The organism is Saprospiraceae bacterium, assembly GCA_016713025.1.
Classification (GTDB): Bacteria; Bacteroidota; Bacteroidia; order Chitinophagales; family Saprospiraceae; genus OLB9.
The window spans coordinates 346,028-403,698 of the sequence record JADJPZ010000002.1 but is presented as its reverse complement, the minus strand read 5'-3'; the positions used below and the strand labels follow the sequence as shown (position 1 = coordinate 403,698).

At 37.5% G+C, this 57,671-nt stretch carries 45 protein-coding genes and 2 pseudogenes (2 of these 47 running past the window's edge); 14 read left to right on the top strand and 33 right to left on the bottom strand.

Translation table 11 applies throughout. The features are described from left to right. The 17 genes and pseudogenes from IPK35_01870 to IPK35_01790 all read right to left on the bottom strand — a co-directional run. A protein-coding gene (locus IPK35_01870; GenBank protein ID MBK8052045.1) for a virulence RhuM family protein crosses the window boundary here: on the bottom strand, positions 1-543 show its 5' portion. The gene continues 441 nt to the left of window position 1, outside the view; 543 of the gene's 984 nt are visible here — the first part of the coding sequence; it begins with the start codon at positions 541-543; its stop codon lies off the left edge, out of view. 102 nt (positions 544-645) lie between these two features. Next, positions 646-2,322, bottom strand: a complete 1,677-nt coding sequence (locus IPK35_01865) for a peptide MFS transporter (protein MBK8052044.1) — start codon at positions 2,320-2,322, stop codon at positions 646-648. A 599-nt stretch (positions 2,323-2,921) separates the two neighbouring features. Further along, positions 2,922-3,941, bottom strand: a complete 1,020-nt coding sequence (locus tag IPK35_01860; protein MBK8052043.1) for a hypothetical protein — start codon at positions 3,939-3,941, stop codon at positions 2,922-2,924. A 139-nt stretch (positions 3,942-4,080) separates the two neighbouring features. Continuing rightward, a complete protein-coding gene (locus IPK35_01855) occupies positions 4,081-4,860 on the bottom strand; it encodes a hypothetical protein (GenBank protein MBK8052042.1) in 780 nt (259 codons plus the stop codon). Positions 4,861-4,946: 86 nt separating this feature from the next. Continuing rightward, on the bottom strand, positions 4,947-6,344 hold the full coding sequence (locus tag IPK35_01850; protein MBK8052041.1) for a TonB-dependent receptor: 1,398 nt from the start codon (positions 6,342-6,344) through the stop codon (positions 4,947-4,949). Between the two features lie 181 nt (positions 6,345-6,525). Continuing rightward, complete coding sequence (locus IPK35_01845; protein MBK8052040.1) at positions 6,526-7,071, bottom strand: hypothetical protein; 546 nt, start codon at positions 7,069-7,071, stop codon at positions 6,526-6,528. Positions 7,072-7,108: 37 nt separating this feature from the next. Further along, positions 7,109-7,519 (bottom strand): hypothetical protein, encoded by a 411-nt coding sequence (locus IPK35_01840; GenBank protein ID MBK8052039.1) that lies wholly within the window; start codon positions 7,517-7,519, stop codon positions 7,109-7,111. A gap of 190 nt (positions 7,520-7,709) precedes the next feature. Beyond that, positions 7,710-8,441, bottom strand: a complete 732-nt coding sequence (locus IPK35_01835; protein MBK8052038.1) for a hypothetical protein — start codon at positions 8,439-8,441, stop codon at positions 7,710-7,712. Between the two features lie 17 nt (positions 8,442-8,458). Next, positions 8,459-9,205, bottom strand: a complete 747-nt coding sequence (locus tag IPK35_01830; GenBank protein ID MBK8052037.1) for a hypothetical protein — start codon at positions 9,203-9,205, stop codon at positions 8,459-8,461. A 161-nt stretch (positions 9,206-9,366) separates the two neighbouring features. Then, positions 9,367-9,927: pseudogene (locus IPK35_01825) on the bottom strand (hypothetical protein). Between the two features lie 34 nt (positions 9,928-9,961). Further along, positions 9,962-13,330 carry a glycosyl hydrolase family 38 gene (locus IPK35_01820; protein ID MBK8052036.1) on the bottom strand — a complete coding sequence of 1,123 codons (3,369 nt, stop codon included), beginning with the start codon at positions 13,328-13,330 and terminating at the stop codon, positions 9,962-9,964. A 6-nt stretch (positions 13,331-13,336) separates the two neighbouring features. Continuing rightward, positions 13,337-15,114: pseudogene (locus tag IPK35_01815) on the bottom strand (class I mannose-6-phosphate isomerase). 10 nt (positions 15,115-15,124) lie between these two features. Next, complete coding sequence (locus IPK35_01810; protein MBK8052035.1) at positions 15,125-16,294, bottom strand: MFS transporter; 1,170 nt, start codon at positions 16,292-16,294, stop codon at positions 15,125-15,127. Between the two features lie 3 nt (positions 16,295-16,297). Continuing rightward, entirely contained in the window at positions 16,298-17,221 is a 924-nt protein-coding gene (locus tag IPK35_01805) for an ROK family protein (protein MBK8052034.1), read from the bottom strand. A gap of 6 nt (positions 17,222-17,227) precedes the next feature. Then, on the bottom strand, positions 17,228-17,956 hold the full coding sequence (locus IPK35_01800) for a GntR family transcriptional regulator (GenBank protein MBK8052033.1): 729 nt from the start codon (positions 17,954-17,956) through the stop codon (positions 17,228-17,230). 366 nt (positions 17,957-18,322) lie between these two features. Then, positions 18,323-18,907 (bottom strand): hypothetical protein, encoded by a 585-nt coding sequence (locus IPK35_01795; protein MBK8052032.1) that lies wholly within the window; start codon positions 18,905-18,907, stop codon positions 18,323-18,325. A gap of 200 nt (positions 18,908-19,107) precedes the next feature. After that, positions 19,108-21,447 carry a M1 family metallopeptidase gene (locus tag IPK35_01790; protein ID MBK8052031.1) on the bottom strand — a complete coding sequence of 780 codons (2,340 nt, stop codon included), beginning with the start codon at positions 21,445-21,447 and terminating at the stop codon, positions 19,108-19,110. 187 nt (positions 21,448-21,634) lie between these two features. Here IPK35_01790 and IPK35_01785 point away from each other — a divergent pair, with 187 nt between their 5' ends. The 5 genes from IPK35_01785 to IPK35_01765 all read left to right on the top strand — a co-directional run bounded on the left by IPK35_01785 (position 21,635) and on the right by IPK35_01765 (position 29,981). Then, positions 21,635-24,892 (top strand): hypothetical protein, encoded by a 3,258-nt coding sequence (locus IPK35_01785; GenBank protein ID MBK8052030.1) that lies wholly within the window; start codon positions 21,635-21,637, stop codon positions 24,890-24,892. 9 nt (positions 24,893-24,901) lie between these two features. Further along, positions 24,902-26,830 carry a DUF3857 domain-containing protein gene (locus tag IPK35_01780; protein ID MBK8052029.1) on the top strand — a complete coding sequence of 643 codons (1,929 nt, stop codon included), beginning with the start codon at positions 24,902-24,904 and terminating at the stop codon, positions 26,828-26,830. 518 nt (positions 26,831-27,348) lie between these two features. Then, positions 27,349-28,893 carry a DUF3857 domain-containing protein gene (locus tag IPK35_01775; GenBank protein MBK8052028.1) on the top strand — a complete coding sequence of 515 codons (1,545 nt, stop codon included), beginning with the start codon at positions 27,349-27,351 and terminating at the stop codon, positions 28,891-28,893. Between the two features lie 83 nt (positions 28,894-28,976). Then, complete coding sequence (locus tag IPK35_01770) at positions 28,977-29,306, top strand: hypothetical protein (protein ID MBK8052027.1); 330 nt, start codon at positions 28,977-28,979, stop codon at positions 29,304-29,306. Positions 29,307-29,354: 48 nt separating this feature from the next. After that, positions 29,355-29,981, top strand: coding sequence for a hypothetical protein (locus IPK35_01765; protein ID MBK8052026.1), 627 nt, complete (start codon positions 29,355-29,357; stop codon positions 29,979-29,981). A gap of 497 nt (positions 29,982-30,478) precedes the next feature. On the opposite strand, the gene IPK35_01760 is transcribed toward IPK35_01765, so the two are convergent. The 8 genes from IPK35_01760 to IPK35_01725 all read right to left on the bottom strand — a co-directional run bounded on the left by IPK35_01760 (position 30,479) and on the right by IPK35_01725 (position 41,170). Then, on the bottom strand, positions 30,479-30,805 hold the full coding sequence (locus IPK35_01760) for a hypothetical protein (GenBank protein ID MBK8052025.1): 327 nt from the start codon (positions 30,803-30,805) through the stop codon (positions 30,479-30,481). Between the two features lie 489 nt (positions 30,806-31,294). Beyond that, positions 31,295-32,440, bottom strand: coding sequence for a cystathionine gamma-synthase (locus IPK35_01755; GenBank protein ID MBK8052024.1), 1,146 nt, complete (start codon positions 32,438-32,440; stop codon positions 31,295-31,297). Between the two features lie 666 nt (positions 32,441-33,106). Next, positions 33,107-35,107, bottom strand: a complete 2,001-nt coding sequence (glgB, locus tag IPK35_01750) for a 1,4-alpha-glucan branching protein GlgB (GenBank protein MBK8052023.1) — start codon at positions 35,105-35,107, stop codon at positions 33,107-33,109. Between the two features lie 67 nt (positions 35,108-35,174). Further along, positions 35,175-37,049, bottom strand: a complete 1,875-nt coding sequence (locus IPK35_01745; protein ID MBK8052022.1) for a penicillin-binding protein 2 — start codon at positions 37,047-37,049, stop codon at positions 35,175-35,177. Positions 37,050-37,268: 219 nt separating this feature from the next. Beyond that, the gene (locus IPK35_01740; GenBank protein MBK8052021.1) at positions 37,269-37,790 is read right to left on the bottom strand and encodes a hypothetical protein; all 522 of its coding nucleotides are present in this window, start codon (positions 37,788-37,790) and stop codon (positions 37,269-37,271) included. Further along, positions 37,783-38,610 carry a rod shape-determining protein MreC gene (gene mreC / locus IPK35_01735; protein ID MBK8052020.1) on the bottom strand — a complete coding sequence of 276 codons (828 nt, stop codon included), beginning with the start codon at positions 38,608-38,610 and terminating at the stop codon, positions 37,783-37,785. Before mreC ends, IPK35_01740 begins: the two co-directional genes overlap by 8 nt. 21 nt (positions 38,611-38,631) lie before the next feature. Next, a complete protein-coding gene (locus IPK35_01730; GenBank protein ID MBK8052019.1) occupies positions 38,632-39,663 on the bottom strand; it encodes a rod shape-determining protein in 1,032 nt (343 codons plus the stop codon). Between the two features lie 232 nt (positions 39,664-39,895). Then, positions 39,896-41,170, bottom strand: a complete 1,275-nt coding sequence (locus tag IPK35_01725; protein ID MBK8052018.1) for an insulinase family protein — start codon at positions 41,168-41,170, stop codon at positions 39,896-39,898. 273 nt (positions 41,171-41,443) lie between these two features. On the opposite strand from IPK35_01725, the gene IPK35_01720 reads away from it, so the two are divergent. Next, positions 41,444-41,998 (top strand): ATP-binding protein, encoded by a 555-nt coding sequence (locus tag IPK35_01720; GenBank protein ID MBK8052017.1) that lies wholly within the window; start codon positions 41,444-41,446, stop codon positions 41,996-41,998. Continuing rightward, complete coding sequence (locus IPK35_01715; protein MBK8052016.1) at positions 41,995-42,531, top strand: hypothetical protein; 537 nt, start codon at positions 41,995-41,997, stop codon at positions 42,529-42,531. Before IPK35_01720 ends, IPK35_01715 begins: the two co-directional genes overlap by 4 nt. A 16-nt stretch (positions 42,532-42,547) precedes the next feature. Here the strand turns inward: IPK35_01715 and IPK35_01710 are convergent, their stop codons facing one another. The 3 genes from IPK35_01710 to IPK35_01700 all read right to left on the bottom strand — a co-directional run bounded on the left by IPK35_01710 (position 42,548) and on the right by IPK35_01700 (position 43,861). Beyond that, entirely contained in the window at positions 42,548-42,823 is a 276-nt protein-coding gene (locus IPK35_01710) for a transposase (protein MBK8052015.1), read from the bottom strand. Between the two features lie 72 nt (positions 42,824-42,895). Then, positions 42,896-43,516 (bottom strand): transposase, encoded by a 621-nt coding sequence (locus IPK35_01705; GenBank protein MBK8052014.1) that lies wholly within the window; start codon positions 43,514-43,516, stop codon positions 42,896-42,898. 120 nt (positions 43,517-43,636) lie between these two features. After that, positions 43,637-43,861: a hypothetical protein gene (locus IPK35_01700; protein MBK8052013.1), complete on the bottom strand. Its 225-nt coding sequence runs from the start codon at positions 43,859-43,861 to the stop codon at positions 43,637-43,639. Between the two features lie 313 nt (positions 43,862-44,174). Here IPK35_01700 and IPK35_01695 point away from each other — a divergent pair, with 313 nt between their 5' ends. Further along, positions 44,175-44,759, top strand: a complete 585-nt coding sequence (locus IPK35_01695; GenBank protein MBK8052012.1) for a hypothetical protein — start codon at positions 44,175-44,177, stop codon at positions 44,757-44,759. 27 nt (positions 44,760-44,786) lie between these two features. On the opposite strand, the gene IPK35_01690 is transcribed toward IPK35_01695, so the two are convergent. Genes IPK35_01690 through rlmN form a run of 5 tightly spaced genes read right to left on the bottom strand, consistent with a single transcriptional unit; the run spans position 44,787 to position 48,729 of the window. Beyond that, positions 44,787-45,809, bottom strand: coding sequence for an SPASM domain-containing protein (locus IPK35_01690; protein ID MBK8052011.1), 1,023 nt, complete (start codon positions 45,807-45,809; stop codon positions 44,787-44,789). A 27-nt stretch (positions 45,810-45,836) separates the two neighbouring features. After that, the gene (locus tag IPK35_01685) at positions 45,837-46,565 is read right to left on the bottom strand and encodes an FAD-dependent oxidoreductase (protein ID MBK8052010.1); all 729 of its coding nucleotides are present in this window, start codon (positions 46,563-46,565) and stop codon (positions 45,837-45,839) included. Between the two features lie 23 nt (positions 46,566-46,588). Continuing rightward, positions 46,589-47,113, bottom strand: a complete 525-nt coding sequence (locus tag IPK35_01680; protein ID MBK8052009.1) for a DinB family protein — start codon at positions 47,111-47,113, stop codon at positions 46,589-46,591. A gap of 12 nt (positions 47,114-47,125) precedes the next feature. After that, entirely contained in the window at positions 47,126-47,662 is a 537-nt protein-coding gene (locus IPK35_01675) for a DinB family protein (protein MBK8052008.1), read from the bottom strand. 17 nt (positions 47,663-47,679) lie between these two features. Beyond that, on the bottom strand, positions 47,680-48,729 hold the full coding sequence (gene rlmN, locus IPK35_01670; protein MBK8052007.1) for a 23S rRNA (adenine(2503)-C(2))-methyltransferase RlmN: 1,050 nt from the start codon (positions 48,727-48,729) through the stop codon (positions 47,680-47,682). Between the two features lie 168 nt (positions 48,730-48,897). Here rlmN and IPK35_01665 point away from each other — a divergent pair, with 168 nt between their 5' ends. The 6 genes from IPK35_01665 to IPK35_01640 all read left to right on the top strand — a co-directional run. Further along, a complete protein-coding gene (locus IPK35_01665) occupies positions 48,898-51,231 on the top strand; it encodes a gliding motility-associated C-terminal domain-containing protein (GenBank protein ID MBK8052006.1) in 2,334 nt (777 codons plus the stop codon). A gap of 305 nt (positions 51,232-51,536) precedes the next feature. Further along, complete coding sequence (locus IPK35_01660) at positions 51,537-52,109, top strand: sigma-70 family RNA polymerase sigma factor (protein ID MBK8052005.1); 573 nt, start codon at positions 51,537-51,539, stop codon at positions 52,107-52,109. Positions 52,110-52,149: 40 nt separating this feature from the next. Next, the gene (locus tag IPK35_01655) at positions 52,150-52,584 is read left to right on the top strand and encodes a hypothetical protein (protein MBK8052004.1); all 435 of its coding nucleotides are present in this window, start codon (positions 52,150-52,152) and stop codon (positions 52,582-52,584) included. Positions 52,585-53,046: 462 nt separating this feature from the next. Beyond that, the gene (locus tag IPK35_01650) at positions 53,047-55,338 is read left to right on the top strand and encodes a DUF4623 domain-containing protein (protein ID MBK8052003.1); all 2,292 of its coding nucleotides are present in this window, start codon (positions 53,047-53,049) and stop codon (positions 55,336-55,338) included. Positions 55,339-55,366: 28 nt separating this feature from the next. Next, complete coding sequence (locus IPK35_01645) at positions 55,367-56,410, top strand: FecR family protein (GenBank protein ID MBK8052002.1); 1,044 nt, start codon at positions 55,367-55,369, stop codon at positions 56,408-56,410. A gap of 9 nt (positions 56,411-56,419) precedes the next feature. After that, on the top strand, positions 56,420-57,671 hold the 5' end (the start) of the coding sequence (locus IPK35_01640) for a SusC/RagA family TonB-linked outer membrane protein (protein ID MBK8052001.1). Its footprint extends 2,147 nt past the window's final position; only the first 1,252 of its 3,399 coding nucleotides appear in the window; the start codon lies at positions 56,420-56,422; the stop codon falls past the right edge of the window.

The following is a 57,671-nucleotide window of genomic DNA, read 5'->3' as shown; positions in this document are numbered from 1 at the left end:
AACAGCCGCAAAAAAATCTTTAGTTTGTTGGCTTTCCTTATTATAATCCGTACTAAGAGCATATAGATCAGTAATTTTTTGGTAAAACCTTCTTTCGCTCGACCTGATTTCTCGAATTCGTTCCAGCAATTCATCAAAATAGTCGCGACCAAATGTTTTACCTCGCTTAAGACGATCATCATCCAATACAAAACCTTTGATGATAAATTCATTGAGAGTTTGGGTCGCCCACTTGCGAAAATCAGTGGCTTGGCTGGAATTTATGCGGTAACCCACTGCTAAAATGGCTTCGAGTCTGTAAAATTTTGTTGAGTAATTTTTACCATCTTTGGCAGTTGTTTCCAAAATGGAAATAACTGAATCTTCCAATAACTCACTTGTCTCAAAAATATTTCTTAAATGTTTGCTTATTGCTGGAACATTTACTCCAAACAACTCAGCCATTGCTTTCTGTGTTAGCCAAAAAGTGCCATTTTGGTAATAAACTGATACGTTTACTTTTTTATCTGCTGTGTTGTATAAAAGTAATTCTTTTGCAAACATGTTTTTGGTACAATTGATATAGACACACAATTATTTAAAAAACCGCACATTTCATCGATAGAAATTGCGGTCTTTCTTTATTTTTTAAATGTTTATGCCTTCTTAATGTACTCCATGCATCATTTTTTTGAGTGTAGGTACCAGCGCAAAAAGCAAAGCAGCAGCCACTCCGCATAAAATCACAAATACAAGGAAAAATTCATACAGATTGGTGATCTGGAAACCGGCAAATACAGGGTAGTGATCCATGATATTTTTATCAGCAAGCATTTTCAACTGTTCAGCAGTAGGAGTTACTGTTTTGTCCAGGATAGCCTGAAGATCAAGCCCCATCTCGCTGGCGGTCTTAAACTTATCTCCGGTAGCCGGTAAGATCGCTCCAAGTGTTCCGGCAAGTGCATATCCGGATGCATTGGATAGGAAGAATACACCATAAAGTAAAGATGTAAATCTTTTTGGAGCCAACTTTCCGACCAATGAGAGTCCGATTGGAGATAAACAAAGTTCACCTATAGTCATCAGAAGATATAACAAAATCAGCCATTTAATACCTAATAATCCTGATATTCCAAGGTCTTTTACATTATTGGCTATGATAAAATAGGCTAAGGCCATAACCGCCAAACCAAAAGCTTGTTTCATAGGAGAAATAGGTTCTTTATCTGCTGCTCTGAGTTTATCCCACAAGATACTGAAAGGTATGGCTAAAGCCACTACAAATATACCGTTGAATATTTGAACCATCGAAGGAGGCATGTTCCATCCCAAAAAATTTCTGTCCGTTTGATTGTTGGCAATAAATGTAAGGGATGATCCTGCTTGCTCAAATGCAGCCCAGAAAAAGATGACAAAAAATGACACTACATAGATGACAAGAATTCTGTCTCTCTCTACTTTGGTCAATGAAGAATCTGAAAGAATCAATCCTGCCAATGTAAGACCACTGGCATATATTCCGGAGTAAATCACATTTTGGCCAATAACAAAGTAAAAGATACAAGCAAGGGCTACAAATGCACCAACAGCTATTGTAATTGCCTGACTTGTAAAGACTGCCTTCTGTGATTCGCCTTCTTCATAATCTGATGCAATATTATGCTTCGGTAAGCCACCAAGTGCTCTTCCTTCAGGAGTTACAACATATTTGTCCTTGAGCATATAAAATGTAAATGTACCTATCAGCATAGCGATACCCGCAGCCATAAATCCCCATTTGAATGCAAATACATCTCTTGTACCATTTACATCCACAACATCTCCCAATGCCGGACAAAGAAACTGACCTAAAAATGCGCCTATATTGATACCCATATAAAATATTGTAAAAGCGGTATCTAACTTAGTTTTTTCTTCTTTTGGATACAGATTGGTGACCATACTGGAAATATTGGGTTTAAAAAACCCGTTTCCGAATATAAGCACCCCTAATGCTACATATAAAAGTGTTTTTGCCAAATCCAGATTAGCACCGAAAGTACTGGCGCTGGCGAACAGTAAAAATTGACCTGTAGCCATCAGGAGACCTCCAATCATTATACAGTTCCTATTGCCCAGAAATCTGTCAGAAATAAACCCTCCCAACATGGGAGTAAGGTAACAAAGACCTAAAAATCCACCATAAATCAGCGAAGATTGCTCTTCGCTCATCATTAATGCGTGGACGATAAATAAAGTGAGAAGGGTCCGCATACCATAAAAATTGAACCTTTCCCACATTTCTGTCCCGAACAATACCCATAATCCTTTAGGGTGTGACATTTTAGTTGCTGATGTATTCATTTTGTGATTTTTATTATTTTGCGCCTAAAAGTAAAGTTTATTTTTTTAGTCTCATACCATTCATTCACATTTTATTTACAAATGTGGTTGCAGTTCCTTCTCAACCAAGACTCTTGAAAAAATATTATTTGGCGAATGATAATTTACTGTATCAATATCAAAACAAACGGCATAAAAGTGATACTGGTACAGTATTTATATTTTGAAAATCTTAGGTATTGTCATAAATTAACATAGTTACATTCGGTTGTTTTGGTTTTTGACCACTAAGATGCTCAGTTTGTCGTAGCGTCCCGTTACGATACCCTATCACAAGGCTTCCAGCCTGCATTGTTCATGATCGTTTTATTGTACGCTCTCAGGCAAGATGCCTGCTGATACTGCAACGTAGCTAGGAAGCTCAAGCATAGCTTGACGCGATACGACGAACGAGGGGAAAATAATATAACGCCTGATGAGACAAAGGTTTGCCACATGCAGTTAAATGTTGAAATTTAATATATGCTCAAGGATTTGATAATCTTGAAACTCCAAACCATAATAAATGAAAATTACGAAAAAGCGAAGTAGAAAGTATGATCAAGGTCGCCCAAAATAGTCTACTTGAGGGTCTTAAGCAAGTTTTTGGCTTTGGACCCACCTTTTGAAGCAGCATCTTTGATATCTTTTTTATACCCTGTTTTGCCGGTCTTTTGTTTTACCAGACCTCTTTGTGTTAGAATGTCAGCTTCTTTTACACCATCATCCACGTGTGGTAGACCGAGTGCTTTGTCAAAAGCTTTTAATGCTTCATTATGCTCTTCTAGGTGCAGCAATACTATACCGTAATGATAAAATGCAAATCTCAGCCAAAACCTGTTGGGGTCATCTTTAGCAAAATTCCTGTTAGTAAACAATTTCAGGTCAAATGCTGCTTTTTGCCATTCTTTTTGAACAATATGGCATTCTGCTTTTAGCCGTCGGGATTTCCAGTACAAAGTTTGTAGGGCTATGGATTTTTTGATGGATTCTTCAAGGTTTTCTATAGCCAGATCCCATTCTTCTCTCAACATATGGATCTTAGCTTTACCATAATAAGCAGTGGGTATGGATGCATCTATTGAAATACATTTGTTGTAGTCTCTGAGCGCATCGTGATAATTGCGCATGATAAAATTGACTTTTGCCCGTCTTTCATAAGCTTGGGCGTGTCTGTTATATTTTTCAATAGCTGAACTGAGGGCTGCCAAAGCTTCATCTTCTTTACCTTTTACTTTGACAAGTTTTCTTCCCTTGACATAAGACTGAACTGCCCCTTTATCACTATCAGGTTCAAGCGTTTCAAACTGCACAATTTCTCCTTCGTTGATGAGCCATGCCCGAATAGATCCAGCAACGGCAAATTGAACACAATATTTTAGTAGATTGGTAGTCGTTCTAAAAGCTTTTTCGGAGACTTGCCCGACAAATCTGGGTATTTCGAGACAAAGCCCTTCATCTTTAAAGATATCTTCAAATTTAAAAATGACGTCTGTTTTGTAATAGGTTTCTACCCGTTGTTGAAACATTTTAGTTACCTTTTCATAACTCTTTTCAGTCCCGAACTCCAGCCTTCCCTGTATGATTGTCTTTAGGTACATTTAAAATGAATTTCACCATGATAGTATATAGAAAAAATCATTCCAATTTTGAAAATTCAACAATAAAAACGGAAAATTAATTTCTTTACCTACCTTAAAACGCTCAATTTCGACGAATGAACTGAATTAAAGTCCAAAATCAAACTAAATCTACGTCTGTTCCCAGCTCATTGATATCGTCGTCACCCTGATTCAGACCCGTGATATCAGCATAGCCAGCATAGTCAGCTGCCATAATGATAGGATATGCTGCTACAATACCAACAAGCAATGCAATAAAACCTGCTAACATTATCAAACCGCACAATAACAGAAAAAGAAAATGCCAGATCCATCTTTTGTTGACCAATTGCCAACTTGTCTTTATGGCCGAGACTGCGTCATATTTGTGAAATACAATAAGATAATTGGTCCATCTCAGACATACTCCCAAATAAGTAAATACCATTGCAAAAACCAAAAACCAAATACCTAATTTTGCTAATTCCTGACCAGACTCCAATATGGCTTCTGGGTCTCCTGATGCAAATGATGAGATCAATTCAAAACCGACCATAAATATCAATGGTAAAGCAATGATCAAATAAACTACAAGCATGATAATATATGCAACAATCAACTGTCCTATATGATCAAATCCCTTGAAAAAATTTCCAAAAGCCATGTCTCCATCTTTTTCTTGCTTATGTGATGCGATAGCTATTCCCACAGATAATGGCGGTGAAACTACAATAGCAATTAAAAACCCTAATAAAGGGATCATTTGGATTACAATACTGATGATAAAAAACAATACTGCAAAGCCTATAAATCCTCCGGGATTATCTTTAAAAATCTTAAAACCTCGGGATATATAATCTCCTATTTTAAATTCATAACCATAACTTATGGCATTTTGGATCATATTTTTACCAGACATAATCAAAGTATTTTTTTATGATGAAAATATTTTTTACAAATATATAAAAACTTCTTTTACAGTGAGTATCATGTTCTGAAATTTTATCAACAATCACCTTTATAACTAAACAATTTTTGCGATTTGATAAGTTGTGCCAATGATGCTGGTAATTTTGTTTCCCATCCTTTTATATTTTCTTTGATTTCCTGAAGGACATCATGCGGATAGATATTGAGAATATTTTTATTGAATGCTGTCACAGGGACTATTTGCTTGCTGTCGAGAAGGTATTTGTACAAGAACTTAATGCCCTCAGGAACCTGAAGCGTTTCTGCTGTGGAAATAGAGTCGTCATCTTGATTTTGAGCAGGATATACGTACACGCGGATATTCTGACTGAACAGTTCACCGAAGGCCACCAACAATCTTCCGTCCTGATTTTGTTCAAATTTTTCAGATATGATTTTTTTCAATTCCCGAGCACCAATTACCAATCCGAGATGGGAAATTTTATAATCATTGAGGTAGTTGATCAGCATTTCATGGTTGACACAATCAGAGAGTAAAACATTGTGACCCAATGCACTGAGCATGTCAGCTCTCTCGAGAAAATCCTTTTCGTTTACTTCATCATCGTCTGTTTTGAGCCTGTCCATCGTAAGCTCCATCATAAGGTTTAGTTTTTCGTCGGCCAGTTTTGTTTCTGCCCTGAATTGGGCATAGCTGCAACTGATAGCATCGAGTGTTACCAGCGTAGGGGGTCTAAAATTGCCTCGGATGACCATGAGCGCCTCCTTATACAAAAATTCAGAAGGATGTATTCCCGTCTTGTTGATGTCAAACATAGCTACCGATGTAAGCTTATGTTTCACCAAGTAAAGGGATAAGATCCTTTTGTCAAAATAATTGAAATCTTCTCCGTTGATTCTGAGCAGATCGATGCTGACGCGATCCTTGATATTATCGACGAGAGACCTGACCATTTTCTCCGGATCATCATTACAATAAAATGAAGCATAAATCATATTTACCCCAAGGACACCTATGGCTTCCTGTTGAAGCCTGTTGTTAGTATCCAGCATTTTTACATGCAATACCATATCGTTGACAGGGCCATCGGGCTTCAATCTGAATCTTAAACCCATCCAGCCATTTCCTTTGATAGTACGGGTATAATTGATAGCTTGAACAGTATCTGCAAACACAAAAAATGTCGCATCCGGTCGGGTTTTACTCAGCCTTTCTTCCATCAGGCTCCACTCATGATGCAACATTTTGTAAAGTCTGGCTTCTGAAACATACCTGCCTGATGGTTCTGCACCATAAATAGCATCTGAATAGGTTTTGTCGTATGCTGACATTGTTTTGGCGATGGTCCCTGCGGCTGCCCCGGCCTGAAAAAAGTTTCTTGCTACTTCCTGACCGGCTCCTATCTCGGCAAAAGTGCCGTAAATCGGATCATTCAGGTTGATGTCCAGGGCTTTCTGCTCGGTTTTTATCATTTGATATTCCATGGTAAAACTAAAAATCTTTAATATTTTAGAAGGCTGCAAAAATACATAAATAATGACAGAGTCCCAAGTTAGGATAATTTATAACACCATAGGTAAATTAAAAATGCCATGCAACAATACTGCTGCATGGCATTATGGAATTCGAATTGTTTTGCAGGTAATAAATTTTCTATCTGTTCATCCAGTAACCCAACCAGGTACCGCAGAGTGCCCATGATACTACGGCGTCTATCAAGTCAGGCATAGAGTTGGTTTCAAACCATATGGAGTTGGTATATTCAGTGGTGAGGTAACCGATTACACCTACAGCAACAGAAGCCATAATGGATGTACCCATCGTACATTCGGGGATTTTGCCCAATAACCACACGAGCAGAAATACCGCCACAATATCTGTCAGAAACCCTCTGAACATATTCATGCCCATGGCCGTATTCATGGATTTGTGATATGATATTTGAGCCCAGGGTTTTCCGGCTGATGCATCCATCATTTTTTGCTGGTCTTCAGAAGATGTGCCAGGCGGAGACATGGGTAGATAATAGCTTCCTTCTTCAGGAAGTTTTTCTCCCAACATCTGCAGGATGGCATCCTGTTCAGCTGTGTATTTTTGTTCAGAGCCATGTAGATTGAGCATAGCCCAGGATAAAAACTGCCAAAGGAAAACTAAAAATCCTCCGACAACTACTCCAATAATCATTTTTGTGTTCATCATTGTATCTGATTGTTTTGATAGTGAAAAAATCGATGAATTAAGTAGTTTTTGTCGCTAACTTTAATCCCAGTAATGTCATAGGCAAATACACACATGCATCTGCAATAGAAAACCACACTGGATGAGGAATCATGACTAAATTGGCCACTCCGGTTATTGTCCATAACAATCCTATGCCCATAGCCAATAAGCGATGTGAAGATGACGCAAAACGACCGATAATCCATCCGGAAACCATCGCACCCGCTGCGTGTGCCAGAATCACCAAAGCAAGACTACCGGCAGGGGCATTTTTCATGATACTCTTTAAACTTTCCAAATTGTTTGGATTGATGTCAGAAGGTGGCGGAAATATCTGATGACTCAATGATTCCAATCCAAATACTACGACACCTCCTGCAACCAGTGCGCCGATAAAAACAATGATATTTTTGACTGTAGGGCTCATAATTATACTGTTCTATGGCGCTAATGTAAAATAAAAAATCCAATATCCAAAGAAGTTTTTAATCATCATTCACCAAAACTGCCAATAAACATACCTATCTTAAAGGTTCTAGTGCTCTCTCCAAATAATATTTTCAACTTCATGTTATAAGTTTCTGTTGGATAGGTTTTGGTTGACATGGCGAGGTGATTCAAAAATTTAATAAATTTGCAAGCAGCCAGATTGATTTTGGGGCTAAAATAATGTCCACAACCAAGCCGATAAGAAGTCCGGAAATTGGGTGGTTTTTTGACTTTTGAAAATCAATACAATATATATCTGAAGGCTTTATCTTTTTTATACCATCTATTGTTGAAACATTCAAAATTGTCCTCGTTGGAAGTTCTCCTAAAACAATCAGATCATTAATTTTACTCAAATTTGTGTTGGCAGTATAGATGTTACTCAATGAATAAAATCTAATATTGTTTTTACTGTCTTTTAATATTATCCTGTTCAGGTCAAAGCCTTCAAAAATGTAGGAGTAGGTTATATTTTTCTGCTGAATAGAGCTGTTTCCTTTAATTATTTTAAAAGTAAAAGTATCTCCCGGTTGAGGCAGTTTGAAATCCAGCAATAACTTTGAACTTCTGTCCCGATAAATGGCTGTATATTCATCAAGTGGAACAAGATCTGTTCCTTTAAAAAAGCCCTGTAAAGTATCTGCATTTTTTAATACTACCTTTACATGATTATCCTTACCTATTTTGTCAATTTCCGATCCTGAAACCCGAATATTTTCCTTTGTTTTTATAGTACTCCCGATAAGTGCACCGGTAATACTGCACCCACTCAATAAAACGACGATAATGAACGAGCAAATGACCACCAGAATATTAGATTGGATGCCTAAAGTATTTATAGTTTTATTTTTAGCTTTCATAACTTAACTTTTAAGTTTCAATTAAAAAGGTCTAAACTTCCCTGCAGGCCAACTCCATCAAAATTTGACAAAATCAGAAAATCAATAATTAATCCCAGCATAAATCCTGGGAGAGCTTTGCTTTTTGAATTTACGTAAGAAATATCTTGAATATCATACGATCTTATATCGTGTTGAACATTTACTGAGTTGAAACTTAGAATGCTTCTGACTGGTAAACTTCCTGATTTTATGAGTATTTTTATTTCGTCGAAATTAATATGTGGAGAATAAATATTATTCAAAGGATATCTTACAGGTAAATTATAATTTCCCTGTACTATTAAATTGTTATAATCAAAACCCCAAAATATGGACGAAATGGTTTGATTTTTACCTTGATTATAATTATTTCCAGAACTTGCATAAAAGACAATTGAGTCTCCTATGCGAGGTAATTTAAATCCAACATTAAGCCCTTCTGTCTTTTGTGTATAAAAATCTGAATATGCTTCTAAAGGCATTAATTCTTCCTTTTTAAAAAACCCGGAAATAGAATCACCATTCTTTAAAACAACTATTAATGGTTTATCTTTGGCTATATTGTTTATTTCCCATCCACGAACCTGCTTCGTAACATTTTTTTTGCTTTTTATTTGACTTCCTATCAATAATCCCGTAACGCTGCACCCACTCAATAAAACGACGATAATGAACGAGCAAATGACCACCAAAATATTTGATTGGATTCTAAAAGTATTTATAGTTTCATTTTTAGCTTTCATGTCATTGATTAATAAAAATATTTAAAGAAATGCTTTTACTTTTCATTTACGCTATTAATTAAAAATCTGAACAAAGCTTACTATTTTTTTGTGAAAATAGCAATGATTAAAATCATGTAGAAGCATGATTTCATGCGGGCTGAATCAAAATGTAAACATAGTTAAGATTGCAAAATCAGATAAACAGTACAGAATTGAACTGTCTTTACTAACAAATCACCTGCTGAAACCAAGCTTCTTTTCAGCATTCCGTTGTATATTTCTTCGTTGATGTATTTACAATCGTCAAACTCTAAAACGCCTGTTTGTGAAAGATTTTGTACTCTTAAAAACGGTATTCCGCTTTCTTTTTTCTGAATAATATTTTTCGCCATTTGTGCTAACCAAAGTTTAAACGGTTCTGCCTTTGGCGATGGAATGGACTGAATCAGACGAAAAAGTTGTTCAGTGTCAGCTACATCGGTTAAATAAAATTTACCATCGACTGATTGCATTTTGAGTAGTCCGATTTTTTCGGACAACTCACTTCCTTCTTTTTTGAGGTTTGCTTTTAAATCGTTCCAATATTTTCTTGGTCTATCAGTATTGGTTAATATTTCATCAGTATTGGTTAATATTTCAATTACATCAATAATGGAAATAAACCATTTTTCGTGTTCGTCATTCTACAAGGTTCTTACCTTTCTATCTTCAAACAATTGTATGGAATTTTGTTTCTTCATTTTTTTATAAAAATATATATGGAATTGCCAAGTTCTATTCCTTAATCATCACCCTGAAAAACTTACTTTCAAGTGGATTAAACACATTGTTGCCATTTTTTACTGGCTCTCCGGTGACATCAGTTTGAATCAAATTAATGGGTTTTTCTGATTTTCCATTGTACAAGCGAAGAACTGCATTTTTGCTCTCAGTTTCCCTAAGGTGTAAGATGGCTGACTTGCCATCAGCCCCAGGAATAGCACTGACCAACAACAAATTATCGGCCCATCCTTTTAAAAAACTACCTGACCAATCAGATCCACCTGTGCCTCCACCCGGTAATACCCTGCTCAGGAAAGGAGTTCTTTTTCCCCATCCGAATCTGACAGCTTCTGTAGCAGATGGATTTTTAACCCCTGATATGGTGTACATCCATTCATGGCCTCCAAACTGATATGCATTAAAATTGGTCACCCAATAATTGTTCATGGGCCATCCAAAGATGTGTGTGCGCTCAGGTTTCGCGCCGGCCTTGTACCTGCCGGTGTTGATGGCACCAAACTGCATGAGTGGCATTTCAGATGAAGACAACAATACCTGACCGTTTTTGTCATAAAGTCGCGCATAGTTTTGTACCGTATTCCAGTCATTGGATGATCCGGGTATCTGGTCGATTCCGGCTCTGACCTCTCCGCCCTGTACATCAAATGCCAACTGCCCACCATCCATTGCAAAAGGAAATGCTATATAAATACCTTCAGGTGCCGTTTCCAGCTTTTTGTCAATGGCATAAAACAAATCTATACGTTTCACATCATTAAATATCCTTATTTCAAACACATAAGTCCCTTTTTCATTGGCCGCTACGGTATTTCCTTTACATCTTATGGTATTCCAGATAGCACCCGTTTCATACCCATCATACCAGACAGAATCCAGACCTTTTCTCGTAAAATTGTTGAGCACACGGGACTCCATCTGCGACCTGTTGCTCAAGCGTTCATAGATAAATTCTCCGAGTTTATAGGTACTTTTAATATCCACAAGTTCAGCATTCAGGTCTTTATCTATCAAACTTGAAATTCCACCTTCTGCAAAGTCAATTTTTATTTTGTAGAATTTATTTTCAATAACACCATCTTTAAATTCATCACCTTTAGTCGTAGCTAATGGTTTATTTTTATCGGTTGTTATGACAAATTTTTTATAGCCGAATGCAGGAATTCTATCTGCCCATATAGCCCAATATGTACCATCAGAATGGTGTTCTACAGGTTGAGCCTTAAGTGGATTTCCAGCCTGATCGGTGATATAAAAGGAAGTGTATCTTGGCAGGATCTGATGATCTATATACACTCTGATCAAACCGCTGCGCTCCCAGTTCAAAGTATTATAAACGATGATTGACGGATCTTTTTCGCGCTGCACAAAGCTCTGAAGCAGTCCCATCGTCTCTTCACCCAGCATTTTAGCTCGTCTTCCGGCCTCCCACGCGTATGACTCCTTAAGTGACTTTTGTTCCATGCTGTATTTGTGGTAAGGATCATTGACACTGGCATGATACCCTACTGTATGCTCTGTATAAAACAGCAGTGCGGAGTTGGTGTCATCGATACGATTTCCTATACCTGACGGCAGTTTTGCTCCCTGTATAGCTGCCATAGTCATACCGGCAGTATTGGCTATAAAATCACTTTGGGCAGTTCTGGTAGTGGCAACTTCCCGGGCTGATGCTCCGAAACCATCTGTCCACCAGTCGGGCCATGCACCTTTGATCACTTCAAACTGATGACCGGCTGATTCCATCTCTTCAAAAAAAGTGGTGGAGATAGCAGTTTTTAGTTTTGGCCACTCGTATTTTTCATTCCACTGACGGATCATATCACTTGCAAGTGTTGAAGGTGCGGAATTGTCGGTGAGGTAACCCGAATGTTGTATGGCTATTTTATCATAAGCATAACCTTTAGCTTCAAGTTCTCTGAGATAGTTGAGCAATTCGGTTTCAAATACATTAAAATTCTGAGCATGAATTTTAAAAACTGTATTTCCGGTCATGTAGTGTTCTGCGCGGAACGTCAGCATTCTTTTTCCGGATGGTGACTCCCACCAGAATAATGTAGGCTTGTCAAAACAGATCAATGCCCTGTGTCCATGGGTTCCCATATTGAGGTATTTGACACCCATATCACTATAGTAATCACAAAGGCTCCATCCGATACCATTGACATCATTTTGCATGGCTGTTTTTACATTGATGCCGTGATCTTTGATCCTTTTTAAGGGTTGAAGGGATGCCGCCAATATCTGCTCATCTGGCAATTCGTCAAAATTGAAGTACATTCCTGTAACTTCTATTCTTCCTTCAGATATTCTCTTTTTGAGTCTTTTCACCTGAGATGCCGGTCTGCTCCTCAGGTATTCATCCACGGCCCATGATGCTTCGCATGTCCATCTGAATTTTGCCGCTTCATGATATTGATCAGTATTGTCGCAATAATCCAATGCATAATCTATAAAGCGAAGATGCTCCGCAAGAATTTCAGTTTGTGATCGCGTATATCCGATATCCGTATGCGAATGCTGTACAAAATGTACATTCCATTTTCTTACGGGGCTGATGTTGAGTTGACCTGTATATTTTTTACCTACTATTTCGAGTCTGTAAGGGACATTTTTTGTTTTGTCTGATACCGGTAATTGAAGCTTGAGATAATTGTATCCAAACTTTACATCCGGTTCAGACATAAGTTTGCTTTCGATAAAAATTTTTGCTTTTGTATCAGCTCCGAAGTGCAGCACATTGGCAATGGCTAACTGGTATTGTTTATTACCGGATTTGATGATACCTGGCTGTGTTGTCACCTTGATACCGTCCTCCAATTGAAATTTAAAGGTCATATACCAGGATGATTTATTGTTGTTTTGACCCGTAATTCTAATTTTCAAAGGCTTGCCTTGGACCAATAATTGAGATGGCACTTTCAGATACATAAATCCGAATCTGTCTCCATGCGAGTCTGTCATATCACTTTTAAAATGAAGAGACATACCATTGGCGGCTTTTTGGTGCCAGTCATTGCTGCCGTCTGTAGCAAAAGTAAAACTTTTGACACCATCGATGACCACATCAAAATAGCCAATACCTGGCGAAGACCCTATACCTGCAAGCCATACAAAAGTGACATCTTTTCCAACACTTGACGGTGCCGGTGCTGTCTCCCATTCCATAGTTGATTTTCCATCATAAGCGCGTATGAGCATACACTCTTTAGCCACAGGAATCGAAGAATTGTATGAAAAATCAAGTCCATCAGTCTTTTTTACAAAACCATTGACCAAAATGGTATTTTTTACATCAGCAGGCAACTGACCATGGATCGTGTAGAATAAAAAAGTGAAGATGATAATATAAATTGGTTTCATATTTCTTTATTTTACAAAGGCTTTAATAATCATGACTTCTGTATCACCTTCATTGATGATACTATAACTTTCACAAGCAGCGGGTATCACAAATGTTTCAGCATAGCTGTAGGTATTTTTATATCCGTTTTGGGTTTCTACTATTATCTTTCTGCCCTGGACTAAACTCAATACATGGCACTTGTCATCAGTATCGATTTTTATCCGCGATGTCAGACTTATTCTGTGTACATCATACAGGTGCTCCTGATGTGTAGGAAGGTGCCATAATGTCCACTCTTCTGTGCTGTCTATTTCCACAGGTTTACTGATAAGTTCGGCCTGGACTTTGGTTCCTTTTCGGTTGAAATCAAGGTTTTCAAATCCACGTTCTATATTCAGTGGTCTTGGACGGCCAGTCAAGTCAGGTCTGACCCAGTCATACATTTTGAAGGTGAAAATATATGGTGTAGCGCTGATTTCAAGTACCAGATTGTTTATTCCTGAAGCGTGAATGGTTCCCGGTGGTATCAGAAATAGGTCATGTTTTTTGGCCGGAAGTTTTTGTACATATTTTTCAATATCTATAGCTTGTCCGTTTTCAAAACTGGATTGTAAGGCTATTTTAAATGCTGACGGGTCTATATCATCCTGAAATCCTAAATATACAGTGGCGTCATCTGCAGCATCCAGAATATAATATGTCTCTTCCTGCGTGAAGTTTTCATTAAAGTGCTTTTTGATATACTCTTCCTTTGGGTGGCACTGAACAGACAGATTTCCGCCATCAAATGTATCAAGAAAATCAAACCTGATGGGAAATTCAAAACCAAACCGGTCGAAATCTGATCCTAATACTGAGTTACCTTCCTGATACATCAGAAAATCAAATGAAACTTCGAGATTCAAACCATTGGCTGTGAATATAATCCCGTTTTCAGGTGTAATCAATTCAAATGACCAGGCATAATTTTTTACGTTTTTATTCAGTCCTTCAATGTGGTCCATGATCCAGGTGCCGCCCCATACTCCAGGTTCAAACCAAGGTCGAACCCTGAAAACATTGCGTGAGATTTCATGCAGCCCTTTAAGAAAATCAGCACCTGATGCCCAAACAATCTCACCGGGATGCTGACCATCAGCTATAATGTCAATTTTGTCAGTCCAGGTTGCTTTATGATGGTTTAATACGGGCCAATCCACAAAATAAAACCGCTTGTACATCAAAGATGGTTCATCGTGTACATTACTTCCCAGATTGAAAATGGATTTTGCTCTTGCTCTGAATTGCAATTCATTTTTGGGAAGGTCGATATATATTCTAAAACCATTTGAAGGTGACAGAAAAGCGCCCGGACCATATATGATGGTAATATCAGCAGTGGCATCTTCTTCCAATTGTGATTGTTTTTCTTCATCAAAAAATCTGCAAGAAGAAGGGTCGTCACTTTGCCGAAAACCGGATCATAGCTACCGAGAAATGGCTCAATAATGGTCTCGATGGTTTGTTGTGGATACATGGCAGTATAAGTACTCTGTAAGGATACTTTTTTACCTTGATCAGTTAAAATGTGTGCCAATTGGTTGGCAATTTCATCAAAAAATACTCCCTGATATCCGTCTATCAGCACTACTTTTTGATCTGAGATAGTTTCAGCCAGAGTATCAAAACCACTCCATATCTTTCCGCCACCCAAACGATGCGACGGAAAGATATTATAAACTTCCATATCGGCTACAGTTTTTTCAGCATTTAACGGCAGCAGGTATTGGTCTGTTTTTCGAAAGAGACTATTGTCAGTCAATGTGAATTAATTACTTTCTTTGTTCTTTTAAAGCGTATAAAGATGCTAAAATCATATAAATACCACAAGCAACAAATACATAAAGGGACACTGATACACTGCTCATATCTGCTATTTTGGCGGCTATCGGAGGTATAAAGGCTCCACCACATACTGCCATGATGATCAGGCCAGATATTTCATTGATTTTGATCGAATATTTATCAGCAAGCAGAGCAAACACTAAAGGAAAAATAACTGAAGCAACAAATCCAATCACAAACATCATTGCAAGTGCCCATGTAGTAGATGGAGACCAAATAAAGAGTAAAACGCAAATAGTAGTCGCTACAGTAGAATAAAGCAGAAATCTTTTAGAGTCCACTTTTGACAGAATCATGCCGCCGATAAACGTACCCAGCATTTTTCCAAAAAAGTACAAACTTCTTCCCTGAGATGCCGGCTCCAGATCCATATTAAACTTTGAAATCAGAAATTGACCTGAAACAGCGTTGATACCCACATCGAGCCCCACCACAAAAAAGATACTGAGTACCATCACGACGACATATGGCTGGGCCAGAAGTTTGACCACTGAACCTATAGATGCTCTTTCCTCTGTATTTTTGCTTTCGTTGATTGTGGTAAAATGCAACCATATCGCTGTGATCAGTGATACGATACCAAATGTCAGAAAAGCCATTTTCCAGTCACCATATTGTGAAGCAAACCATGAAGCTACATAAGGAGCAATCATGGATCCTATGGCTTTGATAAACTGTGAATAGCTCAGAAAGCTGGCTTTACCTTTTTCAGGTACAATGTCTATCAGTAAAGGATTGGCGCTGACCTGAAGTATCGTATTGCCTATACCAAGCAAAACAAAACCTATCAGCAGGTTGACGTATGAGTACATCAAAAAAGGAATAAGTAATCCTACTGCAGTGATAATCATTCCGATGTTGACCATATTCTTTTTACCGATCCGATCCTGAGCTATTCCTACGGGCACAGATAGTATCAGAAACCAAATAAAAACCGCAAGAGGAATCATATTTGCGAGTGTGTTGCTAAGATTAAAGTCAGCTTTGGCATTGTCCACGCCCAGACCTATCAAATCGCAAAAACTCATTACAAAAAAAGACAAGAGAACCGGTACTGCGATGCTTTTATTGATTGCAGCTGAAGATGAAATACTCATAAGTTATTTTATTAAAAGATGATAAAAATCGTTGTCACTCAATACGGCGCTTCCGCAAAGGGCAGCATTTTCCTGCAATTCAGATATATAAATCCTGACGTTCGCACCACCATCCAGTAGACTGGTATCCAGATCGTCTTTAAAAAAAGCATATGCCCCTGAGATGTTTCCTCCTATGACTACTGCTTCTGCTCCAAATGCTTTGAGCCATGGGGCAAGAAAGCTACCAAGCTTATTTCCGAATTCAGAAAACATCTGTTGGATGATTGGATCAGATGCATACTTGTCAGATAATTCCTTTACTCCCGGTACATCAATACCGGTAAGTTTTTTGTAAGTATTGACAAACCACCTTGTCGAAAAATGATCATCAGCCATACCGTCGCCCAACTTGACATACCACAGAAATCCATCGTCAGTCAATCCATCTTCTCCTGCAACAGGTCGATGTTCTTTTATAAAAGTAGTGCCAAATCCGGTACCTAAAGTGATAGCAAGAAACCTGTTGTGGGCAGAGACCTGTCCAAAAAATGACTCTCCTATAGCAAAACAAGCTGCATCATTCATGAAACGAACAGACAAACCATCAGGTAAACCCAATCTGCTTATTAGTTCGTTTCTGACATTCACACCATTAAGGCTATGAAACTTTGGTACACCTTCAAACTGACCAATACCATTAGGGTAGTCAAACGGTCCCGGCATGGCAAATCCTATTCCTTTTATCTCATCCCAACTCAAGTCCGCTTTTATTTCATTTATCGCCTGACACCATGCTGAAAGTATTTCGCCTTTAGATGCTTGACTATCTACGTGTCGGCGTACAATATTATCACCAATTATAGTTTTGTGCTCAGGATCAATAAGCCGGCATGTAATATGGCTACCACCTATATCTGCTCCTATGGCAATGTTTTGTGTTGTCATGTGTTTTTATCGTTTGATTTCTATGGTATAAGTAAATTTTTCAGCATCATAATACCCGATATTGTACTCTACAGGTCTTTCACGCGGATCAAACACATATCTTTCTCTTATCATCACAATATCTTGCTTTTTAATTTTTAGCAAATTGCCGATTTTTAGGTTTGACTTACGGGCGAAAATCATTTCTTTCGAAGTGACGACCGGAGTATTATATTTTTTTTCAAGCAACTCATATAATGGTTTTGAAAAGTCATCTTCCCTGTTCAATCCTAAACGAGGATGAAAGTAACTTTCAAAATAAACAAATGGACCATTTTTGTCACCTCGCAGTCTGCACAACTTGAAGACAAGAGATTTTGGCGGGATACTAAAAAATGAGGCTACTTTCTGATCCGCTTCTGTTAATTCGCATCTGATCAGATAGTTGATGAATAAAACTCCTTTGTCATTCATTTCCTGAGTGAAGGAATGCCAGTTATCAAGTTTTGTCGATACCATTTTGCTAGCGACACGTGTTCCCTTTCCCTTTTGACGTATGATGAGGCCTTCCTGTTCGAGTTTATTTGTAGCTTGTCGTATAGTGTTTCTACTGATTCCAAGCTTTGTAGCTAGATCCAATTCTCCAGGCAGATATTCTCCTTCAGCATATTGTGGCAACTCGATCAATTGTCTGAGCAAATGTTCTACCTGAATATGTCTCGGTAGTGGACTGCTATGATCAATGGTAAGGGTCATTAAATGTGCATATGTTCATACATTTAGCAAATGTAATGAATGGTTTTTAAAATATTATGAAACCAATATAAAAAATTTTAAAACGTCCTCATATTGCGGAGTATATTTAAAAGGATTTACTTAATACCTAAAAATCTATAATTACTTCCCCATGTCTGACAAACGTAGTGAAGGCAGGTTGTGCGTTTAGCCTTCACTATGGAGCTCTTTCCTGTTATTTATACCAAACAGAAAATTGGTTGCAAAAATTTATAATCATAATTATGTAATTTACAATACATTATGATTTAAATTTTTAGGGACTATTTTCTGTTCACAATTGGTCTCACAGAATGATAAAAAAAATTACGCTCATCAACTATTTTTCTATTCTTTCCATCCCCAGGGAGAGGGTGGTGTATCAATTTCTACTGTAAGATCAAAATATACACTGAAATAACGGTCGGTGTTGACCCTTCTCAGGTTGTAGGTAAACGATTTGCCGGAAAAGATCTCTATCCACCAAACATTACCAGTGGCCGCCGGCAATATATCTACCGTTTGCTGATCAGCGGGAAAAGTCTGTCTGGTACTGTTTCCGTAATTGGTAGTGTGACCTCCGTACATGGTAATCATATCAGGTGACCCATCCTCATGTCTGTGATCATGCTTGAGTACAATACCATTTGAGGTTTTAGTAAGCACCCACGTTCTTGAGTAATCTTGTCCTACATAAAATGGAATTTTGATTACATTTTGACTACATTTTTTCACATGCATTACAAGATCTTTTCCTGTAAAGGTCGTGTCATTCTGACCTCCTGCTGCAATTGTTCCTCTAAATGATTTTCCACATAACTTTTGGAGTGCATTCCAGTAGGCATAATAAGTTGTATCTCTTTTGACTTTGTCATTTTTCACTTTTTGCTGACCATATATCGCTTTAGTAAAAAAGCTACACAATATCAACATCATGATGGCTTTTAAGATATAATTTGTTTTATTCATTAGGTGATAAATTTAGGATTGAAGTAAGATGGAAGTCTAAAAAATTAAAGATACATTTATCCTCGAAACCATAGATCAATATCTCATTTATATTTTTCATATGTGTAACTAAATTACTCAAAAGTGAAGACACGATTGCTGTGATTCTGCAAATTCTAAGGAAGTCATGGCTTAATCTCCCGAGCCTTAGCCTTCTGCATAGGATTAAGTTTTTCCTTATATTTATGCTGTTTGAAAAGCTGAAATCTTGTCGGAATCTCGCGCACCGGAAAACTATTGTTGGACTCGTCGATATCGGCTGTTTCTCGGTATGGATCGATGATGATAGACGTCACTTCTTTATTTTTTACAAAGACTTTGGTCACTTTGTCTTCATTTTTGCGCCATATTTCTACAGGTACCCGCTCGACCTCCTTTGTACCGTCATCAAAAGTCCACTCAATAATGATGGGCATCACAAGTCCACCTTTGTTGCTGAATTGTAGTTCATAGTAATTTTTACTTCCATATTTGGATTCCTTGTCTTCCTTATTGAGAAGGTCATTATACTTCATCATGATAGTGATATCTATGGAGTCTTCTGTTTCCCAGGGTCGGTAAGTATTGTAAAAATCTGAAGCGGAACTATCCCGTTCTACCGGAAAGGTACCAAACTGTTCACGATTACGCTGTTTGGTCAGGAAATCTTTGGGCTTTTTGATGACATTGCGGAAAGTATCTACCTTTTGTTTCGGATCATTTTCAGTATCTACTTTGTACCATATCACGCTGTCTAAAGCTATATCTACGGCATCAATGCTATAAAACCATCCTCGCCAAAACCAATCAAGGTCCATGGCACTGGCCTCCTCCATCGTCCGGAAAAAATCATCAGGAGTAGGATGTTTGAATGCCCACCTGCGACAATATTCCTTAAAGGCATAATCAAACAGTTCTCTGCCCATGATCGTTTCGCGAAGTATATTTAGTGCTGTCGCTGGTTTACTGTAAGCATTATTTCCATAATCCACTATATTTTCACTATTGGTCATGATGGGTTCAAGTTTGTCTTTGGGCCTGGACATATACTCAGTGATATTGTGAGGTACACCTCCAGAAGACTGAAAGTTGTTGTCCCATTCCTGCTCGGTGAGGAATTGCACGAAACTATTTACCCCTTCGTCAAACCATGCCCATTGTCTCTCGTCACTGTTGATGATCATGGGAAAATAGGTGTGTCCCACTTCATGGATGATGACAAGGATAGCAGCTCTCTTGGAACCTTCTGTATAGGTACCATCAGCATCTACACGTCCCGGATTAAAAGATATCATAGGGTACTCCATCCCATTGGCAGCTTCTACTGATATGGCTACCGGATATGGATAAGGTATGCTGTACTTTGAGTAGGTACGGAGTGTATGATCGATGACTTTTGTGGAGTATTTATTATATATAGGATATGCTTCCTTGCCGTAAAGACTCATACACATGACTTTCTGACCGAGCTCATTATAGTGTGGCATGGCATCCCAGACAAATTTTTTGCTGGCCGTCCAGGCAAAGTCTCTGACATTTTTTGCTTTATACTTCCATGTTTTGGTTTTGGATGAAATGGGAGTTTTTTCATTGGCTTTGGCTTCTTCGAGTGTAACTATTTCCAATGGTGTTTTGACATTTTGAGATTGAATCCACTTACTGTAATGTGTTGGGCTTAGTATCTCTTTGTAGTTCTGGCACTCACCTGTTGCTGCTACCACATGATCATCAGGGAGAGTGATTTCTACATCATAGTCGCCGAAAGCAAGAGTAAACTCTCCTGTGCCAAGAAATTGTTTGTTTTGCCAACCTTCATAATCGCTGTAGACACACATGCGCGGAAACCACTGTACGACAGTATATAAATAATTGCTATGATCTTCAAAGTACTCATAACCACCACGACCCCAGCTGGGAGTAACCCTGCGATTGATCATATGGTAGTACCAGTCGATATTAAATGATACCTTTTTGCCGGGCTTCAATGGAGTCGGCAAGTCTATCCGCATCATACTTTCGTTGATGATATATTTCAGCGGTAAACCTTTGTCAGAAGTGAGCTTTTTGATCTTAACACCGTACTTATCCAGTTGTGTAGTGGCTTCCAGTCTGTCGATGGTACCCTGATCCATCACATCAAACATTTTTGATCCGTTCATGTGGTGTTTTGTATTGGTAGGTACGTGCTCGTTTTCATCCAGCTGTAACCACAGGTAGGTCATCTCTACCGGAGAATTGTTGTGATATGTAATCGTTTCAGAGCCATCAATCCTTTGTGTTTTGGTATCTAAGGTACATTTAATCTTATAGTCCGCCTTCTGTTGCCAGTATTTCGGACCCGGAGCACCATCAGCTCCACGATACTCATTGGGAGATCTTAAAATATTGTCAAGTTGTTCAAATTTTCTGCCATGATTGGAGCGTTCCTGTGATAAAAGAGTCATTGCAGAAAAGAGACAAAACAAAATGATGACATTTTTAAACATAATAAAATCAGGTTTATTGCAAATAATCTTGCAAACTTATAATAAAAACGGACAATTTATCATTTACAAAATATATTTGGTTCAGTTTTTGAGATATTTGAACTTGATTTCCTTTTAAAAAAAACTAAATAAAGAATAAAGCATGACTTTGTCCAGCATACATTTATTTTGCCAACATTGTTTTAAAGTGCTGTGTTGCATTAGTGGTTTATTATGCATTGTCACCCATGGAAATAGCCAATCATCATATCCTGAAACTTATGATGGAGATTCTCTCTTACAATCAGGATCTAAGCACTACGATTTGGGAGCGTATGACAAAGCGCTTGCAGACTATGATAAGATATTCAAAACTGATCCACAATACTACTTGGCTAAATATGAGAGAATACTTACACTCACAGCCATGAATTTGTCAGATCAGGCTCATGATGAACTGGAAGAATGGTATCATTCAGTGTATGCATTTGAAGTTCCTGAAGCTATGATCCTTTATGCCAATTCGCTCACAAAAATGAAAAAATTTGATGAGGCACAAAAAGTATTTGATCAATGTATGAAAGTGACACCCGATTCACCTATTTTGTTGTACAATATTGCACTGATGCATTACAATAAAGAGGATAATGCAAAGTGTATCGAATTTCTGAAAAAAACGATACACCTCAACCCTAATCATGGTGTAGCGCATTATTTCCTTGGATTGGTGTGTCTTGAAGAAGGCAAAATTGTGCCCGGAGCATTGGCTTTACTTGGTTATCTGGCATTGGTCCCTACCGGAGAGTATGCCGAGGATGCTGTGGCAAAACTTAATGTAAAGATGTCTCAAAGTTATCTCAAAAACGACAGTAAAGTCGTATTCTCTCCTGATGGTGATGATTTTGCTGAGCTCGAGAGCATCCTTAGAGACCAGTTGCCTCTCCATCCGAAATATAAACTCAAATGTTCGGTGGATGAAATATTCACCCGACACGCACAAGCTATATTTGAGTATGCAGGAAGCCATTCGATCAGAAATGGTTTTTTTGAAAAGACCTACCTGCCATGGGTGAAAGAGGTGCAGGTAAAAAACCTGACTGAATCTGCCACCTATTATCTGATTCAGATTTTTAAGGAGCAGATGAAAAAATCCATGGCTTCCAAGCAAAAAGATATAGATCAGTTTTCTAATACATTTATAGCCAATGATTTTTGGCCTTTGTTTAGTACACGAAGGAAACTTCATTATGGTAAAGAGCAGGATGTACTTGTGTTTATAAAAGAAGGTCATCCCAATCTCTTCGGAACAGTCGTCAATGGAAAGTATGAAGGTCGCTTCAAGATGGTAGACAAACATGGCAGAACTACCGGAGACCTGAATTTTAAGGATGATATGCTGGAAGGCAAACAGGTCTATTTTCAGCAAAACGGAAGAATCTCAGAAGAAATAGAATATGAAAAAGGCCTGAAAAATGGTATCAGAACCGTATACTTTGAAAATGGTCAGAAGAGCTTGACAGAAGCTTATAAAGATGATACATATGATGGACCATTTATTACTTTTTATCCCAATGGAAGTAAAAACTGTGAAGGCTCATATGTAAAAAATCATTTGACCGGCGGCTATAACTGCCACCATATGGATGGCAGCAAGAGACTTGAATGCACTTTTGCAAATGACAAACTGAATGGAAGCTACAAAATGTATAATCCTGGAGGAGACCTTGTCTCATCATTTGATTATATCAACGGCGAACTTACAGGTCAGGGATTTGAGTATCATGATGGCAAAACCTTAATATCTTCCGGAAACTATACCAACGGAAAGGTCACCGGAGCCATTAAAACTTTCTGGGAAAATCAAACGCTTAAAAATCAGTCTCTATATGAAAATGGGAAAATCAAATCTTATGAAGAATATTTTGCCAATGGAAAACTTGCTGAGATAAAGAGCTTCAATTCCAAAGAAGAATTAGAGAGTGTTGTATATTTTGATATCAACGGAGAGAAATATTATGAAGAAAAGTACACATCAGGCAATTTTAAGGCCGGATTCCAGTACTCAAAGGATAATCCCAAATCAACAGAAATCAAAAAAAATGATTTTGTCGTGAAATATCCGGGTAACATAACATCCCATACAGGAAAATTTGCCAATGATCAGATGAATGGCAAGTGGGTGTACAACTATTTTAACGGAAATCCGAGTTATGAAATTGATTATGTCAAAAATCAAGTAGATGGATTGAGAAAGTCATATGAGAAATCAGGAAAAATGACCACTTTGACCTCAATGAAACAGAATAAAGCCGATGGCCTAAATCAGATTTATGAAAACGGGTCCCTGACTCAGGTCAGCTATTACAAGGATGATGCTCAAACCGGACCTTACAAAGTATTCAGAAGGGACAGTTCTGTCAGATTTGAAGGATATCTCATTGACAATAACAATCAGTACACACTTTATAACTATTCAAATAGCAATAGACTCGTATCAGCCAACAAATATATTGACAATGTCATCTACCAGACTACTTCATATGACAAGGATGGTAAGATCACTAAAATTGATTCATTTCTGCATCTGAATGGCACGATTACCAAAAAGTCGGAAAATGGTATGCTGACATATATTGACAACTATAAAAACGGCATTAAAAACGGAAAATCTATCACCAAAGATGCAGATAACATTCCGGTCAACGACTTCAATTACAGCAACGATGAACTTCACGGCAAATGTTTGTATTATCACCAAACCGGTACTTTGAGCAATGAATCCACATATTATCATGGCAAACTGCATGGAGAAAGCAAGTATTATGACCTCAGTGGTACACTTCGTACGGTGGCAAATTATATCTATGGGGTAGAATACGGTACATCATCCAGGTACTATCAGAACGGCAAACCACTCTATAAATACGATGCTCTTGCAGATGTCAAAAACGGAGAATACACATTTTACAACCTAGATGGTCATGAAGTGGCGGCTTTGGGTTATAATATGGATTATGTAGAGTATTACAAAGTGATAGATAAATCAACCGGCAAACTTGGAAGCGCAGTTCCTGTCAAAAGGGATGCTTCTGTATCTATCGAATCCAATTATCCGGATGGGAAAGAAGCTTTCAGATTGCAAGTAGACAGAAGTATCTGGAATAAAACACTAAAAATATCAGATAAAAACGGTAATCCCAATTATTTATGTGACTATACTGACGGTAAGATCAATGGCGTGAGAAAGGAGTATTTCATCAACGGAAAACCCTACAAAGTAGAGAGGTTTGCCATGGGTGAATATCATGGCGATCAGGAATTTTATGACCAATCCGGCAATCTGACGTACACTGCTAACTATAAAAACGATCAAATGCATGGAGAGCTGAAAATATTCAAAAATAGTAAATTGGTAAAAACCAAAATATATGACACAGATGAGCTTACAGAAATCCAAAATCATTAATATCAGGGTATGAATAAAAATAGTGCGCAAGGTTGTTTTATCATGATGACGTGCCTGATAGTCCTAAACCTATCTGCTCAGAGTGATATCAACGAAATGAAAAAACGATATCCCGGATATAGCGAACTCATCATCAAAGAAAGCCAGACCTATGACTTTTCTATCCAGGATAAAAAGCCATCTATCCTTCAGGACAATTATTTTGAGTCAGTCATTCTTTCAGAAAATGGTATTCACAACAATGCAGAAAATCTTTCTTTTTCTCAGCTTGTTCCTCTGAAGTCATACGAGGGCTTTACTTCAGTAAAAATCGATGGAAAGGAGAAAAAAATTCCTGTGAAAGAGCTTTCTGATGTAGCAGAGTCATCGGGCAGCGTATTTCATAGCGATTTAAAATCCAAAAAACTTCTTTTTACCAATCTCGATATAGGGGCGAAAAAGATATACAGCTATCAGTCCGAATTCTTAGACCCGTTTCTGCTTCATAAATTTGTATTTTCAGGACATATACCGGTAGAAGAGTCCACACTTGAGATAAGCGTGGATAAAGATATAGAGATAGGCTACAAAATCTTCAACAATGTAGCCAATGATATTGAGTTCAGTCAGACCAGCAAACGTAAAAAGAATATATACCGATGGACAAGAAAAAACGGCAAACCCTTAAAGTTTGAGAGTAATCATCCGGGAGTACTCCATATCGCACCACACATCATGGTATATATCAGGAGTTATAAACTTGATGACAAATCAGTGCCCGTACTGGGAAATGTAGGTAATCTTTACAATTATTATAAAAATTTTGTTTCTGCCATCAATAAAAAAGATGATGCCGAACTCGTTGAAACCACCAAAAAAATTACAACAAACCTGAACACCGATGAAGAAAAAATCAAAGCCATCTACTATTGGGTGAAAGATCATATCAAGTATGTGGCTTTTGAATACGGGTATGAAGGTTTTATCCCAAGAGAAGCCTCACTGGTATATGAGAGAAAATTCGGAGACTGCAAGGACATGTCGAGTATCATCACCACTATGGCCAGATATGCAGGTATCAAAGACGTCAATCTGTGCTGGATCGGTACACGCCGACTTCCATACACCTACGCAGATGTGGCTACGCCAGGAGTAGATGATCATATGATAGCCAGTATCACGCTGGATGGTAAGACGATATTTCTTGATGCCACAGATACTGAGACGGGGTATGGTCTGCCCACCGGATTTATACAGGGTAAAGAAGCACTTATACAGCGTGGTGATTCATTCTCTATAGAAAAAGTACCAGTAGTATCTCCCGAGATGAATCTACAGCAGGAGCTTATCCGGATTCATACCCAGCAAAATACCATCCACGGCAAAGCATCTTATCAGACGCACGGACTTAGTCGCAGCAATGTGTTGCATTCTCTGGGTGATGCCACTAAAGAAAAACGATTCAATAAGATAAAAGACCTCTTGCTCAAAGGCAACAATAAATTCAAACTCAAAGACTTTAAAGAAGAAAATATCCGTGAGAGAGACCTTCCCTATAGTATTGATTACTCGTTTACGCTGGAAAACTTTATGGTCGCCACCGGAAAGCAATCATTTATATCCCTCATGCTTGTGAAGCCATTTGAAAAAAATATCATAGAACAAAACAGGGAGTCCAAGTATGACTTCGACAACCTTACCCAGTACAAATATACCATTGAGCTTGAAATTCCCCAAGGCAAAGTTGTCAACAATGTGCCTCAGAATTTTTCTGAATCAAATGATTTGATAGATTATAAAATATCTTACACACTTAAGGACAAAACCGTGATACTTGAAATGGATATAAAAAATAAAAAACTCATGCTCGAAAAAGCTGACTTTGGATCATGGAATGAATCAATCAAAAAACTAAAGGCAAAATATCAGGAAACCATCGTCCTCGCTGATAAATCTTAATATAAATTTCGATATTATTAAATACCTAATATACAGCATTATACATATTAAATAATTGACAATCGGTGTTTTTAGTAATTTTTAAAGCATATTTAATTTTTAGCGGTAAACTTAATATTCTTTGATATAGACAATGCCAAAGTTTACCTCTGATTGGCCTTTTCATTTTTAGACAAAACTTTGCAAAATTGCGTTAAGAACATAAAACTGTATGAGCCAAAACGAATGTATAAGGCGTGAACAAAAGAACGAAGTTCCTCAAATATAAAAACGGAGATTAAATTCCAAAGGCGAGTTTTTTATGTTTAGTCATTTTGTGAAGTTTTGACGTTAAGAAAATGAAAAAGCCTTGACTTTTTGTTTCTTTTGTGTCAAGACAAAAGAAAAAGATGTTAAAATCAATTTAAAAAGAATAATTTCATATTTTAACGTTTAAATGAAGAACGAAATTTGTAGTTTTCTTTTGAAAATTTACTTAAAAATTTAGTACCTTAATAAATAAAACAAACCAATCAATAATGAAAAAATTAATACTTGTCTGCTTTCATCTGATGATATTTTCATTGGCATACAGTCAGACTTTTGAGTTTAAAGACTATACCTTTGATGATACCAACATGGAAGTACCTCTCTCTTTGATCAATGAAAATGAAGTCATTCTCCAAAAGATCATAAAAAAAGAAGTCACCGCAGATGAAAAAAATGTTAGACAATTCTCTCTGTTGCATGAAAAAATCATCATTAATTCAGATAAGTCTATAGAGCGCAACAATAAAGTATATTTACCTTTCAGGATGGATGAGTCAGTGCTTACCAATAAACTCAGAGTCATACTCAGGAATGGCAAAAAAACAGAACTCAGCAAAGCTGATATCAAAGAGGAAATCAATAATGAAACAGGGGTCAAATATCATTATTTTGCCATAAACGGACTTGAAAAAGGAGCCATCATCGAAAAAATATTTATACTTGAAGAAGCTCCTTCTTTCAATGGAAGAATGGTCGGATTACAAAGTAACAGTCCGGTAGTCAACACATCTTTTGAACTGATATGTCCATCTCATCTGGGATTTAAATTTAAGTCATACAATGGTCTCCCCGAAGCTAAACTTACAGAAAAAGCTTACGGAGACAAAAAAAACGCCTACAAGATTGAAGCATCCATGATCGAACCACTACCGACAGATGAAACCTATGCCAATGAGACGGCTCTAAGCAAATTTTTTAAGTACAAACTGGACTCCAATACTGCCACGGGAGCAAAAAATCTGAACAATTACAGGGAGTTTGCAGGGGCTGTATATGAAAATCTGCATCCTGAAACAGACAAAAAAGCAGATGAAGTCATCCTAAAGTTCATCAAGGACATTCCGATATCAAAAGACCCGACTGAACAAATTCGGAATATCGAGAATAAGATAAAAACAACGGTTTCGTACAATAGATATTTTGATGAAAATAAATCCTTTGCTGATGCTGTCAAGTCAAAACAGGCCAACGAACTCGATATGCTCAGGCTGTACACTGCCGTTTTCAAAAAGTTGAACATTGGCTACCAGACAGTACTGACTTCCAAAAGATTTGAAACCTTTTTTGATAAAGATTTTGAGACACTCGAGCAGGTAGACGAGGTTCTTTTTTACTTTCCTGACATTAATAAATATATGGAGCCGGTATCTGCAGAGTATCGTATACCATTATTCAATTTTAACTATGGAGCCAATTATGGCCTTTTTATCAGGGAAAGAGAGTTTGGAGGTGCGAAGATGGGAGTGGGTGAAGTCAAAATGATAGAAATACCGGATGGCAATACGACACATGATTTTACTGACATCGTCATAGATTTTACCAAAGACACAGAAAATCCTGAAGTACATACTATCCACAAATATCAGGGTTACTCTGCCACAAACTATCAGGTCATCAAAGATTTTGTGCCCGATGACAGATACAAGGAAATCGTTGATGATATAGCCAATAATTTTACGCAGGAAGCAGAAAAATATCCATCCAAACTTCAAATGATGGTATCCAACACCTCGGAAAAGATCCGTTTATCATAGATGTAAGATTTCATGGCAAAGACCTGCTTCAAAAAGCCGGCGACAATCTTCTCTTTAATGTAGGTGTACTCATCGGCAGGCAAATGGAAATGTATCAGGCTGAAAAACGGGTGCTACCTGTGGAGATGTATTTTCCGCATTTCTACACCAGAAATATCACCATCAAACTACCCGATGGCTATAAAATCGCAAATCCGGAAGTGTTTAATATAGAGCATTATGTCAAAGTCGATGGCCAGGATGCCGGTGGATGGCGCAGCAGCGCAAAACAAACGGACAAAACACTAGAAGTGACCAACCATGAGTATTACAAAAGTATGCAATTCCCGCTATCTGTATTTGAAGATTATAAAAAAGTCGTTAATGCTGCCGCTGATTTCAACAAGATAGTGGTGGTGTTGGAGAAGAAGTAGGTGGATATTTGAAACTTTAACAACGAAATAATAAAAACAATAAAAACAATGAGAAATCTTCTGACATTATTTTTAGCAATTATTGCAATAATCGTTTACGGACAGACTTTTGAAGGCAAAATCACATATCAAAATAGTTACAAGAGTAAACTTCCAAACGTGCAGGACCAACAATTCAACTCCATGATGGGAACTGTCCAGGAATACATTATTAAAGAAGGCAACTACAAATCAAGTTTTAACGGTACGCTCATTAAATGGCAACTTTACATTAACAAAGACAATAAACTGTATAATAAAATAGCAAACTCTGAGACTATCCTTTGGAATGTCGGCAATATAAATCCTGACAGTGTAATTAGTGTTGAAATAAACAAAGGCGTTGTGGACATACTTGGTTACAAGTGTGATGAAGTCAAAATGAATTGTAAAAGCGGAGTTCAAAAATACTACTTCAATCAAAAAATTGGTGTGGACATTGCATTATTCAAGAACCATTTTTATGGTAATTGGTATGAATACCTGAACGTATCCCAATCACTTCCACTGAAATCTATAATAGATACGCAACAGTTCAATTTGGTAAGTGAAGCGATCTCCCTTCAAGAAATGAAGCTTGACGCCAAAGAGTTTCAACTTCCAGAAAATGCCAAAACAGCAAAAAGTCCTTATTAATCTTGATGATACCACCTGGTTTAGTTGACTTCTCTTTGGATGGCTTGTAATAGTGAAACTAATGTGAATTGTTTAAACTTGTGCTTATATCAGAAAAGTAGTTTGTCATCATTGAATAATTTTCATTGTACTTCTAGGACAATATAAACGATGATAATTTTCTTTGAAAAAATTATATCTACACAATCTATACGCCATAATTTTTCAATAAAAAAGCCGAAGAATCATTTTCCTTCGGCTTCAAAACAATTAACTATGAAAAATGCTTAGAGTATGTTTATACTTTTATCATTTGGCTCCAAGTGGCAAATTTATTTTTAGCCATCAATATATTTTTCGCTGTAAGGGGTCAAGCTACGCTTGAGCTTCCGGGACGCTTCTGTCCCGATCAAGACATTTTTCTAAAAATCGTCTTGACCGGCTACGACTGCAAAATATGCCTTGTCCAAAATTAAATTTCCTCACTTTCGCTCAAACATATAAATATAAACATACTCTTATTTTATGTGGACAGGAACGGTATATACTTTGTTGTATTCCAGTTCATTAACCGCTATTTTTTTGTAGTTCAGCGTACTCTTTATTACACCGTCCAACTCTTTGTTGTTGGTAGTAACAACGATCACTTCGTTTTGTGAGTTGATAAAAAAACTGATATTCAGCTTTGTCTCAGACTTAACAAGATTTGTAAAATCAATGCTATTGAGGATAGTCCGGATTTGTACACTTTCGGGTTTTTTGGCAACTGAAACATCGCCTGCGATCGAAAATTGTGTCATCAAAGCAAAACCAACAACTGCGAAAATACTTTTTAAATTTTTCATGATGATAAATATTTAATGGGTTATAAAATCAAAATTATACACCAATGACGCTATTGTGTCCTATTGAGTTGCATGACTAAATACCGATCCTAGAGGATTATCTACAAATGTCGACTTATTTCGGATGAAGGGTCAATTTTATTATCTTCCTTTTTTCCACTTTAGAGTATGTTTAAAATTTTTCTTAGTTGTAACTCAAAACATTATGGTTCTGACGATAAAATAATCAACGCTTTGGCCTGCCTGACAACTATTTTATAGGCGGGCAGGTGAACTAAATAAGGCGATTATTTTGATTTCATGATCATAATATATTGATTTTAAGGCAATAAAATTTTTAACTTATTCTTATTTCTAAATTTCAAATAAAAAGGCAGAAGGATAATATCAAAATAGTTAATTCAAGAGAATATGCCTGAAAATCAACAAACTAACCCAAGTTTATCATAAATTTTCACATTCAATTTTCTGTTGGGTATAATTGCTTTCTTAAACCAAAGCCAATGCCTCCTCCAAATCCTGTATCAAATCATCCACATCTTCTATGCCTACGCTCAAACGTATCAAAGAATCCGTCAATCCCACTTTGAGCCTTTCTTCTCTCGGTATAGACCCGTGTGTCATACTCGCCGGATGACCTATCAGGGACTCTACACCACCCAGTGACTCAGCCAATGAAAAATAATGTGTACCGCTCAGTACTTTGCGTGCGCTCTCTTCATTGTTGGCTACCAAATCAAAGGATACCATGCCGCCAAACATTTTCATCTGCTTTTTAGCCACATCATGACTTGGATGGTCCGGAAAGCCCGGGAAATAAACTTTGGATACTTTTGGGTGATTTTTGAGATAAAGGGCAATTTTTTCTGCATTTTGGCACGCTCTTTCTACTCTGATATGCAAGGTCTTGATACCTCTGAGAATCAAAAAACAATCCTGGGGACCTGGTACAGCACCTACTGCATTCTGCAAAAATCTGATTTGTCTTGATATATCAGCATCATTGGTGATCACTACACCATGTATGACGTCAGAGTGTCCACCGATATATTTTGTAGCCGAGTGTACTACGATATCTGCTCCCAAATCCAATGGATTCTGTAGATAAGGTGATGCAAATGTATTGTCTACGCATACCATGATACCTTTACCTTTTACATGGTCACATACTGCTTTGATGTCTATGATGTTGAGCATAGGATTGGTAGGTGTCTCTACCCAGATCATTTTGGTATTTGAAGTCATCAGAGCATTCAGGCCATTTACATCGCTCATACCGACAAAATGAAATTTAATCCCGTACTTTCCAAATACCTTTGTCATGATCCTGTACGACCCGCCATACAAATCGTCACAAGCAATCACCTCATCTCCTGGATTGAGCAGCTTCAGTACACTATCCATGGCTGCCAGTCCGCTTCCAAAACAAATAGCATCTGTGGCATTTTCGAGTGCAGCAAGGTTTTTTTCCAGTACTGTTCTTGTTGGATTTTGAGTACGCGCATACTCATATCCTTTATGATCGCCCGGTGCTGCCTGCACATAGGTTGATGTCTGATAGATAGGTGTCATGATCGCTCCTGTTGAAGGATCAGGCTCAATTCCCGCATGGATAACTTTGGTGGCAAATTTCATTATGTGATAACTTATTTGGCTCAAAGGTAATGAATAATACCAATTCCAGGAATTGTCATAATAAAAGCGCTGCATTCCCCTTCAGGGGCAGGGGTAAGAAAAGCCAAATTACCTTCCCAATAACTCTCATTTCCTCAAGGGACGCCCCACCCTTTACCTCTCTTCAGACATCAGATCTGTCCTTCAGGGGTCGGGGGTAAATTGAGGAAATATTCCATCTGGACTCATACTCATAAGTGCCGTTTGCCCACTACCTTCATTCCCTCAAGGGACGACCCACCCACTTGTCATAATAAAAGTGCTGCATTCCCCTACAGGGGCAAGGGTAAGAAGAGCCAAATTACCTTCACAATAACTCTCATTTCCTCAAGGGACGCCCCACCCACTTGTCATAATAAAAGCACTGCATTCCCCTTCAGGGGCAGGGGTAAGAAAAGCCAAATTACCTTCCCAATAACTCTCATTTCCTCAAGGGGCGACCCACCCTTTACCTCTTCAGACATCTGATCTCTCCTTCAGGGGTCGGGGTAAATTGAGGAAATATTCCATTTGGACTAATACTCATAAATGCCGTTTGCCGTTTTCATTCTTATCCTAAAAGAAGTGCCATATGTTATACACACTTTTGTATTACTATTCATGATTTGAAAATGGCCAACTAAAATGTTATGGAATTTTACCCTTCACTTTGGTTTCCACTTTTTTTGTTGTCGCTGCTTTAGTTTTTGTTGCTTTGGGCTTGTCTTCCAATGATGATAACAAGCGATAGACTGTTACGGACAATGGTGGAATATCTATTTCCAGTGTATGTTTTCTGCCATTCCATTCTATTTTCCTGGTTGCAACCTTTCTTTTTACTTCATATCCGCTACCCCAAAAACTCTTATCATCAGAATTAAATATCATCTGCCAGGTCTGTTTGGCATAAAGTCCGACCTTGTAGGTATTGTGCGCAGTGATATTCAAATTGCATACTATCATTAGTACATCGTTTTTTATATCTGATTTTCTTTGAAATATCAATATGGAATTAGCTCGGTCACCGGCATCGATCCATTCAAATCCTACAGGACTGAAGTTGTAATGATATAATGCTTTTTCAGATTTATAAAGATGATTGAGAGCCTTGATTGTATCATTCAAACCCCTGTGGGATGGATACTGGAGTAAATCCCACTCCAATTGGATGGTAAAATTCCATTCATTGTATTGTCCCATGTCATTTCCCATAAATAAAAGTTTAGTGCCCGGGTGCGTAAACATGTAAGCATACAGTGTCCTCAGATTTGCAAATTTCTGCCATTCGTCGCCGCTCATTTTTCCAATCATAGACGATTTGCCGTGTACCACTTCGTCATGAGATAATGCCAGCATAAAATTTTCAGAAAAAGCATACATGATACTGAAAGTAATGTCATTTTGGTGAAACTTTCTGTATTTAAACTCCCTTTTAAAATAATCTATAGTATCATGCATCCATCCCATCATCCATTTCATACCAAATCCGAGTCCTCCCTGATGAACTGGTCTTGACACCATTGGGTATGAAGTGGATTCTTCGGCGATAGTCTGAATCCCCGGAAATGCCCCATATACTGCTGTATTGAACTCCTGTAGGAAGCTGATAGCTTCAAGATTTTCGCGACCTCCATATTGATTGGGCTCCCACTCTCCTTCTTTTCTCGAATAGTCCAGAAAAGCTATTGATGAAACAGCGTCTACCCTCAACCCGTCAATATGATACTTCCCGAGCCAGAAAAAGGCATTGGATATCAGAAAACTGCGTACCTCGGGCCTTCCGTAGTTAAAAATCAATGTATTCCAATCGGGATGAAAGCCTTTCCTGCGATCCGGATGTTCATATACACACGACCCATCAAATGTAGCCAGTGAAAAGTCATCAGACGGAAAGTGTGCCGGAACCCAATCCATAATAACTCCGATGCCTGCCTGATGCAACTTATCTATCAAATGCATCAATGCTTCCGGATTCCCAAATCTCCCTGAAGCTGCATAATATCCCGTCACCTGATATCCCCAGGACGGTTCATAGGGATGTTCGGCAAGTGGCAAAAACTCTACATGAGTATACCCCATTTCTAACAGATAGGGAATTAGTTGGTCGGCCATTTCCACATATGTCAGTGATCTTTTTTCTTCAATATGACGCCTCCATGAGCCAAAATGCATCTCATAGACCGAGTGAGGCTGATGATGTGTATTGATAGTTTTGCGGTCTGACATCCATTTTTTGTCATTCCAGTGATACTTAAAATCCCAGACTACGGAACCTGACCTGGGTGGAACTTCTGCTTTGATAGCATATGGATCAGCTTTCATTCTGATGCGACCGTGGTTGTATGGATATATTTTGTATTTATATATAGAACCATGATTCACACCGGGGATAAAACCCTCCCAGATACCGGAACCATCCCATCTTGAATACAACATGTGATTCGATCCGTTCCAATGATTAAATTCACCTACTACGCATATCTTTTCGGCATTAGGTGCATATACTGCAAAATAACAACCATCTTCGCCATTAAGGTGCAGCAGATGTGATCCTAATAAATTGTATATGTGGTAATGTTTGCCTGTCTTAAACAGCGCTATATCAAAGTCAGTAAAAAGTGAGTGAACATGTACTTTTGATGAATCCATAATTCGTAAACATTTGGCACAATTTACGAATTATCAATTAAATATTAAGCAGCAAATGCAAAGAAAATTACAAACCTACTATTTTAGGAACGGCGCCGGCTGTTTTAACAAGCCCTTTAAACATTTTGTCTTCCAGATATTTTCTCGCAGGGGATACTTTTTTATTTAGATATTTCTCGATCAACAAACTGGAAATAGGAGCTGCCCAATCCCCACCCCATCCGGCATTTTCAACAAAAACAGCTACTGCGATCTTTGGATTATTTTTGGGTGCAAATCCGAAAAAGACAGAGTGGTCCTTGCCGTGTGTGTTTTGTGATGTACCTGTCTTGCCACAGATATCAAGCCCTTCGACAAATGCTACTCTTGCAGTACCTGCGAGAACTACATTTTCCAGACCATCGACCACAGGGCCAAAATGCCTCGCATCGATTCTGACTTTGTGTTTGGTAGTAAACTTGTCCGGCACAGGCTTACCTGATAGATATTTTCTGATGAAGTGTGGTGTATAGAAGTGCCCTCTGTTAGCTAAAATGGCAGCAAGATTTGCCATTTGTACAGTGGTCAACTGCATTTCTCCCTGACCGATACCCAGCGAAATAACCCATGCTGACCTCCATCCTGTCAGCTCACTTCTGTAAGCTCGATCATAGAAAGCTGAATTAGGTATAAATCCCTTATTTTCATAACTAAAATCAAGTCCCAGTTTACTTCCTAACCCAAAATCCTTTAGATATGAAACCACAGTATCCAGACCGATACCTGGCTTTTTAAAGGAATACATGTCGAGCAACTCTCTCATCATACCACAATAATATGTATTGCAGGAATATTGGATCGCTGAAGAAATGCCAGTGATAGGAGCGTGTCCATGACATTTTACCACCTTGCTGGCACTCAAACGATAGCCTCCTCTGCATATGCCTCCTCGACCGGCTGAATAAAGCCCTTTTTGCATTGCAATCAGTGACAAAATAGGTTTAAAGATAGATCCGGGAGGATATCTGTTGGTAACAGCCCTGTTATTTAGTGGTCTGTTGATGGTGTCCATCAATAATTGACTCATTCCCTCATTTCTGTTTTGGTCCAGACTGAGTATATTAGGATCATATGTAGGAGCACTGACCATAGCAAGTATCTGCCCAGTAGAAGGTTCTATTGCTACAAGTCCTCCTCTTTTATTCATCATAAGACTATCTGCATATGCCTGCAATTCCAGATCTATACTGATCTCCATATCTTCTCCGGGGATCGCCAAACTGTCAAGTCTCCCATTTTCATATGCCCCTATTTTTCTGTTATGTGGGTCCTTAAGGATATAATTGATACCTTTAGTACCTCCGAGTTCGTTCTCATATGCAATTTCAAGGCCTGTTTTTCCTATGAAATCTCCCATTTCATATTTACCAACTGAATTATCAATAATTGATTGGTTTACTTCACCCAGATAACCCAATACATGGGACGCATTATGGTGAGGATATCCTCTTATGATCCTTTCTTCAGCGGTAAACCCAGGAAACTTATGTATGTGCTCCTGAAATATTGCAAATTGTTCAGGGCTGATTTTATTTAAAAAAACAAAAGGGGTCGATTTGTGAAATAACTGGCTACTCCAATCCTTCTTTAAATTATCAATAAATGTGGTTTTATCAATATTGAGAAGATGGCAAAACAAAGTAGTATCCATTTTGGGGTCTATCTTTCGATACAATGCATAAATCACATAGATAGGTTTATTATAAACCATGGTCTTCCCGTTTCTGTCCGTAATGAGTCCCCTGGCGGGATGTATCATTTTCCTTTCCAGTGTTGTTTCTCGGGCCCGCTCTGTATACTCTCCTGAAAACAATTGCATTTGTGCAGCCCTGAATATAAATATTATTGCCACTATCACAATGGTATATAAAAAAACAAATTTGCGATCAGTAAGATGTCTCATGAATTATTAGTATTCAACCTAAAAATCTAAAATAATAATCTATTACGACCTCCAAATACTTCAAAATCAGTCTCCGCCGCGGCGGATCACTTATAGCTTCGCACCATAGTGGTGACTACAGCATAGCTGCACACAGTATGATTTGTCGCTAAAAGTGCTTCCGCCGGGGCGGATTGTATTTGAAGCTCTCACTACGAATCTCATTTTAGATATTTAGGTTCAATATTTGGTATTAAAAATAAACTGAATAATCATCACCACAATAAAACTGCAAATAAAACTAAAAACCGAGCTTAGAAATATCTCAAAAATGTATACAAACGAAAATGCTTCTATGCTGAAATACACAAAAAAATGTATCAGCAATAATATACTGATATAAGAAATAAACCATGAGAATCCCAGCTGTTTGATAGTAGGGACATCATCAATATTATACCCCGAAAATGGTTCTAAAAGTGCGATAACAATATTTCTTACATACGCAGTAAATACTAAAGCTGCTGCATGTATGCCCGGCGAATCGTAAAAAATATCCAAACAGATGCCAAAAACAAATGCAATTATCAGAAGTAAAGACCTTGTCGTTTTGACAGGCAAAAGTAAAATAGCCATTGGGTAAATCAGAAAATGTACATTTGAAATATTACCGATGGGAAGTGAGGCTTGTTTAAATATCCAGACTTGGGAAAAAAACAAAAGTAAGATCCTTATGACATTTGTGCTGATAACTCTACTCATTTTCTACTTCATTTTCGAGTTTGGACTGTTCGTCGGCATATTTGTTTTGTATCACATATCCATATTTAGGATTCATCGGGTTGTTAAAAAGTTTTACGGTGATATCATAACTATTACTTCCGGGTTTCACAGAAAAGGTCTCCACCTTTCCTACTAATATTCCTCGTGGAAAGATAGTGGAGTAACCACTCGTGATCACAGTATCTCCATACATTATTTTTTCATGTTTTGGTATAGATTCCAGATTTGCCCGGAGAGGATCACCTGTATTCCATACCAGTGTACCATGTCCGAATCGCGATTTTATAGCACAACTGATTTTGGACTGACTATGAAGGATTGAAGTAACATGTGCATAATTTTCTGAGACATTTCTCACTACTCCTATTATACCCTGATGGGAAGAAATGACGCCCATATCTTTTCTTATACCTTCTCTACTACCTTTGCACAAGGTGATATGATTGTTCAAGAGATGAATTGTACTATTACATACAGTGGACGGAATTAATTTATACTGATCAATTAATAAGCTATCAGCAGCCGGAATTCTGTCATTTCTATAATCGATGGTGATAAGTTGTTCCACCAAATTGGCATTCTGAAACATCAGGCTGTCATTCACCTCACTTAAAGATACAAATTGTGAAAGTCTTGCCTTTTGTTCGGCAATTTTTCCGGCATAAAGGTTGGAAGAGTTGAGAAATACTTCCCTTTGGGTTTTATTGTAATTGATGATGAGATTGAAGCATATGACTTCCAGCACTATGAATAACAAGTGCGCTCCATACCGTACTAAAAGTTGAATGACATTGTTCATTCAATAGTTAAATTACAAATATCAAATGCTTTTTCTATCCATAAGGAAGGAATATCTTGCAGAATTTTTCAGAGCAAGACCCGTACCTCTTACAACAGCCCTGAGCGGATCATCTGCAATATGAACTTTAAGTTTGGTTTTTGCTGCCATCCTTTTGTCCAATCCTCTCAATAATGCGCCACCTCCGGTGAGATATATACCAGTGCGAAATATATCTGATGATAACTCAGGTGGAGTATCTTCAAGGGCTTTAAGTACAGCTTCTTCAATTTTAGAAATCGATTTATCTATTGCTTCTGCCACCTCCACATGAGTTGTAAAAACCTGCTTTGGAATACCGGTAAGCAAATCTCTGCCATTTACAGCAAATTTTGCCGGCGGATCAACTATATCAGGAATCGCCGCACCGACATTTATTTTTATTTGTTCTGCAGTACGTTCTCCTATCAGAATATTATGTTTTCTTTTCATGTAGTCGATGACATCATTGGTAAACTCATCTCCGGCAATCCTGATAGATTGATCAGTTACTATACCTGAAAGTGCTATCACGGCTATTTCTGTAGTTCCTCCCCCGATATCAATGACCATATTTCCAATAGGTTCTTCTACATCCAGTCCTATTCCCAATGCAGCAGCCATTGGTTCGTGGATAAGATAAGTTTCTTTTGAATCCACGTGGTCTGCACTGTCAAAAACTGCTCTTTTTTCCACTTCAGTAATTCCGGATGGGATACAAATAACCATTTTAAGGTGGGTAAAAAATCTTCTCTTTTCACCTATCATATTGATCAGACCCTGAATGAGCGCCTCAGCTGCCTGAAAGTCAGCTATAACCCCATCTTTCAGTGGTCTTATAGTCTTGATATTGTCATGTGTTTTTTCATGCATTTGCATAGCTTTTTGTCCTACAGCTATGACCTCATTTGTATTTCTGTTTACAGCAACTATGGATGGTTCGTCGACGACCACTTTGTCATTTTGAATGATAAGAGTATTGGCTGTTCCCAGATCGACTGCCAACTCTTGTGTAAAAAAATTAAAAAACCTCATTATGTTTCAGGTTGATGGTGTTTTTGATAAAAAATGATATAGATTAAAAAGACGCAAAATTAATGATTTTTAGTGTGAACTCTATCATTTTTTACTGATAATGTGGCGATTTGTCCAATTATTTATTAACCTTTGATTTTATTAACCTGTTTATTCATTCTTGACACCGTTTGTATCGATTAGTAAATTTTGTTTGATCCAATCGTCTAAACATAAAAATTAAACCTTAAGCTTATTCAGGAGACACTATTACCTCGATAAAGTCTTTAGGCTTAAAATATTTTTGGGCAACTTCCATGATTCTTTCCTTAGGCATTTGTACCAATTCCTGACTGAAAGCTATAAAATCTTCAGGTCTTTTATCAGTGAGTATCATACTCTTCACAACCGAAGATGTATTCATAGGACCATCAAGCATATTTAAAAATGTTCCCATTAAATAATTTTTTACCATATCCAATTCTTTATCTCCAATTTTTTCCTGACAAAGTAAATCCATCTGATGGTGCACTTCGCTGAGAATGGGTTCAATATAGCCGGGATCTGCCTCCGTACTTACATAAAAACAGCCATCATAAAGATATTGATCCATATTGCTGGAAATATCATAAGTATATCCTTTTTCTTCACGGATACTCATCATGAGTCTGCTGCCAAAGTATCCGCCAAAGACTACATTCAACAGAAAAAATGCTGCATGATCCGGGTGATTTTTATTGAATAAATGGTGCCCTGTTTTCAAGGCACACTGGTGTTCATTTTTGGTTGTAATATTGATTTTACGTCCCAGTACATCAGATGGGATATGTGCATAGTTTTTCTTTTTGCTGATTTTGTGTTCGGAACCAAAAAGGTCTGCTGTCACTTTTCTGATTTCATCTGTGATACGCCCACTTATGAAAATATGGCAATTGTCGCTGCCATAATAGTTCTGAAAATGATCCTTCAACATATCAGATGTGAGAGAAGTATAATCTGCCTCGGTACTATTATAACCATAAGGATGGGTTGTTCCGTAGATTTCTTCTGTTATCTTTCTATAGGCCAAGACTTCATTTTTTGATAACTCTTCCCTTAACTTCTGAATATTGAGATTTTTGAACTTTTCTGTTTCGTCCTCTGGAAATATCGGATGATGATACATATCATGGAGTACAGGAATGACATTGCCAAAATGTTTTGTAAGGCTGTATAATGTACAATAAGAATAATCCATATTTGATGCTGACTTGATACTGGCACCAAAATAATCTATCGCTTCAGAGAGCTCTGCCGAATTTTTGGTGGCCGTCCCATCTTTGATAAGGGAAGAAACAGCTCTCCCGGCCAGATGATGATCTTCTATCGCCCGACCTGCTTTATGAAATATTTCAAATTTTATGATGTCCTGACTTCCTGAATTTATTTCACATACTTTTATGCCATTTGGTAGTGTATGTAGTTCATAATCAGGAAGTAATAATTTATCTATTTTATTAATAATTGGCCCAGTTTTCCGGTTGATCATTGATCTTAATTTTGGCAAAGGTAGAAACAAATCTGAAGTTTTATACCCCTGTTATGATTATAATAATTTCTAAATAAGCCACTAAACCAACTTTAAATAATCAAATTTTTGTAACTACTCAGGTATATGCGTTCAAATCACAAAAATCAGGTCATTTTAAGTCAGACGAAGCTCTTTTTTGAGTGAATAGCAGGGCTATTGACGAAAAAAGCTGAAGTATCACTTAAAATGGGCATTTTTTGGTTGAACAGCCATGTACCTGAGTAGTTACGAATAAAATTATTTCTTAGTTACAAAAATTCATTCAAAACTTTTCAACAAATTCGTGACAGGTATATTGATATATTTCCACAAGTTGAAGATATTAAAGTTGAACCATTAGATTATGAAGATGAGGTTGACCTTCCTTTTTTCTTTAAAGAATATCCTTTTATTCAAATTAAGGAAAGAGGAGTTGAAAAATGGATTAAGCAAGAATATATCTCTTCAGGAATGTTTCGAAGCTTAATTCATATAAGTGAAATTTATCTTTGCAGTGAAGGTAGTGTGTTTTTAATTGACGAATTTGAAAACAGTTTAGGAATAAACTGTATCAATGAATTAACTAGTGATATTCTGGCTTCGAAAAGGCAAACCCAATTTATATTAACTAGCCACCACCCTTATATAATAAATAATATTGGATTTTCAAATTGGAAACTAGTTACAAGGACCAAAGGAGTAGTAAAGACACATAATCCTTATGAATATAATATTGGCAAATCAAAACATGATGCATTCATGCAGTTAATTCAACTCGAGCAATATCAAACTGGCGCAGAAATATGAATTTATATTTCATAGTAGAAGGTAGAAGAACCGAGAAAAAGGTTTATCCTGCTTGGTTGTCATTTTTAATCCCAAAATTTTCACAAGTTCAATGGGCCTATCAAGCCAAAAATGAGAATTACTTTCTGTTCAATGGAAATGGATTTCCTGCATTGCTTCATAATCATCTAGTTAAGTCAATTGAAGAAATCAATGAGTTAGGAAATTTTAACTATTTAGTATTAATTCTTGATACTGATGAATCCACAATAAATGAAAGAATTCAAGAAGTTACAAATTTTGTTGCAAATGAAGCCATTAAACTAAAAAATTGTGAATTAGTAGTGATTCCTCAAAATCGTTGTATTGAAACTTGGTTTTTAGGAAACAGGCTAGTTTTTAAGTCAAATCCTAAAAGTAGTAACCTTGTTGAATTCATAAGGTTTTATAATGTCAAAAATAATGATCCTGAAAAAATGGGTGTTTATAAAAATTATAACACACATTCTCAATTTCATGCAGATTATTGTACAGAATATTTAAGAGAAAGGTAACTACTCAGGTACAAAGTTAAGCATTAGCTAATACTTGGAGAACGTTTAGATTTCTTTTTATAGCAGTATCAATAACTGATCTTAGGACTGCATAATATGAAGCACCTTGGTCTGACCTAAACTGACCGCTAACCTTGAGTTTTACCTTTACGTTTCTGATGGCTTGTTCGCTAAAGTTGTTGTCTGGTGGTACTTCCATTACTTTTAGAAAAGTAAGTAGATATTGTTGGTGTTTGTTTAGTCTTTTTTTGTAAAGTATGTAGTTTTTTATCTTTGGAATGTATCTCTTTATTCAGTATGTGGTTTAGTGTTTTTTCAATTTGGTTGATTTGTGTTTCATAGTTGGCTTCAGCATTTGTAAGCATTATTTTTTTAGAGCCAAGGCTTTCCATATTAATTTAGTCAACTCGTAAGCCCATTTATTTCTCTTTTCAATAAAGTATTGTAATTCTCTAAGTATATGGCTTAGGCATATCTGACGTCCTTTTGCCCCTATGATGAAGTGTGCCTTCCAGCAATCATGGACCAATATAGTATTAACAAATCCTTCGCCAAAGTACTTCTCAATAGTTTCAAAGCCTCTATTTGATGAAACTACTATAAAGGTGACTAATCTTGTTTGCCATGCCCACAACCATCGCAACTTACCGTTTACCTTGCCTCCTGTTTCATCTGTTCCCACACAGCTACTTTGTTGTACCTCTTTTTGTATTTCTTCATACTGTGGCATACATCTTTGTGCCAAAGACTTTATTTTATTGACAATTGTTCCTTCGCTGATGTTTAGATTGAATACGTCTGCAAACATCTCTCGTATTCTGGATACGCTCACATACTGTCTGGCTGAAAAGTATCCACATAATGTCTCAATGTTTCGACCATAACTTATCGGACTCTTTACATGGTCAGGAAAAGAACTGACACAACAAGCTCCACAACTACAACGTCTTTCGTACACCCCTATGCTCATATGTTTGTATGGCAATGGGCGGTATGTCTAAGACTTGTCGCCTTTCTTTCAATGTTGGAACATCGATATAAATTGTTCCGCATACTGGACACGTCTGGTCAATGTGATCAATTACCTCGGGTTCAGAGTGAAATTCTAATGTAGTTCCTTCGTGACCAGTTTGGCCTCCTGTTTTCTTGCCACTTTTTTGTCTGAGACTTTTTGTTGTTCTTTGTATATCCGTTGAGGAGGAAGTGAACTGTTTGAGCTATTCTTTTTATGACTCAATTCTATTATCCTTGCCTTTAATTTTTCGTTATCTTCTTTGGTAAGACGTAATTCTTCTTTGGTAAGACGTAATTCTTCTTTTACCTCGACCAATTCTTGGCGAAGCTGCTCAACTAAAACTAATATGGAAGATAAATTTTCGATATTTTCTTGATTTTAAATCAAGTTCTATATCAATACTTTAAGGTTGGTCGTACAAAGTTATAACTCTTTTTGTATTTTTACAACTTTATTTTTATGCTTTTATACCTGAGTAGTTACAAATTTTTTAATTTTGCAATTTAGAAATCATAATTATTACATGATTGAAAATTGGATGGTCTTTTTATCAAATAAAAGAAGACTCATTTTTTTTATTTTACTTGTAGCCAGCGGCTTTTTTTCTGTATCAATGTTTTCAAAGTTTATGATATGGAATGAGACCAGACCTGGTATGGCATATAGTGACCCTATTCTGGCTCTGATGGACCCATTAAATCTTAGCCGTATCACTATGCCTTTGACGCTCATACCTATTTTTATTGGTATGGTGTTGATCTTCATGAATCCAAAAAATACCACTTATTTTTTCTTTTCGGCTTTTTTTATTTGTGTACTGCGATCATTGACCATGTTATTGGTTCCATTAGAGCCTCCTATTGGTATCATCCCATTGACAGATCCTATTATTGAAAAATTATTTTATGGAGGACAAGTACTTGAGAAAGATTTGTTTTTTTCAGGACACACCGCAAATTTAGTTTTGATAGGTTTACTTCTTGGAGACAAAAGACGCAAAAGGATATTTTTCTTTATTGCGTGTATAGTTGGCTTGTTACTCATGTGGCAACGAGTTCACTATTCTTTTGATGTCTTTGCCGCGCCTTTTTTTGCATATCTGGCTTACAGATTGAGTGTTTATGCCGGCGATAAAACTCTTCTCAAATCATCTGAATTGCTCAATTCATTTGGTGATGAATTAGAATCGGATGTAAGTCTTAAGAATTTTTAAAACTTATACATATCTCATCTTTTTTCGTTATGCCCACACTTTACAACCTTCAGTACAATTTTTACAAATATCTATCTGCTCCCTTCCTTTAAGCAATGCAGTTCTGAATTGATGATAATTTTCGCTATGCCATATAGCCCTGAAATCAGCATTTTTGAGGTCACCTAGTCTGTGCTCAGCATCTTTATCAAAACAACATGGTACCACGATGCCGTCCCAGGTTATCACACATGCGTGCCACAATTTCCAGCAATGGTTCAGTAATTCGTTTTTAACTTTATAAGTACCATCGGCTTGTTTGGCATATCTTGAAAATTTTTCTATGTCTGGTATCAATTCATTACCGTATTTGTAGTCATACACCTGAGCAGTTTTGAGTTTGACTTCATCAACGCCTATTTCTTTTGCAAGTTTATATATTTCAGGTATTTGATGTTCATTGGGTTTGACTACCAGAAACTGAAAGATGATATGAGGTGTATTGGAATTTAATGCCTTTTTCCATTTCACAAGATTTCTTGCGCCTTGTAATACAGTCTCCAGTTTTCCTGCTTTTCTATAGTTTTCATATACTTCCTGAGTAGTGCCATCCACTGATATTATCACTCTGTCTATCCCTGATTCAATCGTTTTTTTGGCATTTTCTTCATTCAAAAAATGTCCGTTTGTAGAAGTAATGGTGTAAATCCCTTTATCGGATGCATATTTGACCATAGACAGAAAATCAGGGTTGATATACGGCTCTCCCTGAAAATAAAAAATGAGGTACACCAGGTCCGTATAAAGTTCATCGATCGTTTTCCTGAAAAAATCTGTCTTGAGATTGCCTGTCTCTCTGGTAAAACTTCTCAGTCCCGACGGACACTCAGGACACCTTAGATTGCAGGCAGTCGTAGGTTCAAATGATATGGTCATGGGCAAGCCCCATTGAATAGGCCTTCTTGTCCATTTTGTAAGGTAAAATGAAGTAAATAATTTTAATGCATTAACAATACGTCTTATGGTCAATTTTTGGAGAAACCGCCATGTATCTTTGATATACCAATTCATACATCAACATTTTTTGCCCGATATGGCTCATCCATATAATTCATAATGAATTTGTGATTTGTCATATTTTAAATCAATCATCAGTTTGACAATGGCTTCATCAATCATTTTTGACCAACCGCAAATGTAAAATTTTCTGTCACTTTTTATGTCTTTATATTCATTCATATAGATATCGTGGATATAACCATGGTGAAAACCTTTCTTGTTTTCACGGGATAGTGCTACGGAATACTGAAAAGCAGGATTTTGATTTTGAATTTTTTCAAATTCTTCACGATATAGTATATCCTGATAGGTTCGCGTCCCAAATATGAGATGTATCTTCCCGAAAGGAATATTATTACTTTCTATATATTGTATCATACTTCTGAACGGAGCAACACCTGTACCTGTACACAACATGATGATTTCATCATTCAGGTCTGCCGGCAAAACAAAAGTACCATCCGGTCCTTTAAACTTCAGCTCTGAACCAACACTGATTTCTTCAAACAGATATTTTGTGCCAAGTCCATCCTCAGATCTTACAATACAAAATTCAAGAATATTGGTACCATCCGGGCAATTAGCAATCGAATAGCTACGCCACCTGTGCAGTCGTTTTTCACTCACGGGAAGATCCATGGTCACGAACTGGCCCGGTATAAAATGAAAGATGCCTGCGTCCTGCGGTACTTCAACTGTAAACCGTCGGGTAAATGCTGTGAGCTGTTCTATTTTTAAAACCCTGGCATGATACCATTGAGTAGGCATGGTTGTATTTTAAAGTTCAGAATTTATATGCTCAGCAACGGATAATACCTTTCCTTCATGACATTCATATGATGGATACAGTGCCCTGCTATTGTAAAACCAAGGGCCAGAACAGAAATATTGGACTTGAATATAAAGCCTTCCCGCATCATATCTTCATCATTAAAACTATTGAACAATAAAATTGTCGATTGACGCACGATATCAAACTCTGTGATCAGGTCGTTGAGTTTTCTGCCGGAAGCATGAGCATTTTTTACAAACATGTTTTCATCAAATCCAGGCAATGCGGTTTGGTCATTTCTGGCTATTCGGAGCGCCCTGTATGCAAAAATCCTTTCTGTGTCGATGATGTGTTGCAAGATATCCCTGATGGTCCATTTGCCCGGTGCATATACATGATGACCTATTTGACTCAACGCCTTTTTTTCAGCATGAATCATTTCCGAACCATAGATACTTAGAGCATCCGTCAGGTCTATGTCCGGCACACATGCTATATACCGGTCAAAATATTCTGGCGTATTGTTGATCTGTTGTTTGTACATTTCAGAAAAGATTTATTTATTCAGATATTTTTCTTTAAGCACACTTATATGGTGCATAGTGTGGTAGGCATTCCACATTAATATTTCTCTCAAAGTCATCTTTCCCATCAATGGATGTGGCAGCAATAGCGTATCCAATTGTTTATCTGACAATTTTAAAGTTGCTTTGTTGAGTTTTTCATTGATCTCCTGGAGTTGGTTCAGGTATGTATCAGCTTCTATTGCAGGCGAATCAGGCATATTTCTCGAAAAAGGGCCGACAATGCCGGGAGCTACTTTTGAGAGTTTTTCTTCATATCTGGCCACGACATCTTCAAAATTTCTTGACGGTCTGTTGCTGGTACCAAATCTCCATTTCAAAACAAAATCAGGCAGACGCAATGCATTCAGCAGCGGCTTAGTGGATTGCACAAGATGGATGACATGCTGGCCAGCAGACCATTTGCCTTCAGGCTGTACTTCCCAAAAATTGGGTTCCTGCGTTTTAAAGAGTTGTCGGATTGCATTTTCATTGCTCTTAAGCAACGCGGTTATTTCATTACTTACCATATGCTATTGTTTTGATTTTATTCTTTATTTGCCAGCTGACCACATGCGGCATCGATATCCTTTCCACGGCTTCTCCTTATCGTCACCATGATATCGTGGCTACGCAAATATTTTGCAAAGTTATTTGTTTTTTCTTCATCTGCCTTCACGAATACCACTCCATCGATTGAGTTGTATTCTATTATATTGACTTTGACAGGAAACTGCTTACAGAGTTTGACCAGATTTTTAGCATCTTCCATACTGTCATTAAAATTTTTAAAAGCTATATACTCGTAACTTATTTTATTTCCGGTTTTTTTATAGAAGTAACTTAATGCTTCCATCAATACCTCCAGATTATTCTGTTCATTGATGGGCATAATTTCATTTCTCTTGACATCATCAGCTGCATGCAAAGAAAGTGCCAGATTAAATTTTACATCTTCATCAGCAAGTCTGGTGATCATCTTTGCTATGCCGGCAGTACTGACAGTAATGCGCTTCGGAGATATATTGAGTCCGGCAGGTGAAGTAAGCAAATAGACACTTTCAAGTGTACTCGAATACGCCAAAAGGGGTTCGCCCATACCCATATACACTACATTGGTTAATGGTTGCCCATAGGTATTGATACATTGTTGGTTGACTAGAACGTACTGATCGTAGATTTCAGAGGGATCCAGATTTCTGACCCTTTTCATCTGCCCAGTCGCACAAAATTTGCACGTGAGGCTACAGCCTACCTGCGTCGATACACAGACTGTAAATCTTTTATCATCCGGTACCGGGATCAGTACTGCTTCGATCTTATGCCCATCGTAGAGCTCAAATCTTGTTTTTATGGTTCCGTCCAGGCTTTTCTGAATTTTATCGGTTTTGATCGGATTGATTTCATACAACTCATCCAGTTTTTGCCTTAAAGATAGCGGTAGATTGGTCATATGTGAAATAGATGTGGCTGACTTTTGCCAAAGCCATTCATAGATTTGTTTTGCCCGAAATGAAGGCTCGCCCATTGCAGTGATCATTTCTTTGATCTGCTCAATGGTGAGTTTTCTGATATCAATTTTTACATCTGAGGTCATATCTCTGCGCTACATACAACAAAGTAAATGAAAATTTAAGGTAATTGTTCCTGATTAAAACTTAATTTTACACTTTTAGAAGTACATCTTTCATTTTTATTACTTATAAATCTGAATGTTTAAAAAAGGGCTTGTTGTGACTTTGGTATTAAAAACATGTTTCGTCTGTTGAAATCACATTTATATATTGTTTTTATTTTTTTCTCAATTCAATTATTGAATGCTCAGCAACCTCCTATCTGTGGCAATAGTCCTGCCATGAAGTCTTTTTGCAGGGATGCTTGTATCATTTGCAACATTGATGGATTTACCGGAAGGAACAACAGCAATGTAGTAGGTCAGGCTCCGCCCGGATTTTGCACCGGTCAGGTACATAATATGCAATGGATTGGATTTATCGCAGGTAGTATCGATCTGACACTGGAAGTCAAAGTGACAAATTGCACCATTAATCTAGGATTAGAAATCGGTTTATATGAAAGTCTGAATTGCACTACTTTTAGACGTGTCAGCGAATGTGATACTGATGTTCGACCCAATACCACCCGAATATTTAAAAATACTGTTCCATTGACTGTCGGTCAGTATTATTATTTTGTGATGGATGGTAGCAGCAATGATATTTGCGACTGGACTATCAAAGTTACAAATGGATCTACCAAAGTGGCACCACTTACCCAAACACCAGCAATTTCAGCTCCTGAAAAAATATGCCAAAACGATACCTTTATTTTTAAAACGCCAGGTATCAGCGGAGCGACTTTTTATCACTGGACACTGGATGATGTGTTTATAAAAAACGAAAAGGAAAGCCAATACACGATCGCTCAACCAGGCTCCTACAAGCTCTGCCTGGAGGCATCCAATGTTTGCGACAAATCCCCAAAAAACTGTAAAACCATCGAGGTATTACCTACACCCACGACAAAAATAAATCAGGAAGTCTGCTTTGGTGAGTGTTTCAGGTTTTATGGAACGGATTATTGCACATCAGGCGTATATGAAGTACGAATACCCGCTGCCAATGGGTGTGACAGCATCCTGATGCTGGACCTGAAAGTAGCAGATAAGATAAAAGCATCTACATCTCTGAACATATGTGAAGGTGATACATTAAAATTGGGCAATGGTGCGCTGACTACCCAGGGAAAACACGAAGTCAGGATTCAGAATCAGGAAGGGTGCGATATATTTATGGAAGTAAACCTCAGGCTCATCGTGTGCAATATAAAAGCAAGTATCGAAGCAGTACCCGTGATATGCAACGGACAAAATTCGGGAATCATTCGTTTCAGAGTAGATCGTGGTACACCTCCATTTACATATAAAGGTTTTAAGATAGAAAACCCTTCCATAGTGTTTACCGGCAATATATCAGACCAGAATAAGATTGAGAACATCGAAGGTTTGGATGAAGGCAACTATACCTTTACCATTGAAGATACTTTTGGTAATAGTCGTGTGCTAAATGTATTTGTACCCCAACCATCAAAACTCAAAATACAAAATACCACATCAAACTATAATGGATATCAGGTATCATGTTTCGGCCGAAATGATGGTTTCTACAAAGTCATGCCATCAGGTGGTACGCAACCTTATGCTTTCAAACATTCAATCAGTGGTACCTCATCAGATTCGCTTTCAGGACTTTATGCTGGCAGATATACGGCGACAGTGACCGATTTTAACAGGTGCATCCTCAATTCTGAGATTTATCTTAAGCAGCCTGACAGTCTGATAGCTGAAATTCAAAATATCAACCCCAATTGCGAAGGTATTTTTACAGGTCAGGTCAATATAAAAAATGTCAAAGGTGGTGTTTCTCCTTTTATGTATGCATTGAACAATGAGGTCTATTCTGCCCAAAACAAATTTCAGACACTGGCAGAAGGCAACTACACATGGTTCGTAAAAGATGTCAATCAATGTAAATTAATGAATACGAGCCAGTTGATTGCGGCAGAAATTCCAGTCATCACCAACAAAAATCCCGACCAACAGGTGAATCTGGGCGACAGCATAGACCTGAATGTATCGCTAAATTTGACCAAATATGAGGCTGTTTGGTCACCATCTGATGGGATTTCATGCCCCACATGTCTGCTGACAAAAGCATTACCATTAAATAAAACAGAATATGAAATAGAAATAAAATCAAAAGATGGATGCATTTCAAAATCTGTCATCAGGGTTGATGTGGAAAAAAATCGAAGCTTTATGATTTCAAATGTTTTTAGCCCAAATGATGACCTTACCAACGACAAGTTGAAAATATTTACTGGTAATGATGTCGAAGTGATCTCATCATTTATGATTTATGACAGATGGGGAAATTTGATTTTTAAAACAGAACAACTAAAAAATTGCCTGACTGAAATAAATTGGGATGGGTCGTTTCACAATATCCGTATTACTATTGGCAACTATACCTGGGTAGCAGAAGTGCGTTATATAGATGGTGTAACTAAGGTTCATACCGGAAGTATTTTGATATTGTAATGAATTAAATAAGAAATGCTAACCTGAGTAAAGTTGGGTTATTTCATTTAAGAGTATTTTTCTTAGTTGTAATTCAATAGATTACTTCAACCTGAGAAGCACTCCTTTTCGTTTGACTAAATTTTTATAATCCCACTGGATGGCTGTTGATTTGGCTATCTTCTTTATTCAATAGACATTATAACAGTAAAAGGTAGCAATCAAATTTGTTCAGATTTCAAAAAAAACAATCCACTTTTTGTCCATTATACCTATATTTGCTATAAATTTGAATTGAATAATTCTTAAAGCCCTACAGAAAACTTATGTATTACAGGTATTCAGATGACGAAACTTTGTGGAATGATTTCAGATCAGGAAGCAAAGATGCATATGAATACATGTTCCGCACTTATAGTAATCTTCTCTACAATTATGGCTTTAAAATATGTCATGACAGCATGATGACCAAAGATGCCATTCAGGAAGTTTTTTTAAGCCTTTTGACAAAGTACGACAAAGTAAGTGTCACCAACTCAATCAAACTGTACCTATTTAAGTCATTAAGAACAGAATTATTTAAAAAACTACGGGTAGAACAACGATATTCTGACTTAACAGGATCTGACACAGACTTTAATCTGGAATATTCAGCTGAAGACAAGATCATAGAGGATGAGATCACCATGATCCGTATCAGAGAGTTGTCGCATGTCATCGAAGATTTACCACGGCGCCAGAAAGAGTGTATATACCTCAGATTTTATGAAGGTATGTCATATCCGGAAATTTCTGAAATCATGGAAATAGAAGTCAGTTCGACCTACAAAATGTTGTATAAAGCCATTGAGCAATTGTACGAAAAGCTGGCTATGAAAAATGGCAATCTTTTTTATTGATTGTAAAATACCGGACACCAGCATAAACTAAGTAAAATCTATGGACAAATATCTTACGCAACTTATTGAGATGCTGAGAGAAGCCCAAGACCAAAAACCTGATTTGAGAAAACATGCAGATTTTCATGAGGAAATGGAAGCGATTGAGTCCATATTTCAAAATGACCATCCTTCTATGGCTTATCACTTTGGTATTCCAAAAGAGTTTTTTCCTCCGGTGGAAAAACTGACAGACAAACATTTTGATATGTTGGTTCCTGAATTATTAAATCTTTGGAGAAAATATAATTACTCACCTTGCTTTGTTCAAAACTTACCGAATAAATGGAAATATAAACTTATGAGGGATGAACTCAATGAAAACCATCCACTAATTTCTGGTAATAATGGTACCTGGTACATTGAGTTTTGCCATTATGACCCTAATGAATGTCCTTTGCCATCAGAATTTTGTGATTGTAAAGATATTTTGTGATTAAAATGTCAGTTTGGAAAGGTGTGAAAAATCAAAATTTTATGGGTGGATAGCCCTTCAAAGAATTACACCTAAATATCTAAAATGAGTTCCGTTATGAAGATCAAAAGTACAATAAAATAAGCATTTTTTGCGCCAAATCATAGCATCGCTATGGTGCGAAGTAAAAAATGAACGCAGTGCCTTATTTTGCAGTAATTTGGTCTGGAATAGGAAATTCATTTCAGATTTTTAGGTTACATTGGAGATTATAGCTTTATGATCACCAAAGAATTTTTAAAATGCCTCCCGATTTTTATAGACAATCACATCCATTTAAGGTTTTATAAAAATTTTTACTTAAAAAAGGGATAAAACCCGATACATTCAGCATTATTAAATAACGGGATATTCTCAGGTAACTTTATGTTAACCGAGAAAGGAAATGCCTTTTTCAATTTTTTAACCATTTAAATTCATATTATGCTGAAGTTTTACAAAATTCTGGTTTTATTAATTCTATTGGCCGGAAGCAGACAGCTTATCAGTCAGTCAACCCTACTTAACCCAATTACCACCCTTATCGACAAGTCAAAAGCAGGAAATAAACTGCCCACTATCATTGACAATGCAGGAAATACAAGAGGTGCAGGCTTCAATGGCGAAAATATATTTGTCGCTACCCGAACAGGGGGAAATATCATTTATTACTGGGATGTTGCCAAGCCTGATGATGATCCCAAAACCATGAATACAAGCATCATCACCGGTGGTGCATTTCCTTTGTCAGATCTAACTGCTGTAGGTAAAAAAGTCTTTGCAAGCAATATGGTCAATGCCACAGGAAGCTTATTTAAAATGTATGGCTGGGCAAATAAAGACGCTCAACCAAAAGTATTACTGGAGTTTGCAGCACCAGCAAGTACAAGGCTTGGTGATGCATTTTCTGTCGTAGGAGATCCTGCTACAGACGGCTTGCTTATTGCTTCAGGTCATGGCACCAAGAGTTTTTATATCTGGAAAATGAAAGGTGACACCATTTCAGACAAAACACCAAACATTGTTACATTAGACAGCGTGATGAATGTCAACTTTGCCCGAATTACCAAAGTACCTCAAAGCGATATGTATTTGGCAAGTGGTTCCTCTATGGGTATGGCCCTTCTCGACAAAGACTTCAAAGTACTTGAATGGATAAAACCAGGAGTATACTTCCCAAGCTGGCCTATGTATGCACAGGTAGTATTTTATAAAGGAAAAAGATTGCTGGCTTATCAGCATGTCAAAACGAGTCCGGTAGAAAACTTTTCCTATGTACTGGATATCAGTAGTGACAGCACTACATTGAGTGCATTTAAAAATATTGGGGCCAAACCAGCAGTTGACAGGATCATACACTCTGCTTCCATCGGCAATGTGTCCAATGGTAATGCGAGTGTAAGTGTGGATATTTTACCGGATGATGCCGGCAATTTACTGACCCTCAGTTATTCGGCCGGAAATGGATTTATCCTCCAGCAATACGGCAATGTTGTAAAACCGTCTATAAAACCTGTGTCAACCATTATAGATAAATCCAAATTTTCCAACAAATTACCGGCAATCATTGATAATTCCAGTAATACACGAGGAGCCGGATTTAATGGAGAAAATGTTTTTGTTGCCACGCGCACCGGTGGTAATATCATATACTATTGGGATGTCGCCAAGCCTGATGATGATCCCAAAACCATGAATACAAGCATCATCACCGGTGGTGCATTTCCTTTGTCAGATCTAACTGCTGTAGGTAAAAAAGTCTTTGCAAGCAATATGGTCAATGCCACAGGAAGCTTATTTAAAATGTATGGCTGGGCAAATAAAGACGCTCAACCAAAAGTATTACTGGAGTTTGCAGCACCAGCAAGTACAAGGCTTGGTGATGCATTTTCTGTAGTGGGAGATCCTGCTACAGACGGCTTGCTTATTGCTTCAGGTCATGGCACCAAGAGTTTTTATATCTGGAAAATGAAAGGTGACACCATTTCAGACAAAACACCAAACATTGTTACATTAGACAGCGTGATGAATGTTAACTTTGCCCGAATAACCAAAGTACCTCAAAGCGATATGTATTTGGCAGGTGGTTCCTCTATGGGTATGGCACTTCTTGACAAAGACTTCAAATTACTTGAATGGATAAAACCAGGGGTATACTTCCCAAGCTGGGCGATGTATGCTCAGGTATTTACATACAAAAACCAAAGACTGCTTGGCTATGTGCACACTAAATCAAGTCCGGTAGAAAACTTTCTTTATGTGGTAGATATCACAACGGGTGCAAATATAAGAGATGCACTCAAAGATTTGATAGCTACTCCTTTTACAGATAGACTCATTCACTCTGTAAACTTAGGAAATGTAACCAATGGAAATGCAAGTGTAGGTTTAAGTATTTTGCCTGATGCACTCGGTAATGTCTGGGCTATGGCTTATGGTGCCGGAAACGGATTTGTCCTTCAGAGATTTGGTGATAAAATATCCTCGGCCTGGGATTATAATGTCTCTGCTTTCAAAATGTACCCCAATCCATCAAGTGGCATACTGAATATAGATTCTGAATACAGGATAAAAAAAGTAGTGGTTTTTGACATCAATGGAAGAATGATAGATGCTATGCCTTCAGATTCTCAACAAATCACACTGGATGTGAGCGGCTTTCAAAATGGAGTTTACTTTGTTTCATTGCAGACAGACGGCGGACTTTTCAGCAAAAAACTGATCATTCAAAAATAGTCAGGTATAGCATTACTAATCGTAGTTCATGAGTCCATCAAAATTCAACGGGTACAACAACTTCTCTGCAAAAGATTTTGCTGCTGATGATGATTTTGTCAGGTATGTTTGCAATCTCCATCCGGACGACATTACGTTTTGGAATACATTTTTGCAGATTTTTCCTGAAAAAAGTCAGGCTGTCAGAGAAGCAAAGTTACTGATTCAGGCATTGCAACCGGATCAGGCTTTGATGAATCAGGCTGAAGTGGAAGATTTATGGACTACGCTTTCGAAAAAACATCATGAAGTTTTTGTTTCACACGATGTTGGCAGAAAATTTGATTTGCTCAAAATAAAAAATGTCTTTTGGGGTACTGTAGCTGCTTCTGTGCTCATTCTGGCAGGAGTCTTGATATCACATCTTTTTAAAGGTGAAGATACATTTATATACAAGACAGGATTTGATCAGATAGCTTCTGTTGTTTTACCTGACAGTAGTATGGTGACCCTCAATGCCAATTCATCCATTAAAGTTTGGTCATCAGGATTGTTGTTTAAAAACAGGGAAATTGCACTTACAGGGGAAGCCAATTTTAATGTAAAAAAGAAAAAATCCTTACGGTTACCTCATAAAATGTTCGTGCATACCAATTCGGGAACTGTGGAAGTCACAGGAACCATTTTTAATGTCTATTCCAGAGACAACAAAACCAAAGTATATCTGCGGCAAGGCAAGGTAAAACTTAATAATTTGCCTGACTTACCAGTGATTCATATGCATCCGGGCGACTACATACAGTATGATATGCTGGATAAAACCATTTCAAAAATGAAGGTGGCGCCACAAATCATCGATTCATGGATTTTAAATAAAGTCATTTTCGAAAAAACGCCGGTGACAGATGTTTTTGATCATATAAAAGCAGTATATGGTTTGGGTTATGTTTTGAAAAACACATCATTGAATGAAAAGTCATTTACAGGCGTCTTACCTGCAGATGATCTTAGTCTGCTGCTGAAAGCACTTGAAGAAGCTTTTAATATAAAAATTATAAAAAAAGATAAAACGCTTTTAATTACATTTAAATAACTTCAGGTTATGTTAAAATACAAATTCAATATCAGTTTAATTTTTCTTTTGTTTTTGGGATTCTCATCATTTGCTCAGGAAATGACAGATATCAAAAAAGCATTAAGAGATATTCAGGATAAATACGAAGTACAATTTGTCTATGACGATGCATTGGTAGCTGGGCTGAAGGTAGGCCCATATACCAATTGGGATGAAAAATTAGATACCAAATTAGACAGAATCCTTAAACCGGTAAAACTCACTTTTTCTAAAATCAGCAGTCAGCATTATGTCATCAAAGCATCATCACTAATAGAAGAAAAACAAGATGCCAATACCAATGTGACTCCCTCCAAGCCGGTATCAAATGTCAAAGCAAAAAAAGAAACAAAAATAACAGGAATCATCACAGACGAAAACGATCAGCCGGCGATCGGTGTGACTGTTCAGGTAAAAACTACTGGTGATGGCACTATTACAGATTTTAATGGTGAGTATGAAATCGAAATTCCCGAAAACGGAGTTTTGATTTTTTCATTTATAGGGTATAAAACGGCTGAAATATCTGTAGCGGGAAAATCAAAAATAGACCTTAAACTGGAAGTAGAAAGCACAAAAATTGAGGAAATCGTAGTGGTTGCATACGGGGTTCAGAAAAGAGCCCACCTGACAGGGTCGGTGGCATCGCTGAGCAGTAAGGAGCTTTCTCAAAAACCGGTAGACAATCTTACTACAATGCTATCCGGTCGATTACCCGGGGTCATCACCCGACAACAAAGCGGAGTTCCTGGAGAAAATCAGGCGAAATTTTTTGTCAGAGGGCGTAGTTCTCCCACAGGATCCGGAGCACCATTGATTATAGTGGATGGTGTGGAAAGACCGTTTGACAATCTTGATCCCAATGAAATCGAATCCATCTCCATCCTCAAAGATGCGGCATCCGCGGCAATGTATGGCGTCAGGGCTGCCAACGGAGTCGTGATGATCACAACAAAATCAGGAAAGGAAAGCCAAAAAATCAGTCTGAATTTTACCAGCACATACAGTATCTCAAAAAACACGGCATTTCCGGAGTATCCTGATGGTGTAGACTATGCATTGTGGCACAATAAAGCGAGAGCACTTGATGGTCAGGCATTAGATTATTCCGCTTCTGATATTGACAAAATAAGGAATGGAGACCCTGATAAGATATTAGGGAATACACAATGGACAAAAATGATTTTCGAACCGTTTGCACCGCAAGCTTACCAAAATCTCAATATCACAGGAGGAAACA

Coding starts and splice junctions, on each gene's coding strand:
- IPK35_01865 (MBK8052044.1), bottom strand. CDS start 2,322: ATGAATACATCAGCAACTAAAATGTCACACCCTAAAGGATTATGGGTA.
- IPK35_01860 (MBK8052043.1), bottom strand. CDS start 3,941: ATGTACCTAAAGACAATCATACAGGGAAGGCTGGAGTTCGGGACTGAA.
- IPK35_01855 (MBK8052042.1), bottom strand. CDS start 4,860: ATGTCTGGTAAAAATATGATCCAAAATGCCATAAGTTATGGTTATGAA.
- IPK35_01850 (MBK8052041.1), bottom strand. CDS start 6,344: ATGATAAAAACCGAGCAGAAAGCCCTGGACATCAACCTGAATGATCCG.
- IPK35_01845 (MBK8052040.1), bottom strand. CDS start 7,071: ATGATGAACACAAAAATGATTATTGGAGTAGTTGTCGGAGGATTTTTA.
- IPK35_01840 (MBK8052039.1), bottom strand. CDS start 7,519: ATGAGCCCTACAGTCAAAAATATCATTGTTTTTATCGGCGCACTGGTT.
- IPK35_01835 (MBK8052038.1), bottom strand. CDS start 8,441: ATGAAAGCTAAAAATAAAACTATAAATACTTTAGGCATCCAATCTAAT.
- IPK35_01830 (MBK8052037.1), bottom strand. CDS start 9,205: ATGAAAGCTAAAAATGAAACTATAAATACTTTTAGAATCCAATCAAAT.
- IPK35_01820 (MBK8052036.1), bottom strand. CDS start 13,330: ATGAAACCAATTTATATTATCATCTTCACTTTTTTATTCTACACGATC.
- IPK35_01810 (MBK8052035.1), bottom strand. CDS start 16,294: ATGAGTATTTCATCTTCAGCTGCAATCAATAAAAGCATCGCAGTACCG.
- IPK35_01805 (MBK8052034.1), bottom strand. CDS start 17,221: ATGACAACACAAAACATTGCCATAGGAGCAGATATAGGTGGTAGCCAT.
- IPK35_01800 (MBK8052033.1), bottom strand. CDS start 17,956: ATGACCCTTACCATTGATCATAGCAGTCCACTACCGAGACATATTCAG.
- IPK35_01795 (MBK8052032.1), bottom strand. CDS start 18,907: ATGTTGATATTGTGTAGCTTTTTTACTAAAGCGATATATGGTCAGCAA.
- IPK35_01790 (MBK8052031.1), bottom strand. CDS start 21,447: ATGTTTAAAAATGTCATCATTTTGTTTTGTCTCTTTTCTGCAATGACT.
- IPK35_01780 (MBK8052029.1), top strand. CDS start 24,902: ATGAATAAAAATAGTGCGCAAGGTTGTTTTATCATGATGACGTGCCTG.
- IPK35_01775 (MBK8052028.1), top strand. CDS start 27,349: ATGAAAAAATTAATACTTGTCTGCTTTCATCTGATGATATTTTCATTG.
- IPK35_01770 (MBK8052027.1), top strand. CDS start 28,977: ATGGAAATGTATCAGGCTGAAAAACGGGTGCTACCTGTGGAGATGTAT.
- IPK35_01765 (MBK8052026.1), top strand. CDS start 29,355: ATGAGAAATCTTCTGACATTATTTTTAGCAATTATTGCAATAATCGTT.
- IPK35_01760 (MBK8052025.1), bottom strand. CDS start 30,805: ATGAAAAATTTAAAAAGTATTTTCGCAGTTGTTGGTTTTGCTTTGATG.
- IPK35_01755 (MBK8052024.1), bottom strand. CDS start 32,440: ATGAAATTTGCCACCAAAGTTATCCATGCGGGAATTGAGCCTGATCCT.
- glgB (MBK8052023.1), bottom strand. CDS start 35,107: ATGGATTCATCAAAAGTACATGTTCACTCACTTTTTACTGACTTTGAT.
- IPK35_01745 (MBK8052022.1), bottom strand. CDS start 37,049: ATGAGACATCTTACTGATCGCAAATTTGTTTTTTTATATACCATTGTG.
- IPK35_01740 (MBK8052021.1), bottom strand. CDS start 37,790: ATGAGTAGAGTTATCAGCACAAATGTCATAAGGATCTTACTTTTGTTT.
- mreC (MBK8052020.1), bottom strand. CDS start 38,610: ATGAACAATGTCATTCAACTTTTAGTACGGTATGGAGCGCACTTGTTA.
- IPK35_01730 (MBK8052019.1), bottom strand. CDS start 39,663: ATGAGGTTTTTTAATTTTTTTACACAAGAGTTGGCAGTCGATCTGGGA.
- IPK35_01725 (MBK8052018.1), bottom strand. CDS start 41,170: ATGATCAACCGGAAAACTGGGCCAATTATTAATAAAATAGATAAATTA.
- IPK35_01715 (MBK8052016.1), top strand. CDS start 41,995: ATGAATTTATATTTCATAGTAGAAGGTAGAAGAACCGAGAAAAAGGTT.
- IPK35_01695 (MBK8052012.1), top strand. CDS start 44,175: ATGATATGGAATGAGACCAGACCTGGTATGGCATATAGTGACCCTATT.
- IPK35_01690 (MBK8052011.1), bottom strand. CDS start 45,809: ATGAATTGGTATATCAAAGATACATGGCGGTTTCTCCAAAAATTGACC.
- IPK35_01685 (MBK8052010.1), bottom strand. CDS start 46,565: ATGCCTACTCAATGGTATCATGCCAGGGTTTTAAAAATAGAACAGCTC.
- IPK35_01680 (MBK8052009.1), bottom strand. CDS start 47,113: ATGTACAAACAACAGATCAACAATACGCCAGAATATTTTGACCGGTAT.
- IPK35_01675 (MBK8052008.1), bottom strand. CDS start 47,662: ATGGTAAGTAATGAAATAACCGCGTTGCTTAAGAGCAATGAAAATGCA.
- rlmN (MBK8052007.1), bottom strand. CDS start 48,729: ATGACCTCAGATGTAAAAATTGATATCAGAAAACTCACCATTGAGCAG.
- IPK35_01660 (MBK8052005.1), top strand. CDS start 51,537: ATGTATTACAGGTATTCAGATGACGAAACTTTGTGGAATGATTTCAGA.
- IPK35_01655 (MBK8052004.1), top strand. CDS start 52,150: ATGGACAAATATCTTACGCAACTTATTGAGATGCTGAGAGAAGCCCAA.
- IPK35_01650 (MBK8052003.1), top strand. CDS start 53,047: ATGCTGAAGTTTTACAAAATTCTGGTTTTATTAATTCTATTGGCCGGA.
- IPK35_01645 (MBK8052002.1), top strand. CDS start 55,367: ATGAGTCCATCAAAATTCAACGGGTACAACAACTTCTCTGCAAAAGAT.